The following is a 57,671-nucleotide window of genomic DNA, read 5'->3' on the forward strand; positions in this document are numbered from 1 at the left end:
ATTGAATGCTTCATCACAAGCAGTAGATAAAATCCAGCTGCGGTTGGTTCTGTCGTTCCAGTTGTGCTGCGTACTTGGTAAAACTGTATAGAGATTATTAGCAAAAGCTTCGGTAAGTTTTAAGTCATTCCACACATTTTCATCAGTATAAGAATCCAAAGGCGCTTTATCTAAAGGGTCTTCAGTACAAGATGTTACAGAAGCAACAGTGATAAAAAGAGTAGCTGCAATTACTGCTTTCTTTTTTATATTTATTAGTTTATTGATTTTATAATTTTTCATGTCTTGATCTTTTACCTTGTTATAATTCAATGCTTACACCGATTCTGTAAATACGAGTTTGCGGATAATTTACTCCTGTCGTATTATTGGTTTCAGGATCTAAATTGTACTGTTTCATGTGGTCGATAGAAAACAAATTGGTTCCTCCCGCATAAAATCTCGTATTTAATATTCCGAATCTAGACAAGACTTTTTCTGGTAATGTATAGGAAATCTCCAAAGATTTTAATCTGAAGAATGAAGCATCTCTTAACCAGAAGTCAGCTGGAATATTGTTTCTTGGATCAGAATCATTGAAGGCAACAGGGTATTTAGAATTTGGATTATCAGCAGTATATCGGTCTTCGTATAACCATCTTGGTGGTGCCACGATAGCGCCTTGAGCTTGCGGAAGAATCATTTGTCTCGCTTTTGCCTGTCCTGTCCAAAGCATATCTACAGAAAAACCTTTGTATTCAGCTCTGATTGGAATACCATAAGCAATTTTTGGCGTTGCCGATTCAGGAATTCTCACTTTATCATTAGAAGTGATGCTTCCGTCACCATCAATATCTTTTACCCAAAGATCACCCGGTTTTGCTCCTTCAAAGTGAGGAGAATTGTCAACTTCTGCTTGAGTACGGTAAATTCCGTTGGTTTGATATACCATCCAAGAATCAATAGCTCTTCCAGTTGATTTTTGCCAAGCTGGAATATTTGCCGCTTCATCGCGGAATAATACTTCACTCTGTGCATAAGTAAAATTGAAACCAACACTATATTTAAAACTATTGATATTGTCGGCGTAGTTAATAGACCAATCAGTACCTCTGTTTACCGTTTTTCCAATATTTTCTTTTGGAAGAGATAATCCTGTGTATAATGGCACAGAAGCATTTCTTGCAGCAAGAATGTCAGATCTTTTATTACTGAAGTAGTCAAAAGTCGCTGTTAATTTATTTTTAAAGAATCCGAAATCAAAACCGATGTTTTTAGAGTCTTGAATTTCCCAAGTAATGTTTGGGTTTGGAGTAGAAGAAAGATAAATACTGTTATTTAAAGTATAATCTGAACCAAAGTAGCTGTACAACTGCTGATCTGTTGTTAACTGATATCTTGTCAAGAAAAGATATTGGTTAAGATATTCTACACCATTAATAGTTTCTCTCAAATCGTCATTACCCATTCTTCCCCAAGAAGCTCTAATTTTTAGTAAATCAAATCCTTTTATATTGTTTTTGAAGAAAGGCTCTTCAGAGATTTTCCAGCCTGCGCTTATAGCCGGGAACATACCCCAACGCGTTGACGAAGGGAAATTGAATGATCCGTTATAACGTGTAGAAACTTCAGCAAAATATTTATCATCAAAATTGTAAGCCACTCTTCCAAGGAAACTTTCACGTCCGTCCTGATAGGCGCCGCCAGTTGCGTTTTGCCCTTTAGTGCTTCCAGTAAAAATCTGATCTAATTGATCGCTTAACAAATCTCTTCTGTAAGCATACGTTTGGGTTTTGTCCATTGTAGTCTGCTCGTAACCTACAAAAGCATTAACAGAGTGTTTGTTGAACTTACGATCGTAAGCTAATTTTGCGAAATATGTATTTTGATTTGCAATTCGCTCATCCTGCATAACACTAGTTATACTGGTGCTGTTTTTTACGTTATTGTAACTGTTATTTGTTTTGTCATACGAATAAGCATCCCATGGTTTTGTAAATCTCTTTTCACTACGCACATTATAGTCAAATGCAGCATATCCGCTAAGAGATAATCCATCAGTTATTTTTGGCAATTTCAGCTCAAATCCAATTTTAGGATTTACAATTAAGTTGACTACGTGATCATAACCTGCTGCTGACGAAGACATTAAAATTGGGTTTCTACCATTTGTAATACCAGACGACGGAAGTCCATTTTTCCAATACGCAGGAATAAAAGGATACATACTAACTGTCTCGTGCATAATGCTTCCAATGCTTACCGCAGGATAGTTTCTGTCTTCTTTACGAGTAGCGATATCTAAGTTTACTTTAAAGTTTGAAGTAATATTAACATCAATATTAGATCTTAAATTGAACTGTCTGTATCTTTCGTCGCTATATCTAAGGTTACTTTCCTGATTTAAATATTGTCCAGAAAAGAAATATTTAACCTGCTCGTTACCTCCGTTAACAGAAAGAGAAAGATTAGCCTGTGGAGCATCTTTTCTATAAACTTGTTTTAACCAATCTGTACTGGTATAATTAGGATCGTTTCCAGCTTTATATTTGTCAATTTCTGCCTGAGTGTAAGGAAGCGTTGTGCCTTTATGAGCATTCAATTCGTTATAGTACGTCATGTATTCCCAAGAATTAACTCTTTCGCTCATTCTGGTTAACTGCTGAATACCATACGATCCGTCAACTTTAATCGTTGGAGCACCTACTTTTCCTCTTTTAGTTGTTACTAAAATTACTCCATTTGCAGAACGAACTCCATAAATGGCTGCCGATGCATCTTTCAAAACCGTTACAGATTCGATATCATCTGGATTTATCCTGTTCAAATCACGATCAGGAATACCGTCGACAACTACAAGGGGACTCGTTCCTCCGCCAAATGAATTAAAACCTCTAATCAAAAGGCTTGAGCTATCATCACCAGGTCTTCCAGAACGGTTGTTGGCAATTACTCCAGACATACGTCCCGCAATTCCGTTTGATACGTTTGCAGATGCATTTTGAGTCAAAACACCTCCTTTAATCGAAGCAATTGCTCCCGTTGTAGAAGCTTTTTTCTGAGTTCCGTATCCAACGACAACCACTTCATTTAAAGTCTGATTCTGTTCTTCAAGCTGAATGCTTACAGCATAGTCAGCGCGAACTTCTTTTGTTAAAAATCCGGTGTAAGAAAAAACAAGAATACTGTTGGAGTCAGGAACCTCAATGGTGAAATTGCCATCAAAATCTGTTGTTGCCGTTATTTTTGTTCCTTTTACAAGAATGTTTACACCAGGAAGCGGTTCTCCTTGCGGGCCTGTTACTTTTCCTTTTACTAGTTTTTCTACAAATACTGAAGCGTTGCCATCTTTTGCCAAAGTTAGATTACTGCTCAGTTTAGTGGAGAATTTGGTTTCTTTTAATTCAGCAGCAAAAGAACTCTGTAGAGCGAGTGCCAGTAAGGCTCCAGATGTTAGTTTGGTAATCTTCCATGTCTCAGAAGAAAGCCACTCTTTTGTCGGTTTTTGTTTGGTCATGTTTTAGTGGTTTTTGTTAGTTAGTAATTTATTCTCGTGGTTCGTTTTCATCTTTTTCATTTTGGAGAAACAAAATGCCTTGAGCTCGTGCAGATTGTTTATGAAAAAGAGATAAATGTGAAAACCAAAAGTATAAATGTTTCTAAACCAGCACATACCAGTACCTACCAGTTTTTTGAGATATGCGTAAAAAACATGCCTTATTTAAGATAATTTAAAAATTAAAGTGGGTAATATATGCATAAAGTGTAAGTTAAAGTCAATTAGACTAATAGATGTGAGTTTTGTTGTTATTAAAAGCTTATTTGTTCTGTTCGATTCTTAAAATCAATTTTTGGAAAAAACAATGGAGATTTTGAGAAGTCAAAAAGTGATTATTTTGATTTTAAAAGTGGATAATATAGTATCAGAATTTTTTTTGCAATCTAATTTTTGATTTTTTACTCGTTTTTCTTTTGTTGACCATACCAGTCAGTGTTTTTAAGCTAATATGTAAGAGTAAACTTGTTTATTTTTATTCGTGTTTTACGATTCAGAGCGATTTTTAGGTAATAAAATATCAGAATCGGTAAAAAAGCCTAAAAGTTTTATCAAAAGCCTATTTTGGATTACTTTTCCAAAAAAGGAAAATCTAAAGGCAGAAATATGGATTTAATTATATTTTGCTATTTTTGGAATTCATTTTTACATTGATATAAAAGGTTTATTAGAGCTCAAAAAACCTTTTTCTTATGAATTATACCAAATAGAACCTTTTATTTATGGGTATAATTAAATGAAATTTCTCTCGTGGTTTAATTGATAAATGTGATGTTCGGAGTTTTAAGATGAATTACAATTGATTGTATTGTAATCTTTTAAAATCTCCCCAAAAAACATTATTTATTATTAATCAAACTTTTATGAAAAAAGCACTTCTCATATTAGTCTTAACCATTTTGTTTTGGAAGACTAATGCACAAAATGATCCCATTGCCATTGAAACCCAGAATACAGCATTAATTCTAAAGGTGGCAAAAAACGGTTTGCTTTACCAATCGTATTTAGGCACAAAACTAGATGCTTCGGCATATAATGCGCTTTCAAAAGAAACCGAAAGAACATTTGTTATCAACGATGGAAATCCATTACTTAATCTAAGACACGAGGCTTATCCGACTTACGGGACAAATAATTTGTTTGAATCGGCTATTCGAATAACGCATAATGATGGAAATCCTGCTTTAGAACTGGTTTATGTAAATCATCAAACAAAAAAGTTAGATAGCAATACGACTGAAACCAGTATAAAAATGAAAGATCCAGTTTATCCTGTAGAAGTGACATTGTATTATAAAGCTTTTTATAAGGAAAATGTTATTGAACAGTGGACAGAAATTGTGCACCGCGAAAAGAAACCTTTAACGTTGTACAACTACGCTTCGTCTATGCTGCACTTTGATGCCGATAAATATTGGCTGACTCAGTTTCATGGAGATTGGGCAAAAGAAGTAAGAATGCAGGAAAGTGAATTAACGAGCGGTGCTAAAGTAATCGATTCGAAGTTGGGTGTAAGAACCAATATGTACCAGACGCCAGTTTTCTTTTTAGGTTTAAATGAAAAAGCCAAAGAAAATACAGGGGAGCTTGTTGCTGGAACCATTGCTTGGTCGGGAAATTTTAAATTTACTTTTGAACTGGACAATAAAAACTCTCTTAGAATTAGTTCTGGAATTAATCCGTTTGCTTCAGAATATAACCTTCAGCCTGGAGAAGTATTTACAACTCCTTCTTTTATTTATACTTTTTCAAATAAAGGAAAAGGACAGGCCAGCAGAAATTTACATTCGTGGGCAAAAAATTATGGCGTAAAAGATGGAGACAAATCACGCTTGACTTTATTGAACAATTGGGAAACTACCTTTTTTAATTTCGATGAAAAGAAATTAACCGAAATGTTTGAAGATGCTAAAACATTGGGTGTCGATATGTTTTTATTAGACGACGGTTGGTTTGGAAATAAATATCCGAGAAGCGGAGATAAATCTGGATTAGGAGATTGGCAGGCAACCAAAACAAAATTGCCAAACGGTTTAGGTTTTCTGATGCAGCAGGCAGAAAAAACAGGAGTTAAATTCGGAATTTGGATTGAACCCGAAATGGTGAATCCGAAAAGTGAGTTGTATGAAAAACATCCAGATTGGATTTTAAAACTGCCAAATAGAGAAGAAAGTTATTACAGAACACAATTGGTTTTGGATTTATCGAATCCGCAAGTGCAGGACTTTGTGTTTAAAACAGTAGACGACATCATGCAGACCAATGGAGGAGTGGCATTCTTTAAATGGGACTGTAACCGAATGATGACTAATGCGTATTCTATCTATTTAAAAAATCAGCAGTCACATTTATTTATTGAATACACGAGAGGCTTGTACAAAGTCTTGGAACGAATAAAAACTAAATATCCGCATTTGCCAATGATGCTTTGCGCGGGAGGTGGAGGAAGAACTGATTATGCTTTCCTAAAATATTTCACGGAATTTTGGGCAAGTGATAATACAGATCCTTATAATAGAGTATTTATTCAGTGGGGTTATTCGCATTTCTTTCCGGCTTTTTCGATTTGTAATCACGTAACTTCATGGGGAAATCAGTCTATTAAATTCAAAACAGATGTTGCCATGATGGGAAAATTAGGTTTTGATATTAATGTTAAAGAACTGAAAGAAAAAGAATTAAAATATACTCAGGATGCAGTCGCCAATTATAAAAGATTAAGTCCTGTAATTTGGCACGGCGATATGTATAGAATAGTTTCTCCTTATGAAGACAGTCGCGCGGTATTAATGTATGTTGATGAATCAAAAGACAAAGCCGTTTTATTTTCGTATACGCTTCATCCGCTTTATGATCCGCAATATAATTTGGTGCGTTTTCAAGGTTTAGATGCCAATAAAACCTATAAAGTTGAAGAAATCAATTTAATGCCAGAAGCAAAGAAAACGCTGCAAGAATCTGGAGAATCTTTTACAGGAGATTATTTAATGAATGTAGGTTTAAGAGTTTCCTCTTCGAAAGTAGAATCAAGCGTTATACTTGAAATAACAGCAGTTTCGAAATAAATAGATTTTTATGAAATAAATCAGCTGTCTGATCCCGTTTAAAACAATGAGATTAAACAGCTGATTTTTTTATCGATTTCATTAAAAAAATCTAATTTAATCAGCTGAAATCTGCTAGAATCTGCGTGAAATTTTTTTGCGTCTAGATTTTTCTTAACAGATTTATAATCCTTTTAATCTTAATAATCTGTGGCTAAAAAAAACTTTGCGGTTTAGCGACTTTGCGAGCATTTTTCTCTCGCAGATTTAGCAGATTTTGGAGATTTTTTTGCGTCTGTTTTAATTATTTTAATTCCGATAGCTATTGGGAGCTTGAACATTTGTAGTTATAAATTACAAATTCAGTTTTCTATACTGCAAAGGCGAAAGCTGTTTTAATTCCTTAAATTTTCTATTAAAATTGGAAATATTATTAAAGCCGCACATTTCGGCAATTTCCAAGACAGAGAGTTCTTCATTATTAGATAATAATTTTGCAGCCCTCTCAATACGCACTTCAATTAGAAATTGAAAAAAAGACTTGTTGGTCCGGACTTTAAAATACCGGCAGAAAGCATTTTTGGTCATACTGGCGATCGAAGCAATTTCATCAAGCGTGATATTTTTATGAAAATTGGTCATGACATATTCAAACACAATCTGCATTCGTTTACCTTCATTATCTGTTATTTTCTTTTGATATAAATAATTAGAAAGCGGAGTATATTCAGATGTTGACAGCCATTTCAGAATATCTAGAAATAATATAAACCGAGTATAACTGTCAGCTTTCTTCAGCTTTTTAAAATACTTGACAACTTTCTTCGGTGCGTTATGAATAATGAATCCGTTTTTGCTGCTTTCTAAGATTGGTTGAATATTTCTAAAAGTAGAGAGTTCAAAAAAATCTCTTCCGAACGAATTGAAGGTAAAAAACAAAGTGCGCATTACAGAAACTACATTTTCCTGAACGTCGCTTCTAAAAACATGAGGTAAGTTGCTTCCTATTACTAGGATGTCGCCTTCCCGATATTGCGAAATAGTATCGCCGGCAAAAACGGCACCTTCTCCTTTTTCTATAAAACTAATTTGAATTTCTTCGTGTTGGTGTAGTTTATCATAAAATGACACTTCGATATCTTCTTGATATATAAGGGGATCTTCTCCAGATTTTGGAATTTTAAATGGAAAAACTTTCATATAGCGGTTAGTTAGTTACAATCAAATATATTGCATTTAATCAAAAAAATGATGCTATAATGTTCTGTTTTTTAAGTTTTGTTTCTATATAGGGTAATATAGTATCATTTTGTGGTAATTTTTAAAGGGTGCGCTCTGCGGTTTCTAGATAATTTTGGCTTTAAATAAAAAATTAAAATTATGAGTATTCAATGGAATGGCGTGATGCCGGCGGTAACCACAAAATTTACTGCAGATGATAAATTAGACTTCAACATGTTCGAAGTCAATATGAAAGCACAATTAGATGCTGGAGTTTCTGGAATTATTTTGGGAGGAACTTTAGGAGAAGCCAGCACACTTTTAGAAGAAGAGAAAAGAGAATTAGTAAAACATACCGTTTCGCTAACAGAAAATAAAGTACCTGTAATTATGAACATTGCAGAGCAGTCTACAAAAAATGCCATTTTAGCTGCTAATAAAGCTGAACAAGATGGAGCAAAAGGATTAATGATGCTTCCTCCAATGCGTTATAAAGCGTCTGATTTTGAAACGGTTACTTTCTATAGTGAAGTCGCAAAAAATACGTCGCTTCCTATTATGGTTTACAACAATCCAGTTGACTATAAAATTGAAGTTACTTTAGACATGTTTGAAGAGTTATTGAAATATGATAACATTCAAGCAGTAAAAGAATCAACTAGAGATATTTCCAACGTTACCAGAATGATCAACCGTTTTGGAGATCGTTTAAAAATATTATCAGGAGTTGACACATTAGCATTAGAGAGCTTATTTATGGGTTCTGACGGTTGGGTTTCTGGATTAGTTTGTGCTTTTCCTGAAGAAACAGTGGCAATTTACAAATTAGCAAAAGCAGGAAGATTTGACGAAGCTTTGAAAATCTACAGATGGTTCTTGCCTTTATTAGAATTGGATATAAATGCATTTCTGGTTCAGAATATCAAATTAGCAGAAGTTGCAACGGGAATTGGTTCAGAATATGTTCGTGCGCCAAGATTGCCATTGCAAGGAGCAGAAAGAGAAAAAGTTCTAGCTATTATCGCTGAAGGATTACGCACTAGACCAACTTTGCCAGACTATAAAAATTTATAACAGCATATTCGCATGATTGGCTGTGGCTTTTAGTTTTCAGTCGCAGTCTCAGTTTCCAGTTTCCATTTACGGTCAGGGTTTTCGGTTACTGTGTTTACTGCGACTGCGACTGAAAACTGCACTTCACTCATTCATAAGACAAAAATCATGATTACAGGAAAAAATTACATAGGAAGCCAGCTAAAAGCAGGCGGTACAAAAACACTAAAAACATTTAATCCAATATTGAATACAGAAAATCCATGGGTTTTTACAGAGGCGACTCAAGATGAAATTGAAGAGGCAGTTACTTTGGCCAATCAAGCGTTTGCGAGTTATAAAAACTATTCGGGTATAGAAAAAGCTAAATTTTTAAATGCCATTGCTGACGAAATTTTAGCATTAGGAGACGATCTTTTGGTTCAATACTGCACCGAATCGGGTTACCCGAGAGGAAGAGCAGAAGGAGAACGCGGAAGAACAATCGGCCAGTTGAAAGCTTTTGCCGATATGCTTACAGAAGGAAGCTGGGTACAAGCGACAATAGATACTGCAATAATTGACAGACAGCCTGCCCCAAAAGAAGACTTACGCAAAATGTTAACACCTTTAGGGCCAATTGTGGTTTTTGGATCAAGTAATTTTCCTTTTGCATTCTCTACAGGCGGAGGAGATACAGCTTCGGCTTTGGCTGCGGGCTGTCCAGTTATTGTAAAAAGCCATTCTATGCATATCGGAACAGGTGAAATGGTTGCTTCTGCAATTATAAAGGCAGCTCAGAAAACCAATATGCCAGAAGGTGTTTTTTCTAATCTTATAGGTGACGGAAGAACGCTGGGCACAAGTTTGATTAAACATCCATTGGTAAAAGGAGTAGGTTTTACAGGAAGTATTAAAGGCGGACGAGCTTTGTGCGATTTAGCGGCACAGCGTCCAGAACCAATTCCGGTATTTGCCGAAATGGGAAGTATTAATCCAGTAGTATTATTACCTAATGCTTTGAAAAAAAACAGCCAAAAATGGGCGTCAGCTTATGCAGGTTCGATCACTTTAGGCGCAGGGCAATTTTGCACGAATCCTGGATTATTATTAGCTTTAAAAGGAGAAGAACTAAATAGTTTTGCTGAAGATCTTAATGAGGCAATAGAAAAAATTCAGCCAGGCTGTATGCTTCATCCTTCTATTTACGCTGATTTTAATAATGGAATTTCAAAAATAGAAGAACAGAACGGAGTTTCAAAAATAGCTCAATTCAAAGGAGAGACAACACCAAATCATGGAGTCCCTACTGTTTTAAAAGTTTACGGAAAAGAGTTCTTGAAAAATAAAGTATTGCACAATGAGGTTTTTGGTCCTTTTTCAATTTTAATTGAATGCGAAAATGAAGCCGAATTAATAGAAGTAATTTCTAAGCTGGAAGGACAGCTTACAGGAACAATTATCAGTGAGGAAAATGAAATTGAAACTCATAAAGGAGTAATTGCCGCTTTACAGAATCGCGTAGGACGTTTAATTTATAATGGTGTGCCTACAGGAGTAGAAGTTTGCGCTTCGATGCTTCATGGCGGACCTTATCCTGCATCATCAGATTCACGTTATACAGCGGTAGGCATACATGCGGTTTACAGATGGGTACGCCCGATTAGTTTTCAGAATTGGCCAGATCATTTACTGCCAGCAGAATTGCAAAATGAAAACCCGCTGCAAATTGTTCGTACCGTAAATAATAAACTAACACTATCTCAAATATAAAATGGTAAAGAAAACTTTTTTTTGCGTAGATGCTCATACATGCGGGAATCCAGTTAGGGTTGTTGCTGGCGGAGGACCTAATTTGCAAGGCGATTCGATGAGCGAAAAACGGCAGCATTTCTTAAAAGAATATGACTGGATTCGTAAAGGATTAATGTTTGAACCTAGAGGACACGATATGATGAGCGGAAGTATTTTGTATCCGCCAACTAATCCTGATAATGATTTTGGAATTCTTTTTATAGAAACTTCAGGCTGTCTGCCAATGTGTGGACATGGAACAATTGGAACTATTACAATTGCTGTCGAAGAAGGTTTGGTTACTCCAAAAGTTCCCGGAATTATCAAAATGGAAGCACCAGCAGGTTTAGTGCATATCGAATATCAGCAGACTGGCAAAAAAGTAGATTGGGTACGTCTGACCAACGTTAAATCTTATCTGGCTGCAGAAGGACTTACCATTGATTGTCCAGAATTGGGCGAAATTGTTTTTGATGTAGCTTACGGAGGAAATTACTACGCCATTGTCGATCCACAAAAGAATTTTTCTGGAGTTCAGGACTTTACAGCAAGCAAAATTGTTCAGTATAGTCAGGAAGTACGCAAAAAGATTAATGAAAAATATCCAGATCATTTCATCCATCCAGAGAATGATACCATTAGAGATGTATCACATATGTTATGGACGGGATCGCCTATAGATGAGACTTCATCAGGAAGAAATGCCGTTTTTTATGGCGACAAAGCGATTGACCGTTCGCCATGCGGAACTGGAACATCAGCAAGAATGGCACAATTGCACGCTAAAGGAAAATTGAAAAAAGGAGAAGAGTTTATTCACGAAAGTTATATTGGAAGTAAGTTTATTGGAAAAGTGGTAGAAGAAACTGCTATTGGAGATATTCCAGCTATTGTTCCAAGCATTCAAGGCTGGGCAAAAGTGTACGGATATAATACTATTATAATTGATGAAAGCGACGATCCATATGCATTTGGATTTCAGGTTATTTAAAAATCAGTGTATAATATAATTAAGCTGTTGGTCAAATTAAATTATTGTTTTTTTGAATAGTCCCTAGTTTTAACTAGGGGATTTTAGAAATTGTAAATAGGATGGCTTTAGCCAAATTAACATGGTTGTTGTTGAAGCTAAAACCATCTTTTACAATTTTAATTCTTAATGGAACATATAATTTCATCCAACAGATTTAAAATATAATTAGTAGTTCAAAGAACTCTTAACGAATTAAAATTTATGAAAAAAGTTGCTGTTATTGGCGGTGGAATTATTGGCTTATGTTCAGCTTATTATCTCGCAAAAGAAGGTTACGAAGTAAGCATATATGATGAGTCAGATATGGACAATGGCTGTTCGTACGGAAACGCAGGTATGATTGTGCCTTCACATATTATTCCGTTAGCGCAGCCTGGCATGATTGCACAAGGAATAAAATGGATGTTTGATAGCCGTAGTCCGTTTTATGTAAAACCGCGTTTAAGCAAGGATTTATTAAGATGGGGCATGCAGTTTTATAAACATGCCAATTTGCGTCACGTAGAAAAAGCAATGCCTGCTTTACGCGATCTCTCTTTATTGAGCAAAGAATTATATCAGGATTTTGCCAAAGAAAATAATTCTTTCTTTTATGAAGAAAAAGGACTTTTGATGCTTTATAAAAGCGATAAAGTAGAAGAAGAAATGCACAACGAAGGTAAAGAAGCAGAACGTCTTGGTTTAGAAGTAGATTATCTATCCAAATCTCAAGTAGCACTTTTAGAAAAAGGAACGAATACCAATGTAATTGGAGGTGTTCATTATAAAAGCGACGCCCATTTGTATCCTCAAAAATTTATGGCTTTTATCAAAGAAGAATTATCTCGTTTAAAAGTCGAAATTCATTCTAAAACTAGTGTCAAAGATTTTGTTTTAGAAGGAAATAAAATAGAAAAAATTGTAACCGATAAAGGGCTTTTTAGAGCTGATGAAGTGGTTTTGGCGTCAGGATCTTGGAGTCCGTTTTTGGCTAAAAAACTAAATATTTCCATTTCTATTTTACCTGGAAAAGGATATAGTTTTACTTTAAAAGATAAGACTCAAAAGCCTAGTATTCCGTCTATTTTATGTGAAGGAAAAGTAGCGGTGACTCCAATGGCAAATGATATAAGATTTGGTGGAACAATGGAAATTACACACACCAAAGACAATAGAATAAACGCAAACCGACTTCAAGGAATTATAAACAGCGTTAATGATTTTTATCCTGATATGAAAGTGGAAATGCCAAAAGCAGAAGACACTTGGTTTGGATTTCGCCCATGTACACCATCTGGAATGCCAATTATTGCTAGAGACAAAAAAGTCGTAAATTTGACCTTAGCAACAGGTCATGCCATGATGGGATTAAGCCTAGCGCCAGCAACGGGAAAAATTATCACAGAAATTATTTCTGGTAAACCGACTTCTGTAGCAATTGACAGATTCCAAATATAAAATATGAGATACAACCAGATTCCGGTTTCTTTGTTTATTGAAAACCGAAAAAGATTTACCGAAAAAATGAAGCCAAACAGTTTGGCTATTTTGACTTCAAATGATGTAATGCCAAATAATGCTGATGATGTTATGGGCTTTTCGCAAAACAACGATTTATTTTATCTGTCAGGAATAGATCAAGACGAAACAATTTTGGTGCTTTATCCAGATGCATTTAAAGAAGAAAACAAAGCTATACTTTTTGTTAAAGAAGCAAACGAACATACGCTCATTTGGGATGGTAATTTTTTAACCAAAGAACAGGCTAAAGCTATTTCCGGAATCCAGAATATCAAATGGCTTCACGAATTTGAAAAGACTTTACAACTGTTTGCCTTTGAGTCAGATATTTTTTATTTAGGTCACAATGAGCATATCAAAAGGGTAACTGCTGAAATTGAAACCAGACAGGACCGAATGATAAAATGGTGTAAAGAAAAATATCCATTGCATCAATATGAGCGTGTGGCAAAAATAACCCGCGAATTGCGTCCAATTAAATCAGATTTGGAAGTTGATTTAATCAAAAAAGCAACTGCGATTAGTGTTGAAGGTTTTCAAAGAGTTTTAGGCGCAATTCGTCCTAATATTAAAGAATATGAGTTAGAAGCCGAACTTTTATATGCAACCGTAAAAAACGGAGGAACGAGACAAGCATTTAGATCTATTGTAGCGTCTGGGTTAAATGCCTGTTCATTGCATTATAACACTAACGATGATATTTGCCGAGAAAATGAAATGGTGCTGTTGGATTTTGGAAGCTGTTATGCCAATTATAATTCGGATACCACAAGATGTATTCCGGTAAATGGAACTTTCAGTGCTAGACAAAAAGAGGTTTACGAATCGGTTTTACATTGTTTGAAAGAAGGTTCAAAATTGTTGAAACCTGGAGTTTTATCAAAAGATTACGAACTTCAAATGGCTAAGTTAATTGAAGCTGAATTGGTGAAGTTAGGGTTAATTACAGAAGAAGAAATTAAATCTCAAGATCCAGAAAAACCTGCTTATAAGAAATATTTCATGCATGGAACTGCACATCATTTAGGATTGGATGTTCACGATGTTGGCTTGTATTCTAGACCTTTTGAAAAAGGAATGGTACTTACCTGCGAACCTGGAATTTACATCAGAGAAGAAGGAATAGGTTGCCGTTTGGAAAATGATTATTTGATAACAGAAGACGGAAACATCAACCTGAGTGAAGCACTGCCAATAGAAATTGCAGAAATTGAAAATTTAATTAAAAACAAAAAATAAGATGAAAAAGTATTTGTTGTTTCTTTTGTTTATATGCACTTCTGTTTTTGCACAGAAGATTGATATTAACAATCTAAATTGGTTGCCAAATTCTCATTCGTTTTGGGTAAGCAAAGATAACAATGTGTCGGTTTACCATGTTGATAAACTTGATAAGCAAAACACGATTTTGTCTAAAGAACAATTAGCAGAAGCTGGATTTAAAGGAGAAATCGAAGATTTAGTATGGAACGACTTAAAAACAAAGGTTTTGGTTTATGCTAATTCTAAAAAAGTATGGAGAGACAATACCAGAGGCGATTATTGGTATTTTGATTTGGCTTCAGGAAAAGGAAAGCAATTAGGCAAAAACTTGGATGCGTCGTCATTGATGTTTGCTAAATTTTCAAGCGATAATGAAAATGTTGCCTATGTCTCAAAACACAATATTTATGTTGAAAATCTGAATTCTGGAAAAATTACACCAATTACAACAGATGGTACTGATAAAATTATTAATGGAACTTTTGATTGGGTTTATGAAGAAGAGCTGGCGGCAAGAGATGGTTTTAGATGGAGTCCAGATGGAAAAAGCATTGCTTTTTGGAGAGTAGATGCAACGTCTACCAAATTTCATTATATGATTAATAATACCGATTCGTTGTATCCGACAATTATTCCTGTAGAATATCCAAAAGCAGGAGAAAAACCGTCTTCTGTAAAAATCGGAATTGTGAATATTGATTCTTTGCAAACCAATTGGCTAAACATTCCGGGAGAGCCAGATAATAATTATTTGGTTCGAATGAAATGGATTAATAATGAGTCTGTTATGGTGATTCAATTAAACCGAAACCAGAATCAAGTTACGATGTATGATTGCAATGCAAAATCAGGATCGGCTAGAGTTATTTACAAAGAAGAATCAAATTCTTGGATAGATGTTTTTGATATTTCTTCGGGACTATATGATACTTTTCCTTGTCAATTTGTGGATAATGGAAAATCCTTTTTATGGAGTTCTGATGCCGACGGATGGATGCATATTTATAAAATAAGTTTGGATGGAAAATCAAAAGAATTGGTTACCAAAACTAATTTTGATGCTTATTATAAAGCTTATAACGAAAAAACAAAAACAATCTATTTCATAGCCAGCCCAGAAGATGCCACACAGCGTTATTTATATGAAACGAATTTGAACTCTAAAAAGACAAAAAGAGTAACACCAGCTATTTTTGAAGGTTCAAACCGATATATCTTTTCTACTGACGCAGCTTACGCTCAGCATACCAATGCAAGCATTTCGACAGATTATAATCAGAGATTGATCGCTTTGTCTGGACATCAAAAGATTTATCCAAAAGAAGCAGATGTTTTTGCTGCCCCTCATAGAGATTATTCGTTAGAAAAATTTAAAGTGAAAACAGTTGATGGCATTGATATTGACGGAATCATGGCAAAGCCATTAGATTTTGATGCTTCAAAAAAATATCCAGTTTTCTTTTATGTGTATGGAGAACCAATGGCTACGGTTGCCAATGACAGCCCTTATTTTAATGAATTTATCGCTGCGTTAATTCCGAAAGGATACATCGGAATTGCTATGGATAACAGAGGAACTCCTGCAATGAAAGGATCACAGTGGAGAAAATCAATTTATAAAAATATCGGAATTATCAATACGCACGATCAGGCAATGGCGGCTAAAGAAGTTCTAAAATGGAATTTTATTGATGCCGATCGTGTAGCAATTCACGGTTGGAGTGGCGGTGGAGCTGTAACTTTAAATTTAATGTTCCAATACCCAGATATTTATAAAACGGGAATTGCGATTGCAGCAGTAACAGACCAGCATTTTTATGATAACATTTATACAGAACGTTATATGGGATTGCCTGAGGAAAATGAAGCAACTTATATTCAGGCTTCTCCTGTAACGCATGCTAAGAACTTAAAAGGAAATCTGCTTTATATTCATGGTACAGGTGATGATAACGTACACTATAAAAATGCGGAAGTCCTAATCAACGAATTGGTGAAATACGATAAAATGTTTGATTTAATGATTTATCCAAACCGTTCGCATAGCATTGATGAAGGCGAAGGAACCTCACAACATTTAATGGATACTTTTGTGAGATATACAGAAAAAAATTGCCCGCCAGGAGCAAAATAAAAAAAGTAATGTATTATAAAAAGAGGAGAATTTCAACTTGATGAAATTCTCCTCTTTTTTTTGGGCTTTCTAATTTTGACTTGGGTTAATTGTTTGATTTTGAAATCTTTTCTAAAAGGTAATATAGTAATTGTGCGATTGCGAAATTGTTATTTATAGGGTAATATAATCAGGTTTTTCGGTAATATATTATCATAATAATTATCTAAAAAGCAAAATATTTGCCACATTAATTATAAAACCATTTTATGAAATTGAAGATTAATTTTAGAAAAATTGCAGTGCTCTTTTTTGTACTGTTGACTAAACTGACCTTTGCCCAAGATCGGGTTGTGTCAGGAATTGTTTCAGATGAGAATGGAGTGCCTTTGCCAGGCGTAAGCATACTGGTTAAGGGAACTCAGAATGGCTCTCAGACTGATTTTGATGGAAAATATTCAATAAAAGCTGAAGCAAATGCTGTGCTTGTGTTTAGTTTTATTGGAATGCAGACTAAAGAAGTTCAAGCACGCGATAAAAACGTAAACGTAAAAATGTCTGCAGGCTCTACGCAATTACAAGAAATTGTAGTTACGGCTTTGGGACTTAAAAGAGAGAAAAAATCTTTGGGTTATGCTACACAAGAAATAAATGGAGATCAGCTAACAAAAATAAATACAGGTAACGTCTCAAATAATATTTCTGGAAAAATTGCCGGTGTAGAAATTAGAAGAAATAATAATATTGGCGGTTCTACCAATGTTGTCATTCGTGGTACAACTTCCTTAACAGGAAACAATCAGGCTTTATGGGTTGTTGACGGAATTGTATTAAATAATGATAATACCAATTCGGCAGATCAAAAATCGGGAGGGAACGTAGGAGGTTACGATTACGGAAATGCCGCTTCAGATATTAACCCTGATGATATAGAAACGATGAACGTTTTAAAAGGTGCTGCGGCGACCGCATTATATGGTTCTCGAGCATCAAACGGTGTTATCATTGTAACCCTTAAAAAAGGCAGCAAAACAAAAGGAGGATTAGGATTTGATTTTAGTTCTGGTGTTAATGTTGGAGTCGTAGACAAGAAAACTTTACCAGAATATCAAAACCAATACGGAGGAGGTTATGGCGATTTTTATGGTACAGTTGATTTAGGCAGTGGAGTTCATCCTTACACAGCTACTGATGACGCGGCTTGGGGACCAAAATTTGATCCGTCATTGTTGGTTTACAACTGGAATTCGTTTTATCCAGAATTGCCAACTTATGGAAAAGCGACGCCTTATACCGCTGTAAAAAACAATCCAAATAGTTTTTATCAAAACAGTTTAACATATATCAATAGTATCGCTTTCTCGGCAGCAAATGATCAGGGAGACTTTAGATTTGGTTACACCAATTACAATCAACAGCAAGGAATTCTTCCTAATAGCAACAACAGAAAAGACAATTTTAATTTTTCTGGAAGTTATAAAGTTACGCCTAAAACCAGAATTTCAACTTCAGCCAATTATTTGACATCTAATGCTATTGGAATGAATGAAACAGGATACGGAGATGGAGGAAATAACTATTTGAGCAGTGTCAGACAATGGTATACGACTAATGCTGATTTTGGAGATCTAAAAGAAGCTTACGAAATAACAGGTAAAAACACAACATGGAACGTTGGTTCGCCAGACAATTTAGCAGTTCAGTTTCACGACAATCCTTATTTTCAACGTTATAATAACTACAATTCATTAAAAAGAGATCGCTTCTTCGGTAATGTTGTGGTAAAAACAGAAGTTACCAATTGGTTTGATATCATGGGACGCGGTGCAGTAGATTTTTACCATCAATTGCAGGAAGAGCGTATTGCTGTAGGTTCTAAAAGAACACCAAATGCTCTTGGCCAATATTCTAGATATGATAAAAATTTCCGCGAAATCAATTTGGATTTAGTATTGAATTTCAAAACATCCATCACAGACGGAATCAATTTTAATGGTATGTTAGGAGGAAACACGAGACGTTCTGTTAATAATTCTATCTACGCAGTAACAAATGGCGGATTGGTTGTGCCGGGGATTTATGCCTTGACAAACTCAATTGACCCAATTAACAGTCCTGACGAGATGCAGCAGACATTGGGAACCAATAGTGTTTATGGTATGGCAAGTTTTAATTTCTTAGATACTTATTTTCTTGAAGGAACTTATAGAATAGATCAATCATCTACTTTGCCAAAAGATAATGATACCTATTCTTACCCATCGATTACAGCGACTTATATTTTTAGCAATCATATTAAAGCAGATTGGCTTTCATTTGGTAAACTGCGTTTGAATTATGCTGAAACAGGAAACGATGCTCCGTTTGCGGTAACTTCTACGCTTTACCCTAAAAACACCAATTTTGGGCCAGGGGGAATCCGTTTTTCTACAGATAACAGCAGAAGCAATTCTGATTTAAAAAGTGAGTTGACCAAAGGAGTTGAAGCAGGTCTTGAACTTAAGTTCTTCAAAAACAGGTTAGGCGTTGATTTTTCATATTATAAAACCAATACAACAAACCAGATTCTTTCTATCGAAACTCCAACACAAACAGGATATACAAGAGCTTGGATTAATGGTGGAGATGTTCAAAATAAAGGATTTGAGGTTACAGTAAATGCTACTCCTATAAAAACTAAAGATTTCTCATGGCAAGCTACAGTAAACTGGTCAACCAATAAAAATGAAGTAATCTCTTTAGGTGGAGCAAGTCAGATTTCATTAGGATCATTTCAAGGAGTAAATTATGTGGCTGAAGTAGGAAAACCAGTAGGGCAGTTGGTTGGTTCAGGTTTTACTTATCTAAATGGAGAAAAAGTAATTCGTTCTAATGGAAGATATCTACAAAGTGCAGGAGTTGTGATCGGAAATGTAGCTCCAGATTGGATTGGCGGTTTCAATAACGTTTTGACGTACAAAAACATTGCTTTCAACTTTTTAATTGATGTGAAAAAAGGTGGAGATGTATACTCTTTAGATCAGCAATACGGACATACAACGGGAATCTACGAAAGTACAGTAAGCAATAACCATAATGGAGTTCCTCAGCGTGAACCAGTTGCTCAAGGCGGTGGTATATTGTTGGACGGTGTAAAACAAGATGGAACACCAAATAATGTAACAGCTAGTGTAACTGGAACTGATGGATATTATTTTTATAATTCTATGCCACAGCAGCAATATGTATATGATGCATCTTATGTTAAGCTTCGCGAAATAGGTTTGAGTTATAAATTACCAAAAAGATTTTTAGAAAACACATTCATCAGCAATATGGTTTTTGCTTTAAACGGAAGCAATCTTTGGATCATCCATAAAAACCTGCCATACGCAGATCCTGAGGCAGGAGCATCTTCGGGTAATTTACAAGGTTTCCAGACTGGAGTACTGCCAACTACAAAGGAGTACAGTTTTACCATGAAAGTTCAATTCTAAAAATAATAAAACATGAGAATTATAAAAACAATATTTTTTGCAGGAGCAGTTTTGTGTGCAGCAGCTTCGTGTGATAACTTAGATGACATGAACAAAAATGAAAAGGCTTATGAAACCGCTTTGCCAAGTGCGTTGATGACTAATGCACAGGTTAATTATGCTTACTTTCTAACCAATGCTTCGGTAAATTCAAACAATTTTAGAGCTTATGCACAGCATTGGTCTACATCAACGTATACGGATGAAGCCAATTATAATCAGGCGAAAAGAAATTTAGGAAGTTCGCATGCTGTACTGTTATACCGTGATGTGCTTCAAGATCTAATAAATGCACAAAAACAAATTCAAAACACAAAAGTATTAGGGCCAATTGAAGAAGGCATAAAGAAAAATCAGCTTGCTATTTTAGAAGTGCAAATTGTAATGGCTTATCAAACCCTAGTAGATTTGTTTGGGAATGTTGCATATTCCGAAGCGTTAGATATTAAAAAATTTCCGCTTCCAAAATATGACGATGCAAAAACAATCTATTTTGATTTGGCTTCTCGTTTGGACGCTGCTATTGCGGCTTTGAATGATGAAAATGGAAGTTTTGGAAATGCCGATTTGATTTTTCACGGAAATGTGGCAAAATGGAAAACATTAGCCAATAGCGTAAAACTAAAAATGGGCTTGCACCTTGCTGATGTTGATGCTGTAAAGGCAAAAGCAATGGTAGAAAGTGCTTTTAATTCAGGAGTTATGACGACAGAGGCTGATACGGCGTTGTTTCAGTACTTTTCTTCAATAACAGATATGAATCCGTTGTATGACAGTTTGGTAAACGAAAGCCAGATTAATATTGCTGAATTTTTTGTAAATGAATTAAATGGTAAAGAAGATCCGAGACGCGATTTTTTCTTCAATCCAAATTCAAAAATAAACGGTGAATATAAAGGCGCTCCATATGCAAAACAGGTTAATTATGCAGATTATTCAAATACTGGAGCAAGATTAAGACAGAAAACAAATCCAGGAGTTATATTCGATTATACCGAAACTTGTTTTTTACTTGCAGATGCGGCAAGCCGAGGCTTTAACGTTGGAGCTGATGCTGCAACATATTATACTAAAGGGATAGAAGCAAGCATGAAATTTTGGGGAGTTTCTGATGCTAATGCCCAAACTTATCTTGCACGTCCTGATGTTGCTTTTGCTACTGCTTCAGGAACAGACAAGCAAAAAATTGCTTACCAGCTTTGGATCGCTTACTATAATCGTGGTTTTGAAGCGTGGACAGAATACAGAAGGTTAGATTATCCAATATTGGTGGCACCCCCAACAGCTGTGCAAGAAGCAGAAGGTAAAGTTCCTGTTAGAAATATTTATTCCACATCTGACAAAACGCTGAATGCGGCAAATTATGAAGCAGCTTCAGCAGCAATAGGAGGAGATTTAATGACAACGAAGATTTTTTGGGACAAATTTTAATTTTGAGTTAGTTTAATTTGTTTTTTTGAGACCAGCACTTTCTAAGCGCTGGTTTTTTTGTTTTTAACAGTATTTGCAAGGGTAGCCTGATGTTTTTTAATATGTTTTGTAAGGTTTGTTTTTAGTGCTTTATTATAAATATTTTTTTATTATGTGTTTTTTTATGGTTAAAAATATGATAATTATGTATTAATTCTGATTAAAATACTATCAGAAAGATAAAAGCTTGTGCGGTAATTTTGATTATTACTAATTAAAAAACCTAAACAAATGAAATTAAAATTACTAATCTGCTTTCTGATTTTCAGCTCATTGAAAGTTAGTGCACAAGGTTTGCCTTGTAGAACAAGCGAAGAAAATGAAAAAGTGTATCGGAATAATCCACATGCACTTCAAGAGAAAAAGAACTTTGATGTTTTCAGTAAAAATTTTGCGGCCCAGCGCAAATCTTCCACAGCAAAAACAGCTGCAACTACTTACACAATTCCAGTAGTATTTCATATTTATGGTGATGTACAAAGCGGAAAAACAGTTACGTACGAAAAAATCGTAAATCACCTAGCTCAGCTTAATGATGATTTTAATGGACGTAATGCCGATTTTCAGACCGTTGAATCATTTTTTCAGGCACGACGCGGAACATTGAATATCGAATTTAAACTCGCTAAAAAAGATCCGAATGGTGGCTGTACGACAGGAGTAGTTTTTCATCCAACTAAGAATGGTTACGGAAATGGAGGCGGATATGATGACCAAATCGCTGCGGATGCTTGGGATAATACCAAATACATGAATGTCTATATACAAAATGATCTTTACAATGACGGAGCAACGAATAATTCTGGAGTTGCTTGGTATCCTAATTCAGACATGACGGCAAACAATACAGCTCGTGTTGTTTTTAATGGGGCTTATTTATATGACAACTCCTATAGTAAAGAATTCTCTGCAACACTTACCCACGAATTCGGACATTTTCTCAATCTGATTCATACTTTTGAAGGAGGATGTACTGGAACTGATGAAGTTGCTGATACTCCAGCGGAAGACGGAAAACATACTTTGGGCTGTACTCCAGGAACAAATTGCAGTGGTGATAAAGTAAATTTCGAAAACTACATGGGATACAATGGAGCGCAGGGCTGTTACAAAATGTATACTCAAGGTCAGATTGACAGAATGTTGGCTGCTTTAGAACACCCTGCTAGAAAATCACTTTGGCAGGCACAAAACTTAATTGATACTGGCGTAAATGCTACAGGAAGCACGCTTACTGCATCGGCTACAGCTTTTAAAGAAGCGGTTATAAATGACGGTTCTTTTGACACTTCATCCATAATTAAATTAAACGGAACTAAAACTTTTGCTGTTTCTTCGGCAACAATGACAGCAGGAACTCATTTTACTCATACTTTTCCAGCAGGAATTACACCTGTGCTTTCGGTAAACTCCAATAATCAAATTACGGTTACGTTAACAGGAAAAGCAACTAACCATGCTTTGAGCAATAATACTTCAGGCGGCATTAGTTTTTTACCTGCAGCTTTTACAGGAGGAACAGCTGATTTATCTTGTACTTCTCTATTCTTTAATTTCAAATTTTCAGATCCATACGGAATCTTTTTTGTAGACATGCCAGATGTGACGGTTTCGTCGGCATTGACATGGAAATATTTTGAAATTGCAAAAGGTGATGATCGTGCGTTTGGCGGCTGGCGTTATGCTGCGAATGCTTTAAAAATTGAAACTTATGCAAAGAGATTAGTTTGCGAAACAGGCACTAGAAATATCTCTTTATTAAATTCAAACACAGCCGTTGGCCCAGCAAGCAATATGACCGCTCCAGGCGCATATCCAAATCAGTTAGATTTAAGAACAGCGAGTTATACCGCTTGGGACGGAAAAACAGGTTACGTAGGATTTGATTACTTAATGGATGGTCTTACTTGTTACGGATGGTTTAAGGTAAAAGTAAATGCGGATGGAGATGGTTATACAATTTTGGAATATGCTTATAATACAAAGCCAAATACTCCAATTTATACGGGAATGACTGATAAAACAGCTACAACTTTATCTCCGGATACATTGTATGAAGCTGAAGTAAATGATGGAAGCATAACATCAACTGCGACAATCGCTTTGAGTACTAATAATGGTACATTCACAAAAAGCAGCGGTACTTTTACAGCAGGAACTGATTATACTATTACTGGCGTTCCAGCTGGTTTAACTGCAGTTTTAACTCTTGAAAGCAATACTAAAACAGTACTTTCTTTTACAGGAAAAGCTACTGCACACAATACAACAAACGATGCTGTTGTTACAGTTACGTTTAAAGATGCAGCAATTACTGGTGGTATAGCTACTTTGGATACTGCGACTAAAACAATCAATTTGAAATTTGACGCGCCTTATGGAGTGTTTTATGTGAACAATCCAGATTACACGGCCAATGCAGCATCTACTTGGCAATATTTTGATTTGGGTATTGGAGATAATACTGAGTATGGAGCTTGGCAATATGCCGCAGCGGCTTTAAAAATGGAGACCTACGGAAAAAGATTAGTTTCTGAAGCTGGAACGAGAAATATATCATTCTTATCACAAGGCACTTCAATTGGAGCTTCAAGTAATTTTGCAGCGCCAGGGGCATATCCAAATCAATTGGATTTGAGAACAGCTACCTATACAACTTGGGATAATAAAACAGGATATGTTGGTTTTGAATACACAAGTAGAGGACGTACTTGCTACGGATGGATGCACGTAAAAGTGGAAGCTGGTGGAGTAGGATATACCGTTTTGGATTTTGCTTATAACACCAAACCAAACGAACCTATTTTAGCAGGAGTACAAACTACCAATACAGTATTTGCGCCAACAAATTTAACGGCAACAGCCAATGCAGCAAATTTAGAAACCATTCTTAATTGGACTAACAATGCTACGAATGCTTCAAATGTAATTATTGAGAGAGCGGGAGCAGATGATGTTTATGCAGAAATTGCTACGTTAGCTAACACTGCATCAACTTATACCAATACAGGTTTAACAGCAGGAAACACTTATAAATATAGAGCGAGAGCAAAATCTGGAACTGATTATTCTGCGTATTCTAATGTGTTTTCTGTAACAATTCCGGTTGCTCCACCGTGCACTGCGCAAGGAACAAACGGTTATGAATACATAAGTTCTGTAGCAGTAGGAAGTTTTGTAAATACATCTGGAAAAGAAACAAACGGTTATGCCGATTATACTTCGAAAGTGATTACGCTGAATCCGAATGCAAATACAAGCGTTACTTTAACTCCAGGTTTTACTGGTTCTGCTTACACTGAATATTGGGGAGTTTGGATCGATTACAATAAAAACAATCAGTTTGAAGCATCGGAAAAAGTAATTAATAATATCTCGTCAAATGGTGCGGTAACGGCAAGTTTTACGCCTCAATCATTTACAGGAACTACCAGAATGAGGGTGGTGATGAAATATAATGCTAATCCGTCTTCAACTTGTGGGAATCTAGGAGATGGAGAAATTGAGGATTATACTGTTCAAGCAGGAACATCTGTTCCGCCAAATCCAGCAACTTTGACAATTCCTGCTAATCTTGGAAATGCAGGTATATATTCATCAGGATTTTATGCTTCTTGGGCAACATCAACAGATGCTGCGTCTTATGAAGTGCAATTAAATACTTCATCAGGATGGACAGCGGCAGGAACTTCTACAACATATTATTTATGGATTCCAAAACAAGGAACTCAAACTGTATATGAATTTAGAGTAAGAGCAATAAATGGAACGGCTTTTAGCGAATGGAGCGCTTCTCATACAATCGATTTGCAATCTGGAAGCACTGGTTTGCCAGGCATAAATACAAATACGGCGAAAGCATTTACAATGTATCCAAATCCAGCGTCAGACGTTGTGAACTTTACTTTTGATAACATTGATGTCAATAAAGTGAAAGTGTCAATTTACAATAGTACAGGTCATTTGGTAGATACTGTTCATAATACAACTGTTTATTCTCTTAAATATTTAAATAAAGGAGTTTATATTGTTGTGGCTACAGATGGAAAATTTGTAGAAAAGAAAAAATTATTGGTTGAGTAATAAGTTAATTTAGTTAAAATGAGAAGGGCTGTTTACGAAAATGGACAGCCCTACTTTTTTTACCCTTTATTAATGATTTAATATTTCGCCCCGCTGGGGCTTTTTTATATTTGGAAATTGTATTTTTTCTATAAATATTCTGCTTCTCCAAAGTATTTAAAATATTAGAAAAAACTTTTGAGGAGTAGATATTTTATAAAAATCAAGTTTAAATTTAAACAAAGTCAATGGGTTTCAGCCATTGGAACGCAAAGAGAATCATCAATCATTTGTTTTCTAAGAACGAAAAATAGAGTTATGTTTAAAAATAATTGCACAAGAACAGAAAATTCAATTTACCAAAAATTAGAAAGCTTCGGAGAAGCAAAATATTTATAGAAATTGCAATTCTCAGAGATGAAAAAGCTCCGGAGGAGCGACATATAATTTATAAAGAAAAAAAGCTGTCTAAACAAACAGCTCTTTCTAAAATATTAAATCAAAATTATTTTAAACCTCTAATCCAAAAGGATTATCAATGCTCTGCATCGGTTCAGTAAACCATTTTGGACCTTCAGCTGTCATGTAAAAATGATCTTCATGACGAATACCAAATTGACCCGGCATACAGATCATAGGTTCATTACTAACCACCATTCCTTCTTTTAAAATGGTTTGATTGCCTCTTACTAAATAAGGATATTCATGAATATCTAAACCTGTACCATGACCTACACGATGCGGTAATCCTGGAATTTCATAATCACCGCTTAAACCCGCTTCTGCTAGGACTTTACGTGCGGCATCATCTACAGATCCGCATGTTGCTCCAATTTGCGCAGCATCAAAAGCTGCTTTTTGAGTTGCTTTTTCAAGATTCCAGATTTTTCTGTGCTCGTCATTTGGAGTTCCATATACATAAGTTCTGGTAATATCAGACAAATAACCTTCCAAGCGGCATCCAGTATCAATCAAAACGACATCATTATCGACTAGATTTTGGGGAGAAGTAACTCCATGCGGATATTGCGAATCTTCTCCAAAAAGAACAATGCAGAAATAAGAACCTGACGGAATACCAGCTTTAATGTGTGCCTTATGTATAAAATCAACAACAGTGCTTACGGCAATTCCAGGATGCAAAATACGAGCCGCTGCTTTTTGCACAGTCATAGTTATATCTTTTGCTCTCTGAATGATAGCAATTTCATTTGCCGATTTATGCATTCTGCAACCCGCAGTTATAGGCTGGGCGTTTACAAAACTAAAATTTGTATTTGCTTTTGAGATGGCATCAATTAGAAAAAAAGCAGCCGATTCATCTAAAGCGATATTGCCTTCAGTAATATTTTTGTTTTTTAGGATATTTCCAAACAATTCAGAAGGGCTTTCATGTTCTTCCCAGAAATTTAAGTTTCCTTCGATTTTCATGAAAGTTTTAAAAGTTCCCTCTTCAAATTTCGGAACAATATATTCAACAGTTTCGTCTTCAAAAATTATAGCGCCAACCATACGCTCAGACGGATTCCATTTTGTTCCTGTAAAATAATACAGATTGGTTCCTGCATTTGCGTAAAGCGCTTTACAATTTTGTTCTTTCATTAAAGAAACCGCTTTTTTAATACGCTGTTTATACTCAGGTAGTTCGATTGGGACAACACCAACCGTCATGTTTTGTATTTTTTCTAATTCGATGTCTACAGTTGATCCGCCAACTCCAATTGCCATTTTTTATTTTTTTTAAAGTTATTATTTAATGCACCGTAATTCGTTAAACTGATATAAAGTTCAATTTTTCAATAAAAGTAAAGCATTATTTGGATTTTGTTCTATGTTAATGTAAACTAGATAAAATATTACATTTTAAGGGTAATATAGTATCAGTTACTGCTTTGTATTGCACTTACTTTTAAAAACTCAAATAACAAGATTAAAAATGAATCGAAAATCCTTTATTATTACGCTGTTCCTTCTGTGCTTGAACTATTTTGAAGTTTCTGCTCAGGAATCTTCAGTAAATCTACTGCAAAAACTAACCGAATTATTTCCAAAAGCCATTATAACGCGAATCGATAACTTAGAAAATTATACCGAATCGTACCAGCTTATTTTAGACGAACCTCTTGATCATAAACACCCAGAAAAAGGCACTTTCCAGCATTATATTTATCTGTCGCATTTAGGTTACGACAGACCGACTGTAATTGAGACTCATGGTTATAATACAGAAAATATTAAAAGCGAAGTGAGCAGTTTATTACAGGCCAATCAGGTTGCTGTTGAATATCGTTTTTACGGAAAATCAAGACCAAATCCGATTCAATGGGAATATTTGACGAACGATCAAGCTATTGAAGATTATCATAACATTGTTACGAAACTGAAAAAAATATACACAGGAAAATGGATTTCAACCGGAATCAGTAAAGGAGGAGAAACGGCTTTAATTTATAAATCAATCTATCCAAACGATGTTGATGTGGCAATGCCTTATGTAGCACCGCTAATTAATACCTGTGAAGATCCGAGGACTATAGAGCACACGAGAACAGTTGGAACGCCAGAATGTCGAGTAAAAATAACAGCTTTTCAGAGAGCTGTTTTGCAAAATAGAGAAGCTGTCTTAGACGTTTTTAAAGGCTTTTCAGCTGAGAAAAAGATGCAATTTATGGAAGTCCCTTTTGCGGAAGTGTTGGAATATGCTGTTTTAGAATTTCCTTTTTCGTTTTGGCAATGGGGAGGAAAATGCGACGAAATTCCGCCAGTAAATGCCTCTGCAAAAGAGCTTTTTGATTATTTAAATAAAATTGTTGGAGTGGGAACTTATAATGATAAAATGTCATTTGTCTATCTGCCGTCTTATTACCAGCATTTGAGCGAATTAGGTTATTATGGTTTTGATCTTGAACCTGTTGCCGATTTGTTAACTATTGTCAAAAGCAGTTCTAATGCACGATTTGCACCAAAAGACGTTACAATAAAATATAATCCAAAGTATATTAAGAAAGTGCGCAAATATGTTGAAAACAAAGGCGATAAAATACTTTACATTTATGGAGGCTACGATACTTGGTTTTCGTGTTCTCCAACTCCGAAGCCTAATGTTGACGCTTTAAAAATGGTGCTTCCAGAAGGAAGTCATTCAACCAGAGTCAAAAATTTTCCTGAAAATGATCAAAAACTGATTATGGATACATTAAAAAAATGGCTCGATTAGAAGGCTCAAAAAAATTACTAATTGCGTTTTTGTTTCTAATAATTTCTGTCAAGTGGCTTTCCATAACAGATTTTTTTTAAGGCTTATTCGCAATAAATTTGAAGAAAGAAAGTTACATTGAGATAATATTAACACGTTTTAGCATGAAATGTGGTCTGTTAATCGAATTTTAACATATAATATTGTAGTTTTCAGATATTTATAATATCTTTAACTTATGATATGGGAATTGTATAAGATTTGTGTATAATTTTGCAACAGAAAAAATTATCAATGACCCCAAGTCATAACTATTAACTTAACATTTTGCCTGGTATGAGAGTATTTTTATTGGCACTGCTTTTTTCCTTAAGTTCGTTTACCTCATTAAGTATGTGGGACGAAGATGAAATTTTAGATGAAGTTGAATTTGCGAGACTCAATGAGCACGTAAATGAAATAAAGGCTTTTACAGCATCAAATCACAAGTATAACAATAAAATTGCTTTTCTTGTGGACATGAAAATTAAATCTGGGAGAAATCGCTTTTTTGTTTACGATCTTCAAAATAATCAAATTCTCGATCAAGGTTTAGTGGCACACGGAAAAGGTTCTGAAACTGGAATAAAAGGAGACATCTTACAATTTAGTAATGCTCCAGAATCTAACTGCACTTCACTTGGAAGATACTCTGTAGAAAAACCATATAAAGGTGTGTTCGGAAAAGCTTTTAGATTGGCGGGATTAGACGAAACGAATAATAATGCCATGAAACGTGCCATTGTATTGCATTCTTATAAAGAGGTCCCATCTGATGAAAAAGAGTATTATATCATTAACAGTCACGGTTGTCCAATGGTTAATCAAGAATTTTTAAATAGACTTTCAAAATATATAGAAAGTTCAAATTCTAAAATCTTATTGTCTGTTTATTATTAAATAGAATCAGCAAAATATAAATAACAAGAGAGCCTAGGCTCTCTTTTTTATATCAGCACATTAGATTTTACATTTTTTGCTTACCCCAAATTATTCCGCTTTCTATAAAAAAAGCCTGTTATTGGCTATAAATTAGGATAAACTTAACTTGTCTGATAAAACTTATAAAAGATACAAGTTGTAAATTAGTAGAATAGTAATTAAAAGTTTATTTTATGAAAGCAGTACGTTTTTTTGGACACAAAGATGTCCGCGTTGTTAATGATATTGAAAGACCTGTTCCTAAAGGTGATGAAGTTTTGTTAAAGATCGGCGGAGCTGGAGTCTGCCACTCCGATCTGCATATTATAGATGAAGGGACCGTTGTGGGAACCGTTTTTACGTTGGGACATGAAAATGCTGGATGGATTGAAGAAGTTGGGGAGAATGTTGAAGGGTATAAAAAAGGAGATGCAGTTTTAGTGTACGGTCCGTGGGGATGCGGACATTGCAAACCTTGCCAGCAGTCCAAAGAAAATTATTGTGATCATCAATCTGAACAAGCATATGGTGGCGGACTAGGACTGGACGGCGGTATGGCCGACTATATGCTCGTGCCATCTTCTAGACTTTTGGTGCCTATATTTGACTTAGATCCTGTTATTGCAGCGCCGTTAACAGACGCTGCGCTTACACCTTATTCTGCGATAAAACGTTCTCTTCCTAAATTAATGCCTGACGAATATGTGGTAGTAATTGGCGTTGGGGGATTAGGTCATGTTGCTTTACAGATATTGCGAGAAATAAGCGGAGCCGAAATTATTGCTTGCGATGTAACAGAAGATAAATTGGCTTTTGCTAAACAATTGGGCGCAGCTTATGTAATTAATTCTAAAGATGCTGATGCGGCAGAACAAATCCAGAAAATCACGGGAATCAAAAAAGCTAAAGTGGTTCTAGACTTCGTAGGAGCAACTTCTACCATAGATTTGGGAACAAAAGTAGTGAGTCTTGACGGAGATCTTACCATTGTTGGTCTTGGCGGAGGACATTATCAATACAGCATGAATGGTTTGCCTTTTGGCGTAAGCATGACTAATCCTTATTGGGGATCAAGGACAGAATTGATGGAAGTGGTGGGTATGGCAAGACAAAAGAAAATTCATATCGAAATTGAAAAACATAAACTTGATGATGCCAACGAAGTTTACGAGCGAATGAGACAAGGTAAAATAAAAGGCAGAGCTGTTTTAATACCTTAAATTTATACAGCAAAAAAATCCGTTCTGAGAAACGGATTTTTGTTTGTTAGAATAATAGTTTGCAGATTAAAAAATATCAATATATTTGCGCATCAGATCAAACAAATGAGAAACATCATTAACATCGCGGTTATTATTACCATTATTATCATTCGATAGTGGTGAAGGGATGTTATATAAATAAGTAAAAATACAATTTAGAAAAACCTCCCCTTAGCGGGAGGTTTTTTTGTTTACAGCAAGCATGAAAAATTCAATTCAGAATAGCATTATTATTTCAATTATCATTATTCGTATCACATGACGAGTCAGGATTCTATTGTCTATCAAAAAAAGCCTTTCTCAGTCAAAATGTGAAAGGCTTTTTTATTTCTCAGCAACTCATTCAAACACAAATAAAAATCAACAATGAAAAACGAATTTACTCTAACCATTTATTCAGAAGATCAAATCAGATTAATAAGCAAATTATCGAGTATGTTTTTAAGAAAACAAATTCAGATTTTGAGCCTTAATATGTCTATTTGCGAAATAGAAAATATGTATAGACATACCATCGTAATAAATGAAACGTTGGATCAAGTCATCAATTTAACGGCGCAAATAGAGAAAGTCATTGAAGTTTATAAATGCTATTATTCGTTGAATGAAGAGATTGTTTTTAAACAAACCGCATTATTTAAAATTCCTACGGCATTAGTTATGCAAGACCCAGAAACGGAAGTGTTATTTAAAGAAAATGATCTTAAAATTTCAGAAATTCAAAAAGAGTATACCGTATTGCAAGCCACAGGAACAGATGACGAAATAGTATATTTGACTGAAAAATTAAAGCCGTTAGGATTAATTGAATTTGTGAAAAGCTCAAGAATTGCTCTTTCAAAATCGGATAAAGGTTTTTGCGCATAAATTAAAGAATAATGGAAGACCTATTGTTGTCGGTTTCTGTTTTTTCTAATGCAAAAGCTTTGTTTTTCTTCAATATTTCTTACTTTTAATAGTCATTACTAAAGCAGATAGAGTATGATTTCAGGTACAAAACGGTTATTGTTTTTTTTCTTATTGATTTTGGTTTTGATAAAGCCCTTCACAGCAGGAGCACAGCTTTTAGGAGGCGCAAAGACTACAACAGAAGAACCAGTTAAGATTCCGGATGATTCACTAGGAAGAAGGACACCCCAAGGAACTGTCAACGGATTCATTAAAGCGCTTGGCGATCAGAATTATCTGCGTGCCAGTCAATATCTTGTTCTAAGCAAGCGTTCTTATCGCAAAACAGCCGAAAGAATACAGATTGCAAAAACTTTCCAGCAGCTGCTGGATCAAGGAGGTAATTTCTCGCCGTCATCTATTCTAAGCAATAAAGAGTTAGGACGTTTAGACGATAATCTAACAACAGGTATAGATTTGGTTGGAAATATATCAACAGATAAAATAGACATACAGCTTTATTTAGAAAATCAGTCAGATGATAGCGAGCCGGCATTATGGCTTTTTTCTGCAGAAACTGTAGAGGCAATTCGTGGGGCAGATGTGAGCGGTGAAAAAACTTTTTTAGATAGGGTTTTACCCAAATTTCTAAAAGACAGAAAATTAGGAAATGTTCCTATTGGACATTGGGGAGTTGTGGTAGTAATGGCTGTTGTAACATATCTGCTTTCTAGACTGCTCATTTTTGTGCTTATTTTTCTGATTCAAAAAATATGGAAAAAGGCAGATACTGAAAAAGGAATCGCAATTATAGATGCTTTTACATTGCCTGTTCAGATGTATTTGACAGTAATTTTATTCGTTGCATTTACCCAGCGAATGGGAATTTCAATAATTGTCCGCCAGCGATTTAGCATTATAATAATTACGATCGGAATTTTAGCTTTTTTAATTTTGCTTTGGAGAATGACCGATTTTGTAAGCATGTATACACGAAGCAGGATGAGCAATCGAGGGCGTGCTTCTGCAGTATCTGCGGTTTTATTTTTAAGCCGTACTATGAAAGCGGCGATTGTAGTAATCGGAATCATTGCCTTATTAGGAATTATTGGAGTTGATGTTACGGCCGGTCTTGCTGCACTAGGAATTGGGGGGATTGCATTGGCTCTGGGAGCACAAAAAACAATAGAAAATTTTGTAGGAAGCGTAAGCCTTATTGCAGACCAGCCATTGCGAGTTGGCGATTACTGCCGAGTTGATGATATAAAAGGAACCGTAGAATCCATAGGCATGCGCTCTACAACATTGCGTACGGCAGCGCGAACTATTGTCACAATTCCAAATGGACAATTATCAGCTAGTAAAATAGAGAATTATGCACATCGCGATCGTTTTATTTTCAATCCGATTTTAAGTTTTAGAATGGAAACAAGTCCAGATCAGATACGTTATCTGCTGGTGGAAATAAAATCTTTGCTTTACGCACATCCCGCTGTTTTAAATTCTCCTCCAATTGTTCGTTTTACTGGTATCACAGCAGATGCTTTAAAAGTAGAGATTACCGCTTATATTGAAGCTGTAAATTTTGAAACATCGCAAGAAGTCCAAGAAGATCTTTTACTGCGAATGATGGATATTATAGAAAAAAGCGGTACAGCTTTGGCTTATCCATCACAGACGCTTTATATGACCAGAGATACTCCTGTTTCTGATGAAAAAAGAAATGAGGTTACAGAAACAGTTAAAAAATGGAAAGAAAGTAATGAGTTACAGCTTCCGAAATTTGACCCAAAACGTGTGGAAGAATTAAAGGGAAGTATAAAATATCCTGACAAGGGCAGTTTTAATCCTGATGATGATAATACCTTATTATAAAAGAAACGAGCTTCAAATTTTTGAAGCTCGTTCTATTTTAAGAAAAATATAAATTAGCTTTTAGATTCTTTGACAATTTCCATATTTCCATCATCTTGTTTTACAATTTTCCAGTCTGGATTTAGTTCTATTTCATAAAATTCGCTTATAACTTTTCTTCCTTCAATTTTAGACGGGAGCGGAAAAACAAAATAAGTTTTTCCATCTTTATCATAACTTAAAATGCCAGCTTTTCCCAATTGATTATTACCGTCAACTGTTGCAAAACTTCCAAAGTTATTTCCTGATTTATCACGGCCTTTAATACTCGAATACACAATTCCTTTATCGTTTAAAGTCAGAGTGCCATTCATGTTAAAAGTGCGCCCATAATGGTCAATGTCAGCAAGTGCAACTTTAAGAGTCGGTTTGGTAATTAGTAAATCAGTATAATACGAAATTAGCTTTTTTTGTTCTTCTTCTCGGGCAATTTCCTGTTTATTTATTTCCGTAAAATTGTTTCTTAATTTGGCTAATTCTAATTGCTTTTTATTGATAGTTAATTTTGATTTTAAAATCATAACTTCATAAATATCAGTGAAATTATAAATATTATCTAAACCTTTTCTCCAGGATATGTTTAAGCAATCAAAAAGCAATCCATAAGCTGGACCCGTGGCATAAGGAAAAGATCTGGTGTATGTTTTAGCCTCTTCTCGCTGATTAATTTCTTCTAATGCCTTTTCATATTTATTATCATAAGAAGAGAGAACAAAACCAGTATAATTTGCCAAACCTTCCAAAGTTTCAATTTCCAATTCATCATTCAAATATTTTGAATATTGCTGTTGTCTTTCTTTTCTAAAAATTACAGCATCTTTCAAATAATTTTCAACCTCATTCATTTTTCTTTTTCCGATAATTGCTTTCAAAGCATTTTTTAATGCCTGATATTCCAATCGCAATAAAATACGGGCATTGGTTTCGTCGAGATATTCAATCAGATTGCCATTAAAATTTCTGAATTTCATTTGCAGTAAATGGAATAATTCATGAATAATCGTAGCACTTTTATCGTCCAGATAATTATTGAGAACAGTTGCATATTCTTTCCCTTCATATTTCTGAGTGGTATTAACAAAAACAAGCGAATTAGGTTCCATCGTTTTAGAAAATAAAATACCATTGTCGGTTTTGCTATTAGGTAGCTTTACCAAACTATAAATTGAATTGTCAAAGTCGATTACAATAATGCTGTCGTTCCAGATTCGTTTTCCCCAAAGCTTCCCATTATCTTTTTCTAAAAGTTCTTTTGCTTGCAAAAGGCAGGATTGAATATTTTGCCTGTTTTTAAGAGCTTTTTCTGATTCTTGGGCTGTAGTAAATTGCAGAATGGTGATGAAGATCAGCAATAAGAGTTTTTTTTTCATTTCCGATTGATTTAAGATTTCGGAAACAAAATTAGATTGGACAATTTTGAAAATCAGTTATGCAGAGGTTGAATTTGGGACTAATCCCAAGGATGATTTTTCAGTTTAGCAGCCAATTCATGACGATTTGCAACATCCAATTTAGCATAAAGATTTCGAATATGTGTTTTTACCGTACTCAGTGAAATAAAAAGTTCATCAGCAATTTCTTTGTTTGCTTTATCTTCTAAAATGAGCTTGGCAATTTTTTCTTCCTGATTGGTCAGAGTTAAATTTGAAACCCCAAATTGATTTTGTTTTGGCTTAAGCAATTTTAATCGTTTAAACTGTAAAGCTGAAATAACACCCAAAACCAATACTAGAAAAACTAAAAAGTAATTCAGCTTTCGTTGAAAGGCATATTTTTGCTGTAAAATAACATTAGAAATTTTTGAAATTTCGTCTTGATATTGAAGATAATATGACGTTTCGCCATAGTAACTTTTCAGCGAATAAGAAACACCATCGTAAAACGCTTCATCTTTTTCAAAGTCGTTTTTAATGTTATAATCATTTCGTTTAATGTCGGAAAAAGCCAAAAGTTTGAGCAGAGGATGTTTAATGTTTTTCTCGGTATATAATTTTACTTTTTCTGCAAAATCATTTACGGCCTGTTGCTGTGCTTCTCTGTTTTTTATTTGAGCATTATTTTTCTCTAACTGTGCTTCAAAAGATTTTAATTTTCCCCATTCTTTATCGGCTAAATTACTGTTTTGGGATCCGCTAAACCAATTGTTGCCAGATTTTGGAAAATGAATCGTATCTCTGTTTGAAAAAATAAAGTTATGATAATTGCTTTTCTCATTATCGCTAACCAATTGCAGTCCTTTGATCGTATTGATATTGGAATGGATGCGGTACAATTTGTCTTTTTCGGATAAAAGCTGTCCTTTAAATTCAAAATAACCATCTTCATCTGTTTCTGTTGAAAAAAGAATCTGATTTTCGGTAATCATAGTTTCTTCATCATATTTTAACAGACTCAAATAAACTGTTTTGTTTTTCTGTTCAGCATCAATATATCCCGAAATCTTATATTGTCCATAACAAGTCGGAACCGCAGAAAGAATAAGGATTATCAAAAATAAAACTCTGGATGTTTTTTCTTTTAGCATTTTAAATCAAGTAATAGAAAAGCTTACGAATGATTAAAAATACAAAAAAAGATTAAAGGTTAAAGGACTGTTTTTTATTTGATAAGCCCAAATATTAGCATTAAAGCTGAAGCGGAACCAAATTGTCTAAGTCTGAAAGTTTATAGAATTTAAGATCATTCAATTTCATGTATTTGCAAATGAATTCTAAAGTTTCTATTTTGACCTGATAATTTTCAGTAATTTCTTTTACAGGTTTATGTCCGCATAAAAGCAGAATTTTATTGTTCTTTTTGGCGTAATCTAATAACTCAAGTACATACGGAATGCTGAAATGAATATGGCTGTTGTCAATATCAAAAGCAAATACAATTTTTGAATTATTAAAATAACTGTCCTGTTTCTCTGGAATTTCACCGCCAAACGCTCTTCCTCTAATAATTTTGAACAGAGGAGATAAAGCCTGATCTAACGAATCTGACCTTTCTCCGTATGGATAAGCAAAAGAAGTGACATTGAAACCTTTCTTTTTCATTGAAATAATCATAGGATCGATTTCTTGTTTCATGTATTCCTTAATGCCAAACTGTTTCGTAAACTTAACAGCATTGTAATGATGATAACCATGACCGGCTATTTCATGGCCATATTTTTGCATTTCTAAAAGCGTTTTAATTTCAGGTGCTCCAATAGAATCTATTCGACAGACGTTAAAAGTAGCCTTCCAGGAATACTTTCGTAAAGCTTGGTCTGCTTCAGACCATTCATCAACATAAGCATCATCAAAAGATAAAATTACGCCTGCTTTATATGTTGGTTTTGCTACAGGTTTAGGTTTTTTATTTTCACATGAAAATAAAGATAAGAATAATAAAAATAATACAGTTTTAGTAAAAAGTATTCTCATAGATTTTAGATGCTAGCGAATAAGATTTAGAATATAATTTTAGTCAAAATTAAAGTTTTTTCTTATAATTATTGCTTTTGTCAAAAATAAAAAAAGGTTTTTATATTCTGATAGTTACCCATTTTTCAAACCTTCCATGGTGACTGATTGAAATGTCTTGTACCGATTTAGCAGTCTTTAAGTATGGAATGCCATTTTCATCTTTTATAATTTCTTTGCTATCCACTTCAGCCACATTATTTATATTCTTCAAATTGTTTACAGCAATTGTGTGAATGCTTTCTAAAGAAAATATACTTTTGGTATAATATCTATTTTCATTACAAATTACTTTACCCAATGCGAGATTACAATCGATAAAATCTAAAGAACAAGAAAGTTTCTTGGGACAGAATTCCCGTATTTTAGTCTGCCGATTATAAATTTTATAGGCAGCTTCTTTCATGCTCCATAAAAGCCAAACCATAGTTTCAGGCTTATCATAATCTTTTATATACTGCTGTTCTTCGGCTGTAAAAAGCTTTTCTATAAAACCTTTTCTTTGCCAATTGCTTTCTATACGCGACTGTACAAGATCTATAACATCATTGCCAATCATTTTTCGGCTAGTTTGGTTTCAATGATTTCAACAGCTGTTTTTACATCAAGCATGCGTTCCATATCGGCATTATCGATCACGACATCAAAATTTTCTTCAATGTCCAGTACAATATCAACTAGATTGGCTGAATTGATATTCAGATCTTTAATAAAATCCGTTTCTTCAGTCAGATTTTCAAAAGCTTCTTTGTTAGTTGCAAAAGGCTTGATAATTACTTTTAATTCCTTGATAAGTTCTGTTCTGTCCATGTTAGTTTTCAAATTTTTTAAATAATATACATGCATTTACGTCGCCAAAACCAAAACTGGCTTTTGCAATTATTTTGGGGTTGATTTTAATAGTTTCTAAAAGAACTTTTGACGGGTCGATAAGCGTTGCAATTTCAGGATGAAGATCAGAACAATTTTTATTTCCAAACAAAAATCCTTCATGAAGCTCTAAAACTGTTGCAACACTTTCGATACTTCCAGAAGCACTTAAGCAATGGCCAGTTAAGCTTTTTAGAGAATTAATATACGGAAAATCAGCGCCATTTTTTCCCAATGCTTTTGTCCAGTTTTCAATTTCAAGACTGTCTTTTGTTGTGGCTGTCAAATGCCCGTTGATTGCATCAATTTCGTTCGAATTAATTCCAGAATTCTCGATAGCGGTTTTAATGCATCTTTGCACCGCCGTGCTGTTGGGAGCGGTCATGGTTCCGCCGTCTCTTTGTCCGCCAGAATTGACGTTTCCGCCCAAAATTTCGGCATATATTGTTGCTCCACGTTCTAAAGCAGTTTCCAAATCTTCAATAACAAAAGCGCCAGCACCGCTTCCAGGAACAAATCCTGCTGCCGTAGCGCTCATGGGCCTTGAACCTTCTTCGGGTTTGTCATTAAATTTGGATGAGCAAACACGAAGCGCATCAAAACCTCCCCAAATATAAGGGCCACTATCAGATGTGCTTCCAGCCAAAATTCGTTTTGCCTGTCCAGATTGTATTCGATCATAAGCCATCAAAATAGCTTCAGCCCCAGTCGTGCAAGCCGAAGAATTTGTTGTAACCTGATTTCCTAATCCGATTTTACCACCAAGATAGGCGCTCACACCGCTGTTCATAGTTTGTGCAACAACAGTGCTTCCTAATCTCCGTACTTGCAGTTCATCAATTTTATAAATGCTTTCGCGGAATTTATCTATTCCTGACGTTCCTGAGCCAAAAATAGCTCCGCTGTCCCAATCAGGATTTTCATTGAAAGGTAATCCTGCGTTGTTCCAAGCTTCTAAACCTGCTATAACACTATACAAAATGCCAGTGCTGTTAAATCCGCGAAGTTCAAGTTCTGTAAAATATTGTGATTTTAATTCCTCAGATATTTGTGGCTGACCCGCAATCTGACAAGAAAATTGCAGTTCTTCAAGCTGTGCATCATGCCTGATGCCCGAAATTCCGTTTTGCAGTGCGTGAGTAAATGCGGGAACCCCAACACCATTTGGTGCAGCAACTCCGAGACCTGTTATTACCACTCTCTTTTTCATAGTTTCTTTGTTATCATTCCGGCCAAAACACCTCTGCAGACTTCTTGTCCAGATTCATTTTTCATTACCGCATTGCATTTTAATTTTCCAAAACGGAAGAACAATTTCTCAGAAGTTACCGTTACTTTTTCATTAGGATAAACGGGTTTTAAAAATTCCATATCGGCAGAAGTAAAAGCGATTACGGTGTTTTCTCCCAAATCATTTCCTAAGAGAAATATTCCCAAGCAAACCATTCCGATCTGAGCCATAGTTTCAGTTAAAATAACTCCCGGAGTTACAGGATTATCTTTAAAATGCCCTTTGTAAAAGTCAAGATTCTCTCGAAATGTATAAGTTCCTGTCACACCATTTTCGTCAGCATGAAGCAATTCATCCACAAACAAAAAAGGTTTGCTGTACGGAAGCTGTGCGATAATATCATCTAATTTCATAAGCGTTCAAATTACCATTGCAATAAAACTCTTTGTGCCGAAAATCCTGGGCCAAAACTTAGCATTAAGCCCTTTTCTCCTTTTTTTGGATTTCGATTCATAATATTTTCCAGAACGTACAAAACGGTAGCGCTCGACATATTGCCATAATTTCTCAGGATTTCTTTTGTATCATCAATGTTTTTCTCCAATCCAGCAAAAAGCGATTCGACGGTGGTGACGATTTTTTTCCCGCCCGGGTGAAAAATCATGTGGTCAATATCTTTTATTTCTAGATTATTTTGTTTTAAGAAAGGATGAATAATATCTCCAAAATGAGAAGCAATTGTGTCTGGAACTTCTATATCCAGAACCATTTGCAATCCGCTGTTGGTTAGTTTGAAGCCCATCATGTGTTCGGCATCATAAAAATGATACATCTGTTCGTCGAGAATTTCGGGGCCAAAATCGTCTTCTTTTGATGATAATAAACAGCAGGCAGCACCATCTCCAAAAATGGCAGCGCTTACAATATTTGGCATCGAGAAATCATCAAGCTGAAAAGTGGCTGTTGGTGATTCTACAGCAATTACAGCAGCACGTTTGCCTGGATTTGATTTGAGGAAATTCTTAGCATAAATAATTCCAGATATTCCAGCTGCACAGCCCATTTCGGTTACAGGAAGACGAACAATATCTTGTCGTAATTTCATTTTATTAATCAGATAAGCGTCAAGCGAAGGAATCATAATTCCGGTGCAACTTACCGTAATAATGTAATCTAAACTTTGCGGATCCCAGCCTGTTTTTTCTAATGCTTTTTCTAGAACCTGATGTCCTAAAATGATCATTTCACGGCTATAAATATCATTTTTTTCTTCAAATGAAGTGGCAGTAAAAACCTCCGAAGGCTCCATGATAGAATAGCGTTTATATACAGAAGCACCTTCAAATATCTTTTTTACTTTTTTGATGAAACGTTCTTCCTGACCTTCAAGCCATACATCGACCAACGGAAGGATTTCTTCTGTTGTTCTGGAATATTGCGGAAGCTGTTTAACTGCTGTGATTATTTTGACACTCATATTTTTGTAATTATCCACTGGTAGCGAAAAGCCCATTTCCAGTTTATGGAATAGTTTTTTAAATTTAATTTTTTGGATAAATGTTCTAATTCTTTCTTTTTAAATCCTTTAAGAATAGAAATTAGTCCATCATTACGAGACATGTCATTGAGATTGAAAACAAAACCAATCAATTCAAATAATCGGTAAGCCAATTTACTTCTGTGCAGATCATTTACTACAATGCCGATTGAAGCATTTTTGTTTAAAACATACATTACTTCTTCAATCTGATTTGTTGAAAAATGGTGCAGAGTAAGCGTACACAAAACAATGTCATATTTTAAAAGGCTAAATTCTTCGCTAAAAATATCCATACAGATATATTCAATGTTTGGAAAATCTTTAGACAATGTTTCGGCGTAACTAATGGTAAAAGCATTGGCATCGATACCAATTAACTTAAAGTTGAGATTACGTTTTTTTCCATATTTCGCGATCATTCTCAACATATCGCCATTTCCGCATCCTATATCTGCGATTACTATCGGTTTTGAAATATCAGTCTTTTTTAAAAGTTTTTTTATGCCGTGAAGCGTTAATTTATTGCCTCCAAGCAATTGATTGATAGAAGCAATCTGATCTAAAGCGCCGATCAATTCTTCGCCTTCAAGCGAAAAATCGTCCATGATTTCAATTTCTTCGGTTCTATATTTGGCGTTTACACTCATTTATTCAATTGTTATGGGGCGGCCGTGTGTTTGTTTTATAATGACTGAAAGTAACCACGGAATCGACGCTGCAATGGTTGTCATTACATGCGTGAAATTTTTGTGTGTCAATGCTTTGGCTAATAGACGCCCAAAGAATAATCTTTTACTGAAATGCTTTTTCCATTTTTGAATATACTTTTTCTCCAATTCATTTCTGGATTCTATTTTTCCGTAATAGAAATCCAATACCAATTCAGAGGCTATTTTTGCGCTGTGAATCGCCATTGCCATACCGTTGCCGCACATGGGGTGAATTAATCCTGCGGTATCGCCAATCATTAAAATATGATTTTCTACAGGTTCTTTTTTGTCAAATGAAATCTGGCTTATCGTTATGGGTTTTTCAAATAGTGAAGTGCTATTTTCAAAAACCGCTTTGAGTTTGTTGTTTTTATAAAGTACAGATTTTTGGTACTCTTCAATGTTTTTATATTTTTTAAAAGTTTCAAAATCGGCTAGATAGCAAATGTTTATTATGTCGTTTTCAACTTTTGAAACACCGCAATAACCGCCTTGAAAATTGTATAAAGCGACAAGATTTTCATCAAAATTTCCAGAATAATGCCCTTTTACAGCCAGCCACGGTGATTTTTTAGAAATAAAATCTCTTGACAAAACCTGATCGATATTGGATCTTTTGCCATAAGCGCCCAGAACGATTTTAGCAGAAAACATTTCTTCAGAAGTGGTAATGGTAAAAATGTCGTTTTCAAAAGAAATATCCGTAACTGTTTCTGTCACTATAGTACAGCCATTTTCTACAGCTTTTTGAAATAGAAAATGATCCAATTCATAACGGCTAACTCCAAAACCGCCCAAAGGGAGTCTGGTTTTTGCCGTTTTACCATTTTGTGCCGTAAATTCGAATTTTGAAATACTGGCTGGATGCAATTTTGAAACATCAATATCAAGCCATAATAAATAGGGGAGAATTTCATTTGAAATATATTCTCCGCAAACTTTATGTTTTGGATAGGTGTTTTTTTCGATAAGAACAACCTTCAATCCTTTTTTGGACAAGTGTAAAGCGCCTGCAAGACCAGCAAGACCGCCACCAATAATAAGTACATCGGGATTTGTTCTCATACTACCAATTTAGTTATAAAATCTTAAACGGACTTTACTTAATTCGATAAGAAATTAACAAAATTTCAACCTTTATTTTAAAAAGTTGAAACAACTTTTGGCTGGAAAAAACGTGATAAAGTTGATTTAAAAGATAATTTTTACTTTTGCCAAAAAATAGCAGCATTTCATAAATGACAATACAAGATTTAGTAGGCACTTTTTCGGTTTCGGGAAGCAATCAGGACGAAAGCAATGAGATAACATACAAAGGTGTTTTGACTTTAACTTTAGACAAAAACAATAGAATTAAAGCAAATTGGGTTATCAATTCGCATCAGCAAAAAGGTACAGGTTTCTTTAAAGATAATATTCTGGTAATTAATTTCAATTATAAAGGCGACGACAATAAAACGTACAAAGGTGTTGTTGTTTATAAATGTATTACTAAAGATGTCCTAGACGGATTTTGGTCGGAGAAACATGGAAACCCGCTTTATTTAGGAAGTGAGCATTGCTTAAGAATGGAAACAACAGAAAGGCTTAATTAAAAAAAAATAGCGCAAATCTTAAAGTTTGCGCTGTTTTTTTTGCCACAGATTAAGGGATTTTCACTGATTTTAAATCTGCTAAATCTGCTAAATCTGCTAAATCTGCGTGAAAAAATTATTCTTTTAGTTTCTGCAGAAACTATCTCAATTGCCTGCAGAATTAAGTTAAGCTGGATTTACAGCAGTTTTGTATTTTCTGTTGTAAAGAATAATAAAACCAATCCAGATTACTAATAAAATTGCGATTAGCGTAAGTTCTGTTTCATGCAAACCATTGCGAAAGAAATTGTTTAGCGAATGCACTCCTGCCACAGCCAGCAATGATCCTGTAGAAGAATATACTTTTCCGATTCCCCAAGTTCCAAAGAAAATGATTCCAAGAAAAATCATGTTACTTGGAGTGGTTTCCAGATTTAAGTGCCATGCAAACCAAAGAACAGCAATAATCAATATAGAAGTAAATTTAGGAAGTGATTTTAATTGTTCCTGTAAAAATCCTCGCCATCCGATTTCTTCCAAAAGTCCGTAAGCTAGAACGGTAAACATTAATAAAATTGGGAATTTTCCAATGGTAACATAATAAACTCCTGCAATTAAAACAGCAGGGAGCAGCCAATATATGGCAAAAGGAACAATGGCATTTTTGTATATTCCTTTTAAAGACATTGGATTGTGAAGTGAGAATATTTTGATTGCAGCCAAAGCTCCTAAAGCAGGACCAACACCGCGAAGCAAAATCACTAAATACGGATTTTCTATTCCAGATAATAAATTGGTTTTTACCGCAGCATATCTGCAAGCAACAGCAATTACGTAATACACTATGATAGCTCCAAAGTTGATTTTATTTTTCATCGTTTACTATTTTGTTTGGTTTAGTAAAGCAAACTTAGCGAGGCAAAATGAAAATAAAATTGACTTTGGGTAAGAAATCATTTTTCCATAACTCTTTTTCGAATTCGGCTCAGACTTTCTGCTGTTAATCCCAGATAAGAGGCAATGATTTTTAAAGGTGTTCTCTGAAAAATTTCTGGACGGCCTTCAATCAGTTTTAAATAACGTTCTTGAGGCGAAAGCGTTAAAAGATTAATCTGTTCCTGTTGTTTACGAACATAAAGCATTTCAGAAATGGCTTTTCCGATTCTCAAACCTGTTTCAGATCTCTGGTATAATTCATTCAAATTTTGATGAGAAATAGACCAAAGCGTTATATCTTCTAAAGCTTCAGTTTTAATAACCGATGGTTGCTGATTTAAGAATGACATATAATCGCTTATAAAACTATTTTCATACAATAGATTAATGCAAATGTCTCTTTTGCCGTCCCAAACAAACAAACCCGCTGATCCTTTAATGATGATATTAAGGTATTTTTCGACTCCATGATAATCTTTTATGATTTCTGATTTATCAAATTCACGGACTTTAATTTTTTCCGAAAATCCTTTCCAGATATTCATATCGGCAGAAAAATAATTTTCGAAAACTCTGCTTACCTCTTCAGGAGACGGACTTTGTGGCATTTTAGTAAATTATGAGTTTGGAATGCCAATATAGGTTTAATCTTTCAGAATAAAAACAGTGGCATTAACCAAAATCTACTTTAAACAAGTTAATTGTAAAACATTCGCATTGAGAGGCTGTTCTACTTTTCTCTCGAGTTTTTCGCTATTTAAAGTAATGTAAATTTCCATAGAACCTGTTCCGACTTTTAAGCCCAAAATATGACCTCCATAAGCATCAAATTTTTCGTCGGTTGCAACGCCGTGCATGTGTATAGAAGGTTTGTCGCCACTCCAGGCAATAGATCCTGTAATGCTTCCCATCTCGACTTTATTGAAAGTTTTGGGATGAAATTTCTTTTCGTTAAAATCATAAAATCCAAAAGTGGCATCTTGCGCAAAACCAATTCCGGTAAAATTGGCTGATGGTATTTTCTGTTCTTTTGCTAATTTTTCAATTAATTCTAAAACATTATCGCCCTCGCGAAGAACCATTAGAAAGCCATAACTGGTTTTGGTATAACGGCATTTTTCAACATTTTTTTGTTGCGCATTAGAGAAATTAAAAGCGAATAAAAGCACTAATGCGATTTGGATTTTAAAGGTTTGGATGTTCATAATATTTTAAATTAAAGAGTTAGGCTGTAGTTCATTATCATATTTTTCAGGATCAGAAGCTGCATACTCATTTTCAGGTTCTGGAATAACGTGAATTTTAGAATCACTTATCGAAATTACTGCCGAACAGACGTAGATTCCCACTTTTCCTTCGCTGTATTTAAAATCTAATAAAGTGAGTTTTACAATGTCATTAATCGAGAGCTCGTAATAGTTTCCATAACGGATAATCTTAAAAGAGATCTGTTTTTCTTCGCTTATCTCAAATTGGTTCGTTTGAATGTTTTCAAAAATAAAATTATTCTTAACGTCTTTTTCATTAAATCCCCATGCTCTAAACTGCACAAAACCGTTCATAAAATCAATCGAAATATAATATCCCGTTCCTTCTTTGTCACATTCGATCACAAAGCCTGTTTTTCCCATTCCTTCAACAGACAATGTTCCTTCCCAGACAAAATCGTTTGATGGTTTTTCGAAGCCATATATTTCATAACCGCTTCGGCATCCAAAACGCCATTTGCTTTCATTTTCTAAAACAAAATCGGCTGTTGGATTTCCTAAAATAGGCATAGGCTGCGGTAAGTCTTTTTGAAGTATGGTTTTCTGATAGAGTTTCTGCCAATAATAATAAGTTTTTAATAGAAGTCGTCCGCTTTTGTCAACATCGAGTTCTTTAGGAGGTGGCATTACACGATGCGTATTGACATTTCCGTCTGCGAAATAGAAATTATAAACCAGAAAGTGCTTGCCTTCTTTAACAACTCTTGCCGCATAATTTCCTTGAGGCATTAAAACGTTGTTATGAAAAGCAGAATATTCGCCTCTAAATTCAGGTGCCGACCAATAACGGACTTTAATATCTTCTCTAATGGATCCTAAAAGATAATGCGTTCCTTTAATTTCAAAAACGCAAGGGCATTCGACATCATCGTATACATATGGAATATGGAGTGGTTTCTGTAGCACAAAACCTTCTTTCTCTCTTTTGGCAACACCAATACAGCCTCTGCGGTATGTTGGTCCAGAGGCGCTTCGGGCGCAGATTAGCAAATAATCGTCACCTTTGTACTGGTATTTAAATGGATCGCGAAAACTAATCCATTGTCGCGGATTGTTGTTTGGACCTTCATAATGTGGAGCTTCACTTTTAAAAGGAAGTCCGTATAGATTCTCTTTTTTCCAAGTAATTAAATCGGTAGAGATAGCTCTTCCTACTTTTTGCTCAATTCCTTTGTCCTGACGTTTTAAGCCAGTGTAATACATTTCATAACCCTCGCCATTCGATTTTTTGCTGACATGCATCGTCCATAACATATCATCGTCCCATTCTCCTGGATCGCCAACAAATAAGGCGTTTTTTACTCGTTTCCACGAAAGACCATCTTTTGAAACTGCATGTGCAATATAATCGTGATTGGGAATAATTAAATGAAATAAATGATGAACTCCTTTTTCATCTATAAATACATCAACATCTCCAATTTCCCAATTGCTAAATCCTGAACCTGAATACATTTTATTACTTATTTAATGATTGTATTTTTTTAGCTACTAATTGCACCAATTTTCTCGAATTTTAAATCTCATGAACTTTGTCAAAGTTTTAAACTTTGGCAAAGTTGTCGCTGAACTATTTTTAAATTCGCGCTAATTCGTGTAATTCGTGGCTTATTCTTTTTATTTAATGATTTTATAATATTTTAAGCCTTCTAAAATCCCTTCTGAAGCTGAAGTTTTGGCTACGTAAATGCTTTTTGTGGTTTCGTAAGCCATGAGTTCTGCGCTTCGGTTTCCAACAATGATTCCTTTTACGGGACCTCTAAACATGTCGACATCGTTTCCAGAATCTCCTGCAGCAATTACATTTCCTAGCGGAATAGACCACTTTCGGCATAAAAACTTTATCGCATTTCCTTTGGAAGCTCTTTTCGGAATAAAATCTAAAAACTGACCGTGACTCGGAATAATATTGACTTTGTACCATCCTGTTCCTAAGACAGTGATTAACTCGTCATGATTGTATTGTTCTTTATCATAATAATATGAGATTTTATACGGATTCTGGGCTTCTTCTTCCTGCAGTTTGATCCATTTTATGGCTTTTAGTTTATTTAAAATTTCTTCTCTCTTCCACCTTCCAGCTAGGAATTTTGCCCACCCTTTATCCAAAATATAATCTTTTCCGTTGGTGTAATAGATTTCGGTTCCGACCGAACAGATTATGAAATCGGGGAGAGGAAACTCCTCTTCGTCAATTACTTTTTTTACTAAAGCTAAGTTTCGTCCAGAAGCCATTGCAAAAGCCATTTTATCGGTACGATTCATCAAATGTGTTTTGAGTTCTTTCAAACCTGGATTGGCCAATTTCGGTTCAATCAATGTTCCGTCAATGTCAGAAACCAACAAATGGTCGATTTTTCTTTTTAATCGGCTAATGTTGATGTTAGGATAATGCTGCTTTTTGATTCCAGCTCCGGATGAAAGAGAAAGGTTTTCTTTAACCAATTCGACATAATGATTAACATGGCTAATCCAACTGTAATATTTCTGAATATTGATGGCTCCATTATTCGAATAATATTTCCACTGATTTTCATCGGTTAAAATATTTAAAAGGGCTTTTTTAATCTGGCTTTCTTCCTGAGGATTGACTAATTCTCCATTTTGGCAAACTGGAATAATTTCTGAAGGTCCGCCGTTTTTGGTCACCACAACAGGAAGTCCAGAACTAGCGGATTCTATAACGGTCAAGCCAAAATTTTCATGCAAAGCTAAATTGACAAAAACACCTCTTTTTTCGGCAGCATAGCGATAGATAATCGAAACTTCATTTTCAACGTCATGTTTTTTCGGAATAGCCATTTTTCCATACAAATCGTATTTATCCATTAAAAGAAGCAAATCGGTCAGAACATTTTTTTCAGATTCAGGCATTTTGGCAATATCTTTTCGTATACCAGCAAAAATGACAAGATTGGCAATGCTTTGTAGCTCTTTATCTTTTCCGTAAACTTCAATTAAAGTGTTCAAGTTTTTATGGCGGTCAGGCCTAGAAAGTGCCAGAATAATAGGCTTGTGCGGATTGGTAAGAAATTTAGAAATGGATTCGGCAACCCAGTATTTTCGCTGTGCTTCTTCCATATGTTTATCAGAATCGTTTTCTTGATAATAATAAGGAACAAATTTTCGGGTATCGATTCCTGGAGAAATAGCATGGTATTTTCCTAGTTCAAAATTTTTGTAGGCTTTGTAGGTTTCAATTTCCTGTTCGGTAGAAGTAACGATGAATTCTGCAAGTTCTAAGGTTCTCTCTTCAGCCGCAATTCGGGCTTTAAACTTAAATTTTTTCTCTAGCTCTTCTTCTGTTTCACCACTTTCAACTAGTTTTTTCTTTTTGTAGAATCCTAAAGAATGTCCCGTATGGGCAAAAGGAATATTTAAAACGGCTGATAATTCGGCTGCCGCATAACCGGCATCTGCATAATGCGAGTGAATCCAATCTGGGAAAATATTGTGCTGTTTGATATGCTGCATCGCGCCATTTACAAAAAGATCAAGACCCTCCCAAAGCTGTTCTTTGGGTTTGTACTTTTTTCCCAGAAACGGAATTCTTCTAATGTCTAATTTATCATTGATAATTTCGACAGGCACTGCGTATTCAGGCGAAAGGGCAGGATCATCTATTAATCTGGTAAAAAGATGAACGTGTTCTACATCTTCATGCTGCGATAAAAATTCGGCTAATTCGTATATGTATTTGGTCTGGCCTCCGTTGTCTGCATCTCGTCCAATCTCTAGACCAGAACCTTTCAAGAGTCCGTGAATATTGATAAGTGAAATTCGTAATTTTTTCATCATTCTTCCTTAAATTATTTGAAAACACAATTTACTGCGCCCATATTGATTAGGAAGAAATAATTCCATTTTAAATTTACATAGTTCCCATGTTTGAAGAATGAAGGTAATGTTTTAACTATAAAAAAAGCCTGATGTTTATAATATACCAGGCTTTGTAATTTTCTTTTAATTTTTATTAATTAAATTTTCAATATCAAATATTGAAATTTTAGGATTTCCGCCAGCCGACCCAGCGACTAAGGCACCAGTTGCACAAGCAAAATTTAGAGCGGCTTGCGGTTCTTTTCCGTTTAAAAGTGAAGTGACTAAAGCACCTAAGAAAGAATCTCCTGCACCGACAGTATCCTCAACTTTTACGGTATAACCCTCATTTTCGTAAAGATGTTTATCCCACAATAATAAAGCGCCATCTTTCCCTCTTGTCACGCAAATCGCAGTAGCATTGCTCAAAGAACAAATGAAGTTCATGTTCTCCTCTAAAGTTTTATAAGGAGAATTAAAAGCGGCACTAATTTCCATAATTTCTTCATCATTAAATTTGATGAAATTGGCAGACTGCATTAGATGTTGCAAAGTTTCGTAATCATAATGTGGTTTTCGAAGATTAACATCAAAAACTTTGTAAGTGTGGGTGTGAAGCAACTCGTCTAAAGCTTCTCGAGAAACTTGATCTCTGCAGACCAAACTTCCGTAAATTAAAACATCTGAGTTTACTACTAATTCTCTCGCTTCTTCATTTAGAACAATTTTGTCCCAAGCAGAAGGATAAATAATTTCATAAGTAGCCGATTTACTTTCGTCTAATGTTACGTTCACCAATCCTGTTGGGAAATCGTCAGATTTGAGAATAGTGCTGGTATCCAAGCCTAGTTTGTTGACTTCGTTTATAATTGCTTCTCCATCTACATCATTTCCTACACAGCTAATCATATTTGATTCAACGCCAAGAGCTTTCATGCGAAGCGCCACATTTAAAGGTGCCCCTCCAATTTTTTTTTCATTGCCAAAAATATCCCAAAGTACTTCTCCGAAAGCGACAGCTTTTAGTTTTTTGTCGTTGCTCATTTTAATTTTTTCTTGTTTTTAAAAACTTTACATCAAATGATTAGGGTTTCATCAGATTTCATAAAAATAAAAAAGAATAACGGCTTATGCAACCTCTTTTTTGGATGAAACGTATTGATTAACTTTTAAATAACTGAAAATTAAAGCATAAAATAAGTAACAAAGTTCATTTTGAAATATATCGCATTAATAGAAATCAGATTCCTTTCAGCCTTTATTTCGATGTTTTTAATTTTTTTTTAAGAAAGTTTTAATCTTTAGCCAAGAAGTCAGTTCTCGTTTATATATTTGTAACCAGTCTAAATAAGAATAAATTACGGATTTTATATGAAAACATTTTTCAAAACACTTAAAGACAATATTTTATGTCAAGTGTTTGTGGCTTTTTTGATCATTTTTATAGGATCAGAAAAGGCTTTTTCTCAATCAACTGTTGGTACAATTTCGGGTAAGGCTGTCGTTAAAGACGGAAATTATTTACAAGGTGCAACTGTTAAAATTTCAGAATTAAATAAAACCACTACAACTGATTCTGATGGGATTTATCAATTTAAAAATATTCCTTTCGGAACATATTTGGTTGAAATAAAATTAAATGGTTATGAATCTTCTCCAGCTTCGGTTATTGTTGATCAAAACAATACAGAAGTTACGCTAGATTTTGAACTGACTTATACTTCTCAAAAATTAGAAGAAGTAATTGTAAGTTCTGGAGGAAACCGATTTGCGAGAAAAGAAAGTGAAGAGGTTTCTAAAATGAAACTGAAGAACATGGAAAACCCGCAGGTTTATACTATTGTGAGCAAAGAATTGATGAAAGAGCAGGTTATAACGGATTATAACAGCGCTTTTAAAAATGTTCCGGGTGCAGGTATTGCCGAAGTGAGAAATCAGGGAAGAACGACTAATATTTCTAGAGGTTTTGCCACACCGCAATTGGTAAGAAACGGTGTTGGAAGTTTTACTTTTAACTCGATTGATCCGTCAAATTTAGAGCGTATAGAAGTAATAAAAGGTCCATCGGCTACTTTATTTGGAAGTACTATTTCTTCTTTTGGGGGATTGTTTAACAGAGTAACCAAAAAGCCTTTTAATTTTTTTAAAGGGGAAGTTTCTTTTTCGGCAGGTGATTGGGATTTGAATCGTCTAACAGCGGATATCAACACACCTTTAAATGAAGAGAAAACGGCTCTTTTCAGAATCAATACAGCTTTACATAGTGAAAGAAGTTTTCAGGATGCAGGTTTTAATAAAAGCTTTTTTATTGCGCCAAGTTTTTCTTATGAGGTAAACGATAGATTGACTTTATTAATTGATGCCGAATTTAGTGCTTCAAAAGCAACATCGCCAACTCGATTGACGCCTTATACAAAAGCAGATGCCACGGCTCATAGTGTAGAAGAATTGGGAATTCCGTACAAACTTTCATTTGCTAATAATACGGTAAATTATATGGGGCAGCAATACAATATTTTTGCGCAGTTGAAATATAAAATTTCAGATGAATGGACTTCACAAACTATTGTTTCGCGTACAAGGTCTTCATCTGAAGGTTATGTTGTAGCACTGACTATGTTGAGCAATGAAACTTTGAGACAGCAAGTTACCAATCAGGACTATCCTTATTATGGAACTGATATTCAGCAGAATTTTAACGGAGATTTTAAAATTGGAAAACTGCGTAATAGAGTAGTGGCTGGATTAGATTTTTACAGTCTTCGCGCCACACGTAATGATGCAACAGTAAATATGCCAGCACTTAATTTTAGAAAACCTGGCGATGCTTACAATAATTTTACTATAAATAAAATTGAGCCTTTATTTGCAAATGCAACCTATACTAATATGGTATCGAATAACGAAAGAACATATAGCGCATATGTTTCTGATGTATTGAATGTTACCGATAGATTATTGGTTATGGGTGGTGTTAGAGCTGATCGTTATATCAATAAAGGTGTGTATTATCCAAGTCGCGATTCTATTGCTGGAAATTACAATCAGACAGCATTTTCTCCTAGATTTGGAGCAGTTTATCAAGTGATAAAAGAGAAGGTTTCTGTTTTTGGAAATTACATGAACGGTTTCAACAATGTTGGCGGATCTGATTTTTATGGAAATACTTTCAAGCCAAATCAGGCCAATCAGTTGGAAGGTGGAATTAAACTTGACTTTAATAAAATCAGTGCGACGTTTAGTTATTATGACATAAAAGTGACGAATATTACTCGCGATGATCCAGACCATGTAAACTTTCAGATTCAGGACGGAACTCAATTGAGTAAAGGTTTTGAAGCTGAGTTGATTGCCAATCCGATTAAAGGTTTAAACATCGTGGCAGGTTATACGTATAATGACAGTAAATACACAAAAGCCAATCCGAGTATAAATGGTTTACGACCAACAACAGCTGGTTCTCCAACAACTGCCAATCTTTGGGCAAGTTATAGATTGACAGAAGGAGCAGCTTCTGGTCTTGGATTTGGTGTTGGAGGAATTTACGGAAGTGAGTATTATCAAACCAATACTTCAACATTTAAATTTACGATTCCTTCTTACACCGTTTTAGATGCTTCTGTATTTTATGACAGACCAAAATTTAGATTAGGTTTAAAAGTAGACAATCTTACCAACGAAAAATATTGGTCATATCGTTTGGCAGCTCAAAACCCAACGAGAGTTACAGGAAATATTACGTTTAAATTCTAAGAATACAATTCGTCATTTAAAATGATATTTCTACATTTGGATTTTATTGCACAGTATGACCAAAGGTTTTAAAAAGACTATCAGACAAATACATTTGTGGCTCGGTTTAGCATCGGGCCTCATTGTTTTTATAGTGAGCATTACGGGTTTTCTTTATGTTTTTGAAGAAGAAATTCGTGATTTTACAAACAAGGAATATCTGCATGTTCCTGCTCAAAATAAGCCTTTTATAGGTTTAAAAACTATAATAGAAAACTATGAACATCTAGAACCTAAACAGAAAATAACGGCTTTAAAAATAAATAAAGCAGAACCTAATGCGGCAGTTCATATTTCTACCAAAAAGAAAAAGACCTATTATTTCAACCCGTACAATGGAACTTTAATCAATCAGCAGGGAGCAGATTGGCTTAATACGGTACTAGAAATACATCGTACTTTATTATTGGGAGAAGTTGGCGAGTTTATTCAAGGCTGGTCGGTTGTGATTTTTATCATTATGCTCATAACGGGATTAATTTTATGGTTTCCAAAAAAGAGACGTCAGCTTAAACAATCTTTAAAAATAAAATGGAGCGGTTCTTTTAAAAGAATCAATTTTGATTTGCATCAGGTTTTAGGATTTTATGCTTCTATTTTTTTGCTTTTAATTGCGTTTTCTGGAACATATTTTAAGTACGATGCTGTCAAAAAAGGAGTTAGTTTGGTAACGGGAAGCAAACTTAGAAAAGGAGATGAAGTGGTTTCTAATGCTAAAATAGATTCGACTACAATTCCTGTTCGTTATAGCAATATCTACGAAAATGCAAATGCGAAATATCCAGGTGCAACTTCAGTTTCATTTTCAGTCAGAAAAACGGGAGAACTTCGATTAAGAATGACATATCCGAATGATTGGGCAAGAAAACAGAACACTATTTTCTTTGATGGAAAAACAGGGAAGATGCTCAGAACCAAATTATACAAAGACAATAATGCTGCTGATGTTTATGAAGCAAGTAATTACGATCTTCATACAGGAATTTTCTTTGGACTTACAGGAAAAGTAATCTGGAGTTTGGTAAGTTTAATTGGAGCTTCTTTGCCTATAACTGGATTTATTATTTGGTGGAAGAAAGGGAGGAAGAGTAAGAAAATTAAAAATTAAAGATTTCTATTAAAGAAAAAAACGGAATTGTTTGAGCAAACAATCCCGTTTTTTTGTAAATAGTATGTTCCGTAGGAACATTTTATTGGTAGAAATTATGTTGGCGTCATTATTTTACGTTCCGTAGGAACGTTTGGTTTTTGGATATAATTCTCAATAATAATGGACATCAAACGTTCCTACAGAACGTAAATTTGGCCGACCAAACTACCGAATGATAACTTTGTTTTGAAGGAATCTTTTTAGTTAGAGCACCGATTAATTAACCGTGAGCTTCAACTGAAACATCATTCCATTTTTCCCAGCTTTCCAATCTTTGTTCGTAGCTTTGTTTTACAAATGGGAACGCAACTTTTCCAAGCAATAATCTTAAAGGAGGATTTTCGTTTTCTACCAAGTTCACCACTGCTGGTGCTGTTGCTTGTACTTTTCCAAATATGTTTTCTCTTTCAGCTAGAGCTTTTTTGATTTCGTCATAATATGGTAAACTTTTGCTGGTAATTCCAGTATGCCAGATGTTAGATTCGTATCCGTTTGGTTCTAATAAAGTCACATTGATTCCAAATTGTTTTACTTCTGATGCTAATGTTTCGCTTAAACCTTCTATAGCAAATTTAGAAGCGCTGTAAAGTCCCATTCCTGTTGGCAAAGTTGCTAATCCTAAAATTGATGAAACTTGAATAATATGACCGCTTTTTTGTTCTCTCATAATTGGAATAACGGCTTGTGTTAACCACAAAGTTCCAAAGAAATTGGTTTCAAACTGCTCTCTCGCTTCTTGTTCGCTTGCCTCTTCAACAGCTCCTGTAAGCGCATAACCAGCATTGTTGATTAAAACGTCAATTCTTCCAAAATGCTGTTTTACTTTCTGAATCACTTCTAGAGATTCTTGACGATTGTTGACATCTAATTTTAAAGGTAAAATAGTGCTTCCGTATTTTTCTTTTAGATCGTTTAACGTTTCTAGATTTCTTGCTGTTGCTGCTACGTTGTATCCTTTAGCTAAAAAAGCTTCTGTCCAAGCTCTTCCAAATCCTTTTGAAGCTCCTGTAATTAAAATTGTTTTTGACATGGTATTTGTTTTTATAATTAATATTTGATTCAAAATATGACCAATCGGTCATTTTTATAGTAAAAAAAATTATATCAATTTTTCAGATATAATTTTTTTAAGCGTTTTTTCTATCGCATTCATATTGTTATTGTTGCCAGACATTCTTGACATCAAATGCCCTCCTTCAAGCATAGCAAAAAGGGCAGTGGCAAATTCTGAAGCATTCCAGTCAGGAATAAATTCTTTGTCTGCTATTCCTTTTTCTATAATCGCAGTTAGAAGCTGCTGGCCACGTTTAATGGCATTATTTACTTTTTCTTTTACAATCGGATTCGTATCATCGGCTTCTGTTCCAAAGTTTAGTAAAGGACATCCGCCAATTACTGGTGGATTTATCGGATTACTAAAAAAATCAATGTAAGCAAAAAGTTGCTCTTTAGCACTTCTTCCGTCCCTAAGTGCGGCTTCTAGTTTGGAGCTTAATATTTTCATGTTATGATCTACAGCAGCGCAGGCCAAAACATCTTTGTTTTCAAAATGAACATACATGCTCCCTTTAGACAATTTGGTTGCCTCCATAATATCGCTCATAGAAGTAGCCGCAATTCCTTTTGTGTTAAAAATAGGAGCAGCTTTCTCTATAATAAATTGTCTGGTTTCTTCACCTTTTGTCATGGTAATTGTATTTAACTATACAAATATATGACCGATTGGTCATATATGCAAATTTTATTTTATTTTTTATTTAAAAATTTAATGGTTTGGGGAGTTATATCTAATATGATTGGATTGTAATTAACTGTTTATAAGTTGTTTAATGTAATATTTATTCTTTTTTTGATTAAATTTATCTAAAAAAAATGCAATATGGTAACAGCTATACTTAGAGAACATCCTGAACTGGCACTTTTTTTATGCTTGGCTCTTGGATTCTTAATCGGGCGTATTAAAATTGGGACATTTAAAATAGGTGTAGTATTAGGAACCTTATTCGCTGGTGTTCTAATTGGTCAGCTGGATATTGAAATTCCCGGTATTGTAAAAACCATTTTCTTTGATTTTTTCCTGTTTTCAACGGGATATAAAGTTGGGCCTCAATTTTTTCAAGGTTTTAAAAAGAATGCATTTCCGCAATTGTTGCTCACTTTGGTAATATGTTTGGCTTGCTTGTTAGTGGCATATTCTGTTTCTGTTTTTTTAGGTTATGATGTAGGAACAGCAGCAGGATTATTAGCAGGAGCGTTTTCTGAATCAACTGTAATTGGTACTGCTTCAGATGCTATAAGCCATTTAAATCTTGATGATGCAGAAAAAACTAGATTAATTAACAATATTCCGGTAGCCTATTCTGTAACTTATTTGGTGGGAGCAACATCTTTTGTCTTTTTTCTGACCGCAATTGCTCCAAAATTACTTGGTATTGATTTAGTTAAAGAAAGCGAACAACTGGCTGAAATCATCTCAGGAGAAACTGAACAGGAATACGGTCCAGGAATGAAAAGCGCCTATCAGAGATGGATTATCCGTGCCTATAGAATAACCAATGAGAAATGGATTGGAATCAGTATAAGCGAGTTTGAAAGATTAATATCCAACAAGAATATTGTTATTCAGAGGGTACGTCATAGAAATCAATTGCTAGATCCCAAACCCGATACCATAATTCATAAAGATGATGTGATGGTTATAATGGCACAACACGGAATCATTTTAGACAGCCTCTTTTCTATTGGGCCAGAAGTTTTGGATGAAGAGTTGTTGAATTTCCCCTTAGCACATTTAGATGTTACCATCACCAATAAAGCAATTGAAGGAATGACAGTAAAGTCTCTTCGAAAAAGCAGTTTTTATCATGGGCTAATGCTAAACAAAATAACGAGAGAAAATCATGAAATTCCACTTGAATCAAAGACGGTTTTAAATAGAGGTGATATTTTGAATCTTTCTGGCAGACCTGCAAAACTGGAAGAAGCAGCGAAAGAAATAGGCTATCTGGATCGTTTAAGTCCAGAGACAGATATCATTTTTGTTGGTTTGGGTATTGTCCTTGGTGGACTTTTAGGTTTGCTTTCGGTAACATTATTTGGAGTTTCAGTAACTTTAACGACAAGCGGTGGTGCATTGGTAATGGGACTTATTTTTGGTTGGCTACATTCAAGAACGCCAGTTTTTGGCAGAATTCCAGAGCCCGCCTTGTGGATTTTTGACAACGTTGGTCTCGCAACGTTTATCGGACTTGTTGGCCTCGCTGCTGGTCCAAGTTTTATTTCGGGTCTTAAAGAAACTGGTTTTGGTATTTTGCTTGCTGGTGTTGCTGTTGCCTTAATTCCTCATATCATCGGACTGTATTTTGGAAGGTATATATTAAAAATAAACCCTATAATTTTGCTTGGCGCGCAAACAGGCGCAGGCACCTCAACAATAGGATTAAAAGCGGTTCAAGATGCATCAGGAAGCAAGTTTCCAGTTTTAGGCTATACGATTCCGTATGCATTAGCCAATATATTATTGACTGCTT

41 protein-coding genes (2 of these 41 only partly in view) are annotated in these 57,671 nt (G+C 34.9%); 19 read left to right on the top strand and 22 right to left on the bottom strand.

The features are described from left to right. Positions 1–282: the 5' end (the start) of a RagB/SusD family nutrient uptake outer membrane protein gene (locus tag BB050_RS17435; RefSeq protein WP_123907005.1), read on the bottom strand. It extends 1,419 nt beyond the left edge of the window; the window shows 282 of its 1,701 coding nt (coding positions 1–282); its start codon is at positions 280–282; its stop codon lies beyond the left edge, outside the window. A 19-nt stretch (positions 283–301) separates the two neighbouring features. Beyond that, positions 302–3,496: a SusC/RagA family TonB-linked outer membrane protein gene (locus BB050_RS17440; protein ID WP_066034477.1), complete on the bottom strand. Its 3,195-nt coding sequence runs from the start codon at positions 3,494–3,496 to the stop codon at positions 302–304. A 902-nt stretch (positions 3,497–4,398) separates the two neighbouring features. Here BB050_RS17440 and BB050_RS17445 point away from each other — a divergent pair. Continuing rightward, positions 4,399–6,600 carry an alpha-galactosidase gene (locus BB050_RS17445; protein ID WP_066034478.1) on the top strand — a complete coding sequence of 734 codons (2,202 nt, stop codon included), beginning with the start codon at positions 4,399–4,401 and terminating at the stop codon, positions 6,598–6,600. A gap of 333 nt (positions 6,601–6,933) precedes the next feature. Here the strand turns inward: BB050_RS17445 and BB050_RS17450 are convergent, their stop codons facing one another. Then, positions 6,934–7,779, bottom strand: coding sequence for an AraC family transcriptional regulator (locus BB050_RS17450; protein WP_066034479.1), 846 nt, complete (start codon positions 7,777–7,779; stop codon positions 6,934–6,936). Between the two features lie 180 nt (positions 7,780–7,959). Between BB050_RS17450 and BB050_RS17455 the strand changes: the two genes are divergently transcribed. The 9 genes from BB050_RS17455 to BB050_RS17495 all read left to right on the top strand — a co-directional run bounded on the left by BB050_RS17455 (position 7,960) and on the right by BB050_RS17495 (position 25,603). Continuing rightward, entirely contained in the window at positions 7,960–8,874 is a 915-nt protein-coding gene (locus BB050_RS17455; protein ID WP_066034480.1) for a dihydrodipicolinate synthase family protein, read from the top strand. 147 nt (positions 8,875–9,021) lie between these two features. Next, entirely contained in the window at positions 9,022–10,605 is a 1,584-nt protein-coding gene (locus BB050_RS17460) for an aldehyde dehydrogenase (NADP(+)) (RefSeq protein ID WP_066034481.1), read from the top strand. Position 10,606: 1 nt separating this feature from the next. Continuing rightward, a complete protein-coding gene (locus BB050_RS17465; protein ID WP_066034482.1) occupies positions 10,607–11,617 on the top strand; it encodes a 4-hydroxyproline epimerase in 1,011 nt (336 codons plus the stop codon). Between the two features lie 243 nt (positions 11,618–11,860). After that, positions 11,861–13,096 (top strand): NAD(P)/FAD-dependent oxidoreductase, encoded by a 1,236-nt coding sequence (locus BB050_RS17470; RefSeq protein ID WP_066034483.1) that lies wholly within the window; start codon positions 11,861–11,863, stop codon positions 13,094–13,096. Between the two features lie 3 nt (positions 13,097–13,099). Further along, positions 13,100–14,398 carry an aminopeptidase P family protein gene (locus tag BB050_RS17475; protein ID WP_066034484.1) on the top strand — a complete coding sequence of 433 codons (1,299 nt, stop codon included), beginning with the start codon at positions 13,100–13,102 and terminating at the stop codon, positions 14,396–14,398. Between the two features lies 1 nt (position 14,399). After that, complete coding sequence (locus BB050_RS17480) at positions 14,400–16,556, top strand: S9 family peptidase (protein ID WP_066034485.1); 2,157 nt, start codon at positions 14,400–14,402, stop codon at positions 16,554–16,556. 248 nt (positions 16,557–16,804) lie between these two features. Further along, complete coding sequence (locus BB050_RS17485; protein WP_066034486.1) at positions 16,805–20,011, top strand: SusC/RagA family TonB-linked outer membrane protein; 3,207 nt, start codon at positions 16,805–16,807, stop codon at positions 20,009–20,011. 12 nt (positions 20,012–20,023) lie between these two features. Beyond that, positions 20,024–21,481: a SusD/RagB family nutrient-binding outer membrane lipoprotein gene (locus BB050_RS17490; RefSeq protein WP_066034487.1), complete on the top strand. Its 1,458-nt coding sequence runs from the start codon at positions 20,024–20,026 to the stop codon at positions 21,479–21,481. A gap of 270 nt (positions 21,482–21,751) precedes the next feature. Continuing rightward, complete coding sequence (locus BB050_RS17495; protein ID WP_066034488.1) at positions 21,752–25,603, top strand: M43 family zinc metalloprotease; 3,852 nt, start codon at positions 21,752–21,754, stop codon at positions 25,601–25,603. A gap of 489 nt (positions 25,604–26,092) precedes the next feature. On the opposite strand, the gene BB050_RS17500 is transcribed toward BB050_RS17495, so the two are convergent. Further along, positions 26,093–27,310 (bottom strand): M24 family metallopeptidase, encoded by a 1,218-nt coding sequence (locus tag BB050_RS17500; RefSeq protein WP_066034489.1) that lies wholly within the window; start codon positions 27,308–27,310, stop codon positions 26,093–26,095. Positions 27,311–27,518: 208 nt separating this feature from the next. On the opposite strand from BB050_RS17500, the gene BB050_RS17505 reads away from it, so the two are divergent. The 5 genes from BB050_RS17505 to BB050_RS17525 all read left to right on the top strand — a co-directional run bounded on the left by BB050_RS17505 (position 27,519) and on the right by BB050_RS17525 (position 33,763). Further along, on the top strand, positions 27,519–28,799 hold the full coding sequence (locus tag BB050_RS17505) for a S28 family serine protease (protein WP_066034490.1): 1,281 nt from the start codon (positions 27,519–27,521) through the stop codon (positions 28,797–28,799). A 315-nt stretch (positions 28,800–29,114) separates the two neighbouring features. After that, the gene (locus tag BB050_RS17510; RefSeq protein ID WP_035692211.1) at positions 29,115–29,717 is read left to right on the top strand and encodes a murein L,D-transpeptidase catalytic domain-containing protein; all 603 of its coding nucleotides are present in this window, start codon (positions 29,115–29,117) and stop codon (positions 29,715–29,717) included. A gap of 215 nt (positions 29,718–29,932) precedes the next feature. Then, positions 29,933–30,958, top strand: a complete 1,026-nt coding sequence (locus tag BB050_RS17515) for an NAD(P)-dependent alcohol dehydrogenase (RefSeq protein ID WP_066034491.1) — start codon at positions 29,933–29,935, stop codon at positions 30,956–30,958. Positions 30,959–31,366: 408 nt separating this feature from the next. Further along, positions 31,367–31,867: an acetolactate synthase small subunit gene (locus tag BB050_RS17520; protein ID WP_066034492.1), complete on the top strand. Its 501-nt coding sequence runs from the start codon at positions 31,367–31,369 to the stop codon at positions 31,865–31,867. A 114-nt stretch (positions 31,868–31,981) separates the two neighbouring features. Beyond that, the gene (locus BB050_RS17525) at positions 31,982–33,763 is read left to right on the top strand and encodes a mechanosensitive ion channel family protein (protein WP_066034493.1); all 1,782 of its coding nucleotides are present in this window, start codon (positions 31,982–31,984) and stop codon (positions 33,761–33,763) included. Between the two features lie 53 nt (positions 33,764–33,816). Here BB050_RS17525 and BB050_RS17530 read toward each other — a convergent pair whose 3' ends face one another. The 10 genes from BB050_RS17530 to BB050_RS17575 form a co-directional block, all read right to left on the bottom strand. Further along, complete coding sequence (locus BB050_RS17530) at positions 33,817–35,172, bottom strand: hypothetical protein (RefSeq protein WP_066034494.1); 1,356 nt, start codon at positions 35,170–35,172, stop codon at positions 33,817–33,819. An 80-nt stretch (positions 35,173–35,252) separates the two neighbouring features. Next, entirely contained in the window at positions 35,253–36,326 is a 1,074-nt protein-coding gene (locus BB050_RS22240; protein ID WP_066034495.1) for a response regulator transcription factor, read from the bottom strand. A 100-nt stretch (positions 36,327–36,426) separates the two neighbouring features. Next, the gene (locus tag BB050_RS17540; protein ID WP_066034496.1) at positions 36,427–37,212 is read right to left on the bottom strand and encodes a polysaccharide deacetylase family protein; all 786 of its coding nucleotides are present in this window, start codon (positions 37,210–37,212) and stop codon (positions 36,427–36,429) included. A 100-nt stretch (positions 37,213–37,312) separates the two neighbouring features. Next, positions 37,313–37,810: a 4'-phosphopantetheinyl transferase superfamily protein gene (locus BB050_RS17545; protein ID WP_066034497.1), complete on the bottom strand. Its 498-nt coding sequence runs from the start codon at positions 37,808–37,810 to the stop codon at positions 37,313–37,315. Beyond that, the gene (locus BB050_RS17550) at positions 37,807–38,061 is read right to left on the bottom strand and encodes an acyl carrier protein (RefSeq protein ID WP_008469108.1); all 255 of its coding nucleotides are present in this window, start codon (positions 38,059–38,061) and stop codon (positions 37,807–37,809) included. The genes BB050_RS17545 and BB050_RS17550 overlap by 4 nt, the downstream gene beginning before the upstream one ends. A gap of 1 nt (position 38,062) precedes the next feature. Continuing rightward, the gene (locus tag BB050_RS17555) at positions 38,063–39,331 is read right to left on the bottom strand and encodes a beta-ketoacyl-[acyl-carrier-protein] synthase family protein (RefSeq protein ID WP_066034498.1); all 1,269 of its coding nucleotides are present in this window, start codon (positions 39,329–39,331) and stop codon (positions 38,063–38,065) included. Then, positions 39,328–39,765: a 3-hydroxyacyl-ACP dehydratase FabZ family protein gene (locus tag BB050_RS17560; protein ID WP_066034499.1), complete on the bottom strand. Its 438-nt coding sequence runs from the start codon at positions 39,763–39,765 to the stop codon at positions 39,328–39,330. Before BB050_RS17560 ends, BB050_RS17555 begins: the two co-directional genes overlap by 4 nt. A gap of 11 nt (positions 39,766–39,776) precedes the next feature. Then, the gene (locus BB050_RS17565) at positions 39,777–40,829 is read right to left on the bottom strand and encodes a type III polyketide synthase (protein WP_066034500.1); all 1,053 of its coding nucleotides are present in this window, start codon (positions 40,827–40,829) and stop codon (positions 39,777–39,779) included. Then, positions 40,826–41,539 carry a methyltransferase domain-containing protein gene (locus BB050_RS17570; protein ID WP_066034501.1) on the bottom strand — a complete coding sequence of 238 codons (714 nt, stop codon included), beginning with the start codon at positions 41,537–41,539 and terminating at the stop codon, positions 40,826–40,828. Before BB050_RS17570 ends, BB050_RS17565 begins: the two co-directional genes overlap by 4 nt. After that, positions 41,540–42,667 (bottom strand): NAD(P)/FAD-dependent oxidoreductase, encoded by a 1,128-nt coding sequence (locus BB050_RS17575; RefSeq protein ID WP_066034502.1) that lies wholly within the window; start codon positions 42,665–42,667, stop codon positions 41,540–41,542. A gap of 173 nt (positions 42,668–42,840) precedes the next feature. Between BB050_RS17575 and BB050_RS17580 the strand changes: the two genes are divergently transcribed. Beyond that, positions 42,841–43,197 (top strand): hypothetical protein, encoded by a 357-nt coding sequence (locus tag BB050_RS17580; protein ID WP_066034503.1) that lies wholly within the window; start codon positions 42,841–42,843, stop codon positions 43,195–43,197. A 165-nt stretch (positions 43,198–43,362) separates the two neighbouring features. Here BB050_RS17580 and BB050_RS17585 read toward each other — a convergent pair whose 3' ends face one another. The 6 genes from BB050_RS17585 to BB050_RS17610 all read right to left on the bottom strand — a co-directional run bounded on the left by BB050_RS17585 (position 43,363) and on the right by BB050_RS17610 (position 50,243). Continuing rightward, the gene (locus BB050_RS17585; RefSeq protein ID WP_066034504.1) at positions 43,363–44,052 is read right to left on the bottom strand and encodes a CPBP family intramembrane glutamic endopeptidase; all 690 of its coding nucleotides are present in this window, start codon (positions 44,050–44,052) and stop codon (positions 43,363–43,365) included. 77 nt (positions 44,053–44,129) lie between these two features. Beyond that, on the bottom strand, positions 44,130–44,720 hold the full coding sequence (locus BB050_RS17590) for a Crp/Fnr family transcriptional regulator (protein WP_083219868.1): 591 nt from the start codon (positions 44,718–44,720) through the stop codon (positions 44,130–44,132). 75 nt (positions 44,721–44,795) lie between these two features. Next, positions 44,796–45,317, bottom strand: coding sequence for a PPC domain-containing DNA-binding protein (locus BB050_RS17595; protein ID WP_066034505.1), 522 nt, complete (start codon positions 45,315–45,317; stop codon positions 44,796–44,798). A 6-nt stretch (positions 45,318–45,323) separates the two neighbouring features. Continuing rightward, positions 45,324–46,835, bottom strand: a complete 1,512-nt coding sequence (locus tag BB050_RS17600) for a glycoside hydrolase family protein (RefSeq protein ID WP_066034506.1) — start codon at positions 46,833–46,835, stop codon at positions 45,324–45,326. Between the two features lie 162 nt (positions 46,836–46,997). Then, positions 46,998–49,178 (bottom strand): HAD-IIB family hydrolase, encoded by a 2,181-nt coding sequence (locus tag BB050_RS17605; RefSeq protein ID WP_066034507.1) that lies wholly within the window; start codon positions 49,176–49,178, stop codon positions 46,998–47,000. Between the two features lie 165 nt (positions 49,179–49,343). After that, complete coding sequence (locus tag BB050_RS17610; RefSeq protein ID WP_066034508.1) at positions 49,344–50,243, bottom strand: carbohydrate kinase family protein; 900 nt, start codon at positions 50,241–50,243, stop codon at positions 49,344–49,346. A 327-nt stretch (positions 50,244–50,570) separates the two neighbouring features. Here BB050_RS17610 and BB050_RS17615 point away from each other — a divergent pair, with 327 nt between their 5' ends. Both BB050_RS17615 and BB050_RS17620 read left to right on the top strand, forming a co-directional pair. Further along, positions 50,571–52,952: a TonB-dependent receptor gene (locus BB050_RS17615; RefSeq protein WP_066034509.1), complete on the top strand. Its 2,382-nt coding sequence runs from the start codon at positions 50,571–50,573 to the stop codon at positions 52,950–52,952. 55 nt (positions 52,953–53,007) lie between these two features. Beyond that, positions 53,008–54,099, top strand: a complete 1,092-nt coding sequence (locus BB050_RS17620; RefSeq protein WP_236940358.1) for a PepSY-associated TM helix domain-containing protein — start codon at positions 53,008–53,010, stop codon at positions 54,097–54,099. 262 nt (positions 54,100–54,361) lie between these two features. Here the strand turns inward: BB050_RS17620 and BB050_RS17625 are convergent, their stop codons facing one another. Then, on the bottom strand, positions 54,362–55,171 hold the full coding sequence (locus BB050_RS17625) for an SDR family NAD(P)-dependent oxidoreductase (RefSeq protein ID WP_008469094.1): 810 nt from the start codon (positions 55,169–55,171) through the stop codon (positions 54,362–54,364). Between the two features lie 69 nt (positions 55,172–55,240). Then, a complete protein-coding gene (locus BB050_RS17630) occupies positions 55,241–55,828 on the bottom strand; it encodes a TetR/AcrR family transcriptional regulator (RefSeq protein ID WP_066034510.1) in 588 nt (195 codons plus the stop codon). A 192-nt stretch (positions 55,829–56,020) separates the two neighbouring features. Here BB050_RS17630 and aspT point away from each other — a divergent pair, with 192 nt between their 5' ends. After that, a protein-coding gene (aspT, locus tag BB050_RS17635; RefSeq protein ID WP_066034511.1) for an aspartate-alanine antiporter crosses the window boundary here: on the top strand, positions 56,021–57,671 show its 5' portion. Its footprint extends 32 nt past the window's final position; only the first 1,651 of its 1,683 coding nucleotides appear in the window; it begins with the start codon at positions 56,021–56,023; its stop codon lies beyond the right edge, outside the window.

It is taken from the genome of Flavobacterium anhuiense, assembly GCF_001705175.1.
Taxonomy (GTDB): domain Bacteria; phylum Bacteroidota; class Bacteroidia; order Flavobacteriales; family Flavobacteriaceae; genus Flavobacterium; species Flavobacterium anhuiense.

Bases quoted from the DNA above. Each gene is read 5' to 3' on its own strand.
- BB050_RS17500 (WP_066034489.1), bottom strand. From the start codon at position 27,310: ATGGCAATTGGAGTTGGCGGATCAACTGTAGACATCGAATTAGAAAAA.
- BB050_RS17450 (WP_066034479.1), bottom strand. From the start codon at position 7,779: ATGAAAGTTTTTCCATTTAAAATTCCAAAATCTGGAGAAGATCCCCTT.
- BB050_RS17555 (WP_066034498.1), bottom strand. From the start codon at position 39,331: ATGAAAAAGAGAGTGGTAATAACAGGTCTCGGAGTTGCTGCACCAAAT.
- BB050_RS17495 (WP_066034488.1), top strand. From the start codon at position 21,752: ATGAAATTAAAATTACTAATCTGCTTTCTGATTTTCAGCTCATTGAAA.
- BB050_RS17480 (WP_066034485.1), top strand. From the start codon at position 14,400: ATGAAAAAGTATTTGTTGTTTCTTTTGTTTATATGCACTTCTGTTTTT.
- BB050_RS17575 (WP_066034502.1), bottom strand. From the start codon at position 42,667: ATGAGAACAAATCCCGATGTACTTATTATTGGTGGCGGTCTTGCTGGT.
- BB050_RS17540 (WP_066034496.1), bottom strand. From the start codon at position 37,212: ATGAGAATACTTTTTACTAAAACTGTATTATTTTTATTATTCTTATCT.
- BB050_RS17485 (WP_066034486.1), top strand. From the start codon at position 16,805: ATGAAATTGAAGATTAATTTTAGAAAAATTGCAGTGCTCTTTTTTGTA.
- BB050_RS17510 (WP_035692211.1), top strand. From the start codon at position 29,115: ATGAGAGTATTTTTATTGGCACTGCTTTTTTCCTTAAGTTCGTTTACC.
- BB050_RS17465 (WP_066034482.1), top strand. From the start codon at position 10,607: ATGGTAAAGAAAACTTTTTTTTGCGTAGATGCTCATACATGCGGGAAT.
- BB050_RS17625 (WP_008469094.1), bottom strand. From the start codon at position 55,171: ATGTCAAAAACAATTTTAATTACAGGAGCTTCAAAAGGATTTGGAAGA.
- BB050_RS17550 (WP_008469108.1), bottom strand. From the start codon at position 38,061: ATGGACAGAACAGAACTTATCAAGGAATTAAAAGTAATTATCAAGCCT.
- BB050_RS17610 (WP_066034508.1), bottom strand. From the start codon at position 50,243: ATGAGCAACGACAAAAAACTAAAAGCTGTCGCTTTCGGAGAAGTACTT.
- BB050_RS17605 (WP_066034507.1), bottom strand. From the start codon at position 49,178: ATGATGAAAAAATTACGAATTTCACTTATCAATATTCACGGACTCTTG.
- BB050_RS17620 (WP_236940358.1), top strand. From the start codon at position 53,008: ATGACCAAAGGTTTTAAAAAGACTATCAGACAAATACATTTGTGGCTC.
- BB050_RS17520 (WP_066034492.1), top strand. From the start codon at position 31,367: ATGAAAAACGAATTTACTCTAACCATTTATTCAGAAGATCAAATCAGA.
- BB050_RS17615 (WP_066034509.1), top strand. From the start codon at position 50,571: ATGAAAACATTTTTCAAAACACTTAAAGACAATATTTTATGTCAAGTG.
- BB050_RS17545 (WP_066034497.1), bottom strand. From the start codon at position 37,810: ATGATTGGCAATGATGTTATAGATCTTGTACAGTCGCGTATAGAAAGC.
- BB050_RS17560 (WP_066034499.1), bottom strand. From the start codon at position 39,765: ATGAAATTAGATGATATTATCGCACAGCTTCCGTACAGCAAACCTTTT.
- BB050_RS17585 (WP_066034504.1), bottom strand. From the start codon at position 44,052: ATGAAAAATAAAATCAACTTTGGAGCTATCATAGTGTATTACGTAATT.
- BB050_RS17490 (WP_066034487.1), top strand. From the start codon at position 20,024: ATGAGAATTATAAAAACAATATTTTTTGCAGGAGCAGTTTTGTGTGCA.
- BB050_RS17600 (WP_066034506.1), bottom strand. From the start codon at position 46,835: ATGTATTCAGGTTCAGGATTTAGCAATTGGGAAATTGGAGATGTTGAT.
- BB050_RS17515 (WP_066034491.1), top strand. From the start codon at position 29,933: ATGAAAGCAGTACGTTTTTTTGGACACAAAGATGTCCGCGTTGTTAAT.
- BB050_RS17505 (WP_066034490.1), top strand. From the start codon at position 27,519: ATGAATCGAAAATCCTTTATTATTACGCTGTTCCTTCTGTGCTTGAAC.
- BB050_RS22240 (WP_066034495.1), bottom strand. From the start codon at position 36,326: ATGCTAAAAGAAAAAACATCCAGAGTTTTATTTTTGATAATCCTTATT.
- BB050_RS17565 (WP_066034500.1), bottom strand. From the start codon at position 40,829: ATGAGTGTCAAAATAATCACAGCAGTTAAACAGCTTCCGCAATATTCC.
- BB050_RS17445 (WP_066034478.1), top strand. From the start codon at position 4,399: ATGAAAAAAGCACTTCTCATATTAGTCTTAACCATTTTGTTTTGGAAG.
- BB050_RS17525 (WP_066034493.1), top strand. From the start codon at position 31,982: ATGATTTCAGGTACAAAACGGTTATTGTTTTTTTTCTTATTGATTTTG.
- BB050_RS17475 (WP_066034484.1), top strand. From the start codon at position 13,100: ATGAGATACAACCAGATTCCGGTTTCTTTGTTTATTGAAAACCGAAAA.
- BB050_RS17580 (WP_066034503.1), top strand. From the start codon at position 42,841: ATGACAATACAAGATTTAGTAGGCACTTTTTCGGTTTCGGGAAGCAAT.
- BB050_RS17630 (WP_066034510.1), bottom strand. From the start codon at position 55,828: ATGACAAAAGGTGAAGAAACCAGACAATTTATTATAGAGAAAGCTGCT.
- BB050_RS17590 (WP_083219868.1), bottom strand. From the start codon at position 44,720: ATGCCACAAAGTCCGTCTCCTGAAGAGGTAAGCAGAGTTTTCGAAAAT.
- BB050_RS17440 (WP_066034477.1), bottom strand. From the start codon at position 3,496: ATGACCAAACAAAAACCGACAAAAGAGTGGCTTTCTTCTGAGACATGG.
- BB050_RS17595 (WP_066034505.1), bottom strand. From the start codon at position 45,317: ATGAACATCCAAACCTTTAAAATCCAAATCGCATTAGTGCTTTTATTC.
- BB050_RS17460 (WP_066034481.1), top strand. From the start codon at position 9,022: ATGATTACAGGAAAAAATTACATAGGAAGCCAGCTAAAAGCAGGCGGT.
- BB050_RS17470 (WP_066034483.1), top strand. From the start codon at position 11,861: ATGAAAAAAGTTGCTGTTATTGGCGGTGGAATTATTGGCTTATGTTCA.
- BB050_RS17530 (WP_066034494.1), bottom strand. From the start codon at position 35,172: ATGAAAAAAAAACTCTTATTGCTGATCTTCATCACCATTCTGCAATTT.
- BB050_RS17570 (WP_066034501.1), bottom strand. From the start codon at position 41,539: ATGAGTGTAAACGCCAAATATAGAACCGAAGAAATTGAAATCATGGAC.
- BB050_RS17455 (WP_066034480.1), top strand. From the start codon at position 7,960: ATGAGTATTCAATGGAATGGCGTGATGCCGGCGGTAACCACAAAATTT.